The following is a 57,671-nucleotide window of genomic DNA, read 5'->3' as shown; positions in this document are numbered from 1 at the left end:
TACTTGATCGTAATGTTCGGGAATTTCGCTTTGATTTTGTTGCCGTACAGCTGCATGAACGACTCTTCCGAAAAATTACCCGTCAGCTGTGCAAATACCATCTCGACAGGCTCATCCGCAGCTTTCGGCGCTGCGCCGCCCGAACTGCTCTTCACTTCCGACGTGCCCGCTCCTGAACACGCCGTCAACGACAAGGCGGCTGCAGACAGCAGAATGGATGCATTTCTCCAATGACTTCTTTTCATATAACGCGATCCTCTCCATTTCATATTCGTTATGTAAACTAAGAACATCATGAAAGCATCTGTTGGAGTATGTCGTGGTACGCGGATCATCACTGCGGATAACCGGATCGGGCTTGAGATCGACAGTTATGCAGCGGTGAAAAGGCACTCGTTAAGCGGGACATGCATAAGGCGGACAGTTCTGAGCTGAATGTGGGACTTGTTGTTGCGGATAGTGAAGGGGCGTAGAAATCTTTTATCGATACATGTATGTAAGTTGTATTATTATTGCTGCTCTCATAGTATCGTATTTTCATAGATTTGTAAATGTCATTCCTGCGTTCATTGTTGTTCCTGCATTCATTTGAGCGATGTGATTTTACTTGGTGCTTCCCTGTACTTCTCTGGGACCGGTCCGGTCTTCTTATTCGCCGCCCCCTTGTATTCCTCAGGGTACATTTCTGCTCCGCACATATGCTGTAACATCAAAAAAACAGTCGGCAATCCACGATTCCTCCCGGAATCCGGTTGCCGACTGTCTTATATGATCAGGAATGCTGTTTGATGGTTCCACTCGCGTAAGGGTCAAGCCGGATCGGGGCGGCCCCCGCTCTGCCCCTGTTGCGCGGAGCCGTCTTGGCCCGGAAGCGGGGCGGCTGAAGCGAAAGTAAATATTGGCCCGCGTCATGCGCCAAGCGGAGCGCGTCCTGCTTCAGCGGCGCTGGCAACCGATCGGTCGCACCGTACGCTTCGAGCGTCAAATCGCCTTCGTAGCGGATATCCCCCAGCGCCCTCATGACATCCTCCCACGGAACGGTTCCCATGAACGGAAGCAGATGCGAATCCGCCTCTCCGAAGTTGTCGCTGACGTGCGTCGCTTTGAGCAGCTTGCCGATCTGCCCGAGCGCTTCGGCCGGGTCGTATTTCATCCGGTGCGCATGTCCGAAATCCCAGCAGATGCCTACGGCTTCGTCGTGAAATGATTGCACCAGGTCGATCAGCTCCTCGTAGGAAGCGGTATACCGGCGCTGAGGCGCAGGGCCAACGATATCGCACATATTCTCAAAGGCGATGCCGACGCCAAGCCGCTTAGCCAGCTCCAGATGCGGACTGTAATAAGCGATCGTCTCCTGCTTGGAGGCTTTGGACGACCGGGCGGCGCCATTGCCGTCGTAGGCTGTAAATCCGTGAACGACAGCCCATTGAACGCCCAAGGCGCTGCTGGCGTAATAGGCGCGTTCACACATCGTTTCAAACCAGGCGCGAAGCTGCGGATCGGTATAATACGGGTCCGCCGGATGAATCGGTTCGTAGAACGGCATATGAGACTGCGAGAATTCGATCCCGAGCTTGTTCGCTTCGTTGCCGATCGCTTCGAATTGCCACTCCCAATCATCCCGGGTCAAAAAAAACGCTGGATGGCGCACGAAGCGAAAGTCGATATCCATTACGCGGAAGCCGGCTTCGGCGCAGCGCCGAATGCACTCCAGCGTATCCGTCAGCGGTCCGCCATTGCGATTCACCGTGAATATGTTCGTCGATGTAGAAAGGCGCACGGGTATCCCTCCGAGTTGGTATCTATTTCATCATACCGGGACGCACCGATCTTGAACATACAGTATTGATGCACAGCGGTATATATTTTATTTCGCAACGGCTGGCTTCTTGGCGGCGCGTAAAGGCTGCATTCCCGCCGCCGATTCTTTCGCCTTTGCTCGCTTCTTCCGATTTTACGGCCTCCGTTCGCACCATCGCCGCTAGATTCAGCTCCGCGCAAAGATCGGATGCTCAAGGATCGGGCCTCTGTTTTTTGGCAAAAGTGCTGCAACGACGCCCGAAATATGAGAGAATAAAGACAATCGCGGCCGAGCGCCCGATCATTCGCCGCACTCCCCGAGGAGCGCGCGGCAGCGCGACGGCAATGCGATGATTCACGCAGAATGGACATGATTTCTACTTGCATCCGAGGTGAATGATGGACGAGCAGCCATTATGGAATCAGACCTTGCAGCTTGTTTCCCATACGTACTGGGAACGAAAAGAAAGGTTTAAAATGAATACGGATACGTATCCGACATGGGTGGCATTTGCCGTCGAGTCCGGCGAGTTCGAATACCGGATCGGCGAGAAGAGCGGAATGGTCGGCCCCGGAGAGCTTATCTTTTGTCCGCCGGGCCATGGGTTCGAGCGTGAGGCGCTGTCCCCGATGGCGCTTCATTTCGTCGCCTTTGAATTTGGCGACCCGCTGCCACCGAGTGTCGACATTCCGATGCCGTCGCTCAAATCGCAGCCGACGGACGGCAAGCGCTTCGCGTCGAATTTGGCATACTTGCGCAAGCTTCATCTGGCCATCGACTCGCGCAGCTTGCAGCGGAAGCAGTCGATGCTCAACGATATGTGGCAGCTCGCCTGCGACGAATGGTATACGGAATCGAAGCAGGACGGTCTCGACGGCTTGACCGATTCCGAAGACGAGCTGATGAACCGGGCGGCCAAATGGCTGTACGACCGGGCGTACACGCCGTTCGGCATGACGGAGCTGTCGGGTTGGCTCGGCCTTAGCCCCGTCCAGTTCACCCGCCGCTTCCAGAAGGCGTTCCACATGACGCCGTCGGAGCTTGTCCGCACGCTGCGCATACGGAAAGCGGCCGGTCTGCTGCTGGACACGGATCTGACGCTGGAGCAGATCGCCGAGCGCTGCGGCTACGAGAACGGCTTCTACTTAAGCCGCGTATTCAGCCGCTGCATGAACATGAGCCCGTCGAAGTACCGCGAGCAGAATCGGGTATGACCGGCGGCATAACGTTCAAAGACTCCGGGACCATCCCGGAGTCTTTGACATGCGACGCGAATATGCGATGTCGACACGCGATGCGTGCCGCCCCGGTCGCGCCGGCACGCATCACCGATTGACCGTCATCATGCCCGATGCTCCGGCACGATAACCCGGTTATGCGTTAACGGATGGGACGGCAGAACGGACGCGCTGAATTTTGACGGCCATCAAGGAAGCGAACAAGCATACGAATCCAGCCAGCATGAAAGGCACCGTGTAGCTGCCGAGCAGATCCCGCATGGCGCCCGCTCCGTAAGCTGCAACCGAGGCGCCAATCTGGTGAGCGACGACGACCCAGCCGAAGATCATGCCCGCCCGTTCTTTCCCGAACGTATCCGAAGCGATTCGGACAGTCGGCGGCACCGTCGCGATCCAATCCAGCCCGTAAAATACGGCGAATATAAGCATTTGCGTATAGCCGAGCCCCAGTGCGGTCGGCAAAAATATCAGCGACAGTCCGCGGAGGCCGTAATACCAGAACAGCAGCCACCGGCTGTCGAAGCGGTCGGACAGCCAGCCGGACAGCGTCGTGCCGACCAGATCGAACACGCCCATCAGCGCCAGCAGCGAAGCCGCTGCCACGATCGGGATGCTGTAATCGCCGCAGGCGGGAATGAGATGCGTACCGATCAGCCCGTTGGTCGAGAAGCCGCAGAAGAAGAAGGTGCCGGCCAGCAGCCAGAAGGTGACGCTCTTCGAGGCGGAAGCCAGGGCACGCAGCGGTTCGAGGAACAAATGGCCGCGGAACGCTGCGGGCTTGACGACTTCCTCCGTTCCGAGCGCAGCGGCTCCGACGTCATACGGGTGATTCCGCATCCAGACGGCCACGAGCGGAATCAAGACGATAATGACCGCGATCGTCGCGTATACGGCAGGCCGCCAGCCCCATTCTACCGTAATGCGGGCGAGCAGCGGCAGGAACAGCAGCTGGCCGGTCGCCGCACTCGCCGTAAGCATCCCGACAACAAGCCCCCGGTGCTTGACGAACCAGCGATTGGCAACCGTCACGCCGAGCACGTTAGCCAGCATCCCGGTGCCGAGGCCGACGGCGATGCCCCACAGCACATCGAACTGCCATACCGCCGTCATGAACGGCGTCAGCGATAAGCTTGCAGCCAGCAGCAGCAGCGAAGCCACGACCATCTTCCGTATGCCGTACCGCGCCATTAATGAGGCGGAGAACGGCCCCATCAGGCCGTATAGGAAGATTTTGATCGAGGCGGCGCCCGATACGGCAGCACGATCCCAGCCGAACTCCTGCTCGAACGACAGCATCAACACGCTCGGGATCGAATTGATTCCAGCGGACACCAGCAAAATCAGAAAAGTAATCCCGACGACGTACCAGCCGTAATATAGTTTGGAACGCTTCGATTCCGTCTCCATGTTGAACCACTCCTATTTATAATCTGTATCAAAAAACATTACAGTAATATCAAAAAAAATATTATGCTCTGGACTGCCGCTCGACGCGCGCAAGAATGTCCGCAATCGTATAGTTTCTCAAATAATGGCCGACCTGGTCCTCCAGATCGAGAAAAATGCCGTCCATCGCCTTCTCGATATTCGATCCGATTAAGCACTGCGGGTTCGGATTCGGGAATTTCGGCTTGATCGAGCCTTCCGACGTCAGCACATACAATTCGTCCAGCGTCACTTGATCCGGCGCGCAGTTTAGCTCGAACCCCCCTTTGGCTCCTTCCCTCGATTTGATATAGCCTTTTTTGCGGAGCAGGCTTAGCACTTTGCGCACTCTTACCGGATGAACGGATACGCTTCTGGCGATGCGGTCGCTCGGCGCGACGCGTTCCGGCAAATGCGCCAAATAGGAAAGACTATGTACCGCAATCGTAAAATCACTGTTCATGACTGAAAGCCCCTTTCGCTGTAACTATAATAATATTTATTACAGTTACAACTGTCAAGATGGTCCATCCTCTTTTTTTATCGCTCATTGAAAAAACAGCCTTTCTGCTATCGGCGCAGAAAGGCTGTTTTCGAATTGCGTCGCGTTATTACGCGACGATAAATTTTCAAATAGCGGTCGGTCATTTTCGCTGTCGTAAACCGGGACAGAACGTACCGGCGAAGCGCCCGGGGCGCGGGGAAGCGGCCCGACTGCACTTTCCTGATCATTTCCTTGACGCTCTTGCACACAAGTCCGGGGAACCCGGCCATAACCTCAGGAACGGCTCCGTTATTCAAAGCGACAACCGGCGTTCCGCATATCATCGCCTCGATCATCACAAGGCCGAACGGCTCCTCCCACAACGTCGGAAACAATAAGCATTTGGCATGCTTCAGCAGCTTCTGCTTCCGTTTGCCGCCGACAGCTCCGACATATTTAATATTCGGATTATTCCTTATTCTCGGCACGATCTTTTTCGTATACAGCGCAAAATCTTTGATCGGTCCGGCAATCAACAGCTTCTTATTCGTTCTCTCAGCGATATGAATCGCCTGTAAAATGCCTTTCTCCTCCAGCACCCTCCCCATAAATAGCAGGTAGTCGCCTTTGCGCTCGCTAAACTCATATTCTTTCGGGTTAATTCCGTTATAGACGTAATATCCCCGGTTTCCTCCCATTACCTTTCTTGCCCTTTTGCTTACGTAAACCGGATTGGATACCCGGTGCTTCATAGGCAGATGATACGTGCAAACGACCGGGATCGGGAGCTTCGCACGCCCCAATGTAGAGGGGAACGTATGGTCATGAATAATATCCACCTTGCGGGGCATCTTCCGCAATACAAAGCCCAGGATACGGTCTCCCGTCACCTGTTTCGGAAACGGAATATCGCGCGCCCTCGTTCGGGTTCCGCGTGCCGCAAACAAACTGACGCGGTGACCGCGCCGAACCAATTCTTGCGTAAGCTCATAGACGACCTTCTCCGTTCCTCCCTGATTGGTCGGCGGCAGCGGATTGGCGTCGGGAGCATTGGATATGACTTGGACGATGTTCAACTTTTTTGCCTTTTTCACATACCCCATCCTTCCTTCATGTCCATCCCGCTTTTTATATATGCGGTGCGAGTGTACGACGTTCACATATACGTACTCTATTCACGCCGGAACGCCTCCTTCGCGGTGAATGCCTACGGTCGCCGAATAATCATTATGTTTTTTATGATAACAGGAGAAATTTGACTAGAATCTTACATTTTCCTTCTATTAAATTCCATATATACATTACCGTTCCATGGTCGCGTTTCTGTATCGACGATCCTGACTTAGAAGTCTTGGTTCACAATATCGCAGTTCGCTTTAAAGCGTTAGCGGACTTAAACATTCTGGCGTACATAAAGAAGCAGGCCTCGCATGAAGGCCCGCTTCTTTATTGACTGCATTGCTCCGATCGTTCCGCCGACCGGCAGCTCCGCGCCGCTTATTTGGACAAGATCCGATCCGCTTCCTTCTTGAACGTATCGAGCGTCGATTGAATGTTTTTGCTGTCGTACAGGATCGCTTCCATCGCCTTGAAAAATTCGTTCATGACTTCCGGCCACGCGACGTGCTTATTCGTATCGACTGCGTATTGGAGCTGGTCGTAGGCGACTTTGCGGTTCGGTTCCTTCGCCCACAGATCCTTGATTTCTTTCGATTCCACCATCGCCTTCGTGTAAGGCAAATATCCCGAATCAAGCACGAACTGCAGCCCGCCCTTCGGATCGGTAGACATCCAGCGCAGAAACTCCCATGCCGCGTCTTTGTTTTTGGACGAGGACAGCATCGCTACGTTCGCTCCGCCTGTCGGGTTCGCGTACACTTTGTCTTTCGGCAGGAACGCCGTGACGTAGTTGAACTGCACGGTACTGGCCAAGCTGCCGATGCTTCCCGTCGACCCGTACAAAATGCCGACCTTCCCGCTCACGAACATCTGGTTCGTAATGTTGCCGGAATCTTTGGCCGGAGGGTAGTAGAAGCCGCCGCTGTTCTGCAGATCCTTCAGGAAGCTGAATACTTTGACACCCACCCCGTTGTCGTAAAAGCCGATCGACTTGCTGTTGTCGCTGAAAAATTTGCCTCCCGCCTCCGTAATCATCGCAATCGGATACCATGTGTCATACGGCATCGTCATCCCGTAGCGCTTCGTTTCCCCATTTTCTTTAATGACCAGCGCATTGGCGACTTTCTTCAATTCGTCCCATGTCGTCGGAACGGCGAGCCCTTTCTCGTCGAGCATCGATTTGTTGATATGCAGGATCGGCGTAGAGCGGTTGAACGGCAGCGCGACCAGCTTCTTATTGAACGTGGAGTGACCCATCAAGCCCGGCGTGAACAAGTCCGCGCTCAGGTTCGATTTTTTCAGATGCGGCGTCAAGTCTTCCAGCACGTCGGCATCCGAGAACAGCTCAACGTAGGCGCGCTCGAGCATCGTCACGTCCGGGGCGGTCTTCGCCGCCACCGCCTGCTGCAGCTTCGTCACCGTTTCATCGTAGCTGCCCTGGAACGACCCGACCACCTCAATGTTCGGATGGGCATCGTTGAAGCGTTTGATCATGGCGTCGATGTATTCGCCGTTCTTCCCGCCGAGCGAATGCCAGAACTGGACGGTCGATTTGCCGCCTTTGGCCGGATCTCCGGCCGGGGCTTTCTCTGCGCCCGTGTCGGTGGCAGGCTGCGAGCAGCCCGCGAGCAGACTCAAGATCAAGGTCGAGCTCAATACGGCTTGCTTTTTGTTCATTGCAGTTGACCTCCTATAGTATCTTTATTTGATTCCCGAATACACGAACGCCTTCACGATTTGCTTCGAGCAGAATACGTACACGATCAGGATCGGCACGACCAGGACGACGTTGCCCGCCATAATCGTATGCCAGTTGCTGATCCCTTCCGTCTCCCGCAGCTTGGCAATGCCCATCGTCAGCGGCCGGACCGCAGCCGAATCGGTCATCACAAGCGGCCAGAAGTAATCGTTCCAATGGCTGACGAAGCTGAACAGCGCGATCGTCGCCAGCGCCGCCCGGGACATCGGGATCATGAGCTTCATCATAATTTTGAATTCGCTGGCGTTATCCAGACGCGCCGCCTCAATCAGCTCCTGCGGAATTTGCATGAAATATTGCCGCAGCAGGAAGATGCCGAAGGCGCTGGACATGAACGGAATGATTTGCGGCAGCAGCGTCTTGATGATCCCCCAGTCCGCGAGCATCAAATAGACCGGGATAAAGGTCACTTGCCCCGGAATCATGAAGGCCAGCAAAATCAAGCTGAACAGCATGTTTTTTCCGGCGAAATTGTATTTCGCAAACGCATAGGCCGCCGGAATCATCACCACCAGCTGGATCGCGATGATTGAACCGGTGATCATGATCGAGTTTTTGGCATACGTCAAAAACGGACCGGCGTTCATGGCGTCGGCAAAGTTAATCCACTGCGGCGATGCCGGAATCCACGTGGGCGGAAAAGACAGCGTCTCCTCGAATGTTTGCAGCGAGGTGGATATCATCCACAAGAACGGGAACACAAACACGAGCAATATCGCTGCCTTCAACACAAATTCGAGCGTCGACCGGAGCCAGTTCAAATCGTATATTTTCAAGACGGGAACCCCCTTTCGTTGTCCGGCATCGTATTATTGGTAATGGACCCTTTTGGCCAGCAGCCGGAAATACACGAACGTCAGCAATCCGATCACGGCCATCAGCACGACGCCGGTCGCCGCCGAATACCCGATGTTCGTCGTCCGAAAGCCGTAAATATAGTAGACGATCGTCTTGGTCGCATCGTTCGGGCCGCCGCCCGTCATCACCTGAACGGTATCGAACACCTTGAAGGAGCCGATCGTCATGATGACCAGAATGAAAAACAGCTGCGGCGAAATGAGCGGAATCGTAATTTTCCAGAACACCTTGGACCGGCTCGCATTGTCGAGCGCAGCCGCCTCGTAAATACTCGGCGGAATGCTTTGCAGCGCCGCCACGATAATGAGCGTGAAGTAGCCGATATTTTGCCAGACGGCGACGATAATGACCGACATCATCGCCGTTTTGGAGCTTTGCAGCCACTGCGACGTCGGCAAGCCGAACGTCTTCAGCAAATAGTTGAGCAAGCCATGACTCGGCTCCATCAGCCACAGCCACACCAGCGAGATCGACACGATGGAAACGATATGCGGCGTGAAGATACCCGCCTGCACGAACGCATTCATTCGGGTCTTCTTGTTCAGCCACACGGCTATGACAAGCGACAGCAGGATCGTCAGGACAACGACGCTGACCGTATAGACGACCGTATTTCCAAGCGCCTTGTAAAAGTCATCCCGCGACAGCACCTCGGCAAAATTATCGAAACCGACGAATTTGCTTTTGTCTTTGTTGAGCAGGTTGTATTTGTAAAAGCTCAAATAAATCAAATACAGCACCGGATAAATGACGAAGAGCACGATGCCGGTCATCGCCGGAAAAATCATGACGTACGGACGAAGCGTCTCCCACAGCTTTCGTTTATCCATGCGCCGCCACCCCGGACAGGAGCGCATTCAGATACCCGCCGAACCGGGCGTCGCTCGGATCGATGCGCTTCTCGTCTGCCGCAAAAAAGTACAGCTTCGAGGCGTCCACGCCAAGATATACGTGCTGGTCGACCGAGAACAAATCCTGCGTGCTTTTCACCATGAACGAATGCCGGCCGCTGCGGACCTGATACAGCGTTTCCGAGCCGAGCATTTCTCTGGTGACGATCGTTCCCTGTATGGCATATTCAGTCTCGCTGCGAGGCTCGCCGGACAGCTCGGCGCTTTCCGGCCGGAATCCGAACCGGACGCCGTCGATCCCGAGTTCGCCGACGTTCATTGGCGGAACGCCGATAAACTGGGCCGCAAACAAGTTGCTCGGCTGCCGGTAGATCACTTCCGGCTTCGCCTCCTGCTGGATTTGCCCTTGATTCATCAGCACGATCGTATCGGCCATCGACATCGCTTCCACCTGGTCATGGGTCACATAGACGAACGTTGTGCCCAGCTTCTTGTGCATTTCGATCAGCTCGATGCGCATTTGCGCCCGAAGCTTGGCGTCCAGGTTAGACAGCGGTTCGTCCATTAGAAACACGGACGGCTTCTTGACCATTGCCCGGGCGAGCGCAACGCGCTGGCGCTGCCCGCCGGACAGCGTGGACGGCTTGCGGTCCAAATACGGCTGTAAGCCGACCGTTGCACTGACCGTTTCTACGAGGCGGGTCCGCTCCTCTTTTTCGACCTTGTTGTTTTTCAGGCCGAATTCGATGTTTTCCCGCACCGACATCGTAGGATAAATCGCATAGTTCTGGAATACCATCGCCACGCCTCGCTGCCCCGGGGCCACGCGCGTTACGTCCTTGCCGCCGATCAGCACGGAGCCGGACGTTTGCGGATCGATGCCGGCTATCATGCGGAGCAGCGTCGTCTTGCCGCAGCCGGAAGGACCGACGAGTACGGTAAATTTCCCGTCTTCGATCTTCAAGTCCAAATCCTGGATGACTACATTTTTGTCAAACGCCTTGGTCACGCGCACAAACTCGATGGATGCCATGTTCATTCCCCCTCCTCTAATGGACCGCTGTCTTCAAACCGCGTACACCTTGATTCCCTGCTCGACAAACGGCTTGAGCTTAATGTCCTCCGTCTCCGCCCCCGTGATGAGCGTATGAATCGAACTGTTGGGGGCGACGGTATGAAGCGACAGCTTGCCGATTTTACTATCGTCGGCGACGACGACGATTTCGTCAGCGACCGCGATCATCGCCTGCTTGGCCGTGACAAGCCGCGCTTCCGGGTGCATTAAGCCATACTTCGGATGGAGCGCAGGCGTGCCGATGAACGCCTTCTCGACATGCAGCGACCGCAGTACATGCTCGGTGAACATGCCGTTGAGCATGTAACTGGAAGGATACAGCTCCCCGCCGGTCAAGATCACGTTCACCATCGGCGCGTCGCGCAGCTCCGCAGCGACATTCATGTCATTCGTAATGACGGTAATATGGGCGCGATGCACGAGATGCTTCGCGATATGCAGCGTCGTCGTCCCGGAATCGATAATGACATTCTCCCCGTCCGCTACGAGACTGGCCGCCATCTGGCCGATGCGCGCCTTCTGGTCCAATTGCTGGATCGCTCTCTCGCTGAAGCTCTGTTCATGATGCGTCCACTGCTCCAATATAACGCCGCCGTGCGTTCGTCTTAAAAAACCCTCCTGTTCCAGCTCCGTCAGATCCCGGCGGATCGTTGCCTCGTGCACGCGAAATTGTTGGGCAAGCGCGGCAATCGTGGCCATGCGTTGCTGCCTGACATACTCCACAATCCGCAGCTTTCTTTCGACCGCTAACACCTTCATCTCTCCTTTGGGTTCAATCGGATGGCAAAAGTGCGGATTTTTTCAATGTTTTGTTTATTTGTGTTCGTTTCCAAGTCATACAGCGAAAGGATCAACGGGGTATTCAGCCCACATGTCGAATAAGTAAAGCGGAAGCGAAGCATGCCGTCTGCCTATCCCCCTTTTTGCAGCAGCGGCGCAGTTATCCCAGCCCTGCTGAAACGCTTTCATATTTCAAGTTCAAGCCTCTCTTATCCATGGTGCGGCCTTGGAAGCATTCGAAGCTGCATGCCGTTCAATCCTGCTTACTTTTGTTCATTTTTAAGCTTCTTGATACCACATTATGTTCTTGCGATTGCAAGTATGAATAAAAACCTCTCATGAACACGAACCTCTTTGTTGAACGGCGCGGACATTCGGATTAATATAATAGAGAAACGAACATCGCCATAGGACGTGCGACTCGATGAAAATTCCGGTTTACCGATGGAAAGTCGATTATTTGACCCGTTATTCCGATTTCAATCCGCTGCTGCTATTCGCGCAAAAATACGAGTTTACGCCGCAGGAATATTGTCCGCTTCGCCTATGCTACGCCCATGCGGTCATCCTCATCGAAGACGGCTGCGGCACGCTGCTGCTGAACGGGAAGGAGCACAGACTTCAGCCCGGTTCGCTTGTATATATCGCCGCCGGACTCCCCCATCAGTGGGTCACTGACGAGCGGGAGCCGATGGTGCACCGCTGCGCTTACTTCGACTGGCGCTATGTCCATCGGCCGGAGTTTCATTACCAGCGCGATTATTTCAAAGGCGCGGACAGGCCTTTTATGGAGGAACGTGCCAGCTCCATGCCCGGACTTCAGCTGCATCAGGTGATGAAAGTGAATAACATCGCCTTGTGGCTGTCGTATTTCAACGCCTTCACGCAACCCCCCTCGATTCTCGGCGTCCGCAGCCCGATCGAGTCGCTGCAATATAACGCCGCGTTCCAGACCTTCCTGCACCATTACTTGACGCTGGCAGCGCGGAACGACGCTTGGTGCGACCCGAGAATTGCGCAGCTGCTCGACAAAATCGACAACGCGCCGCTGGAGCAGGCGGAGTCGGAATTGTACGTATGGGCCAAGGGACTGGGGATGGGGCGCAGCCGCTTTCATCACCTGTTCAAGCAGGAGACCGGCCTCACTCCGCATGAATACATCCAGCGCCGGAGGCTGCACCAGGCAGCGGACGATTTGACCGAAACCGACTTGACCGTGACCGAAATCGCGCACAAGCACGGCTTCTCCTCCATCCACTATTTCTCCAAGGCGTTCAGCCATGCCATGGGCATCTCACCGTCGCAATACAGGCAGCAGCGGCTTCGGTAGCCGCATATGAAATGCAAAAGGGAACCTCGCCCGTGCAGGTTCCCTCCGTGAATCGGTCTCAGCATGCTGAAACGGACTGTATATGTATGACCCCTCGTTCGACCTCGCATTCATTCGACACATTACTTCAATTTTCTACACGTTTCACTCTAATTATCTTTGCAACTGTCGACAAATACCTATATAATTTTCACATATCCATTGCTGTATCTTCACTTCAAGGATCGGAGGGAACGGTTCATTGAGTACTCATCCTTTTCAAACATTGGCCCAGACGCTCGGATTTTCTTCCCGCCCCAAGACCGAATGGCTGGACAAAGCCAAAAACGAAAGCGTGCGCATCCGCATCGAAGCCAACAGCGATACGGTGCAGCAAATGAAAATGATCAATCTGCAGGCCGAGGATCTTCATCTCCTCAAAGCGATTCAGCCTCTCATTCACGAACATATCGACGAAATCACGACCTCTTTCTATCAAACCGTGCTTGACGTAGGAACGCTCGAAGATATCATAAAAAAACATAGCTCGGTTGACCGGTTAAAAAAGACGCTGCACGATCATTTAATTGAAATGTTCAACGGAAGCATCGACGCCGAGTTCATCAACAAACGGCTGCAAATCGCCAAGGTGCATCAAAAAATCGGCCTGGAGCCGAAATGGTACATGGGCGCCTTTCAAAATTTGCAAAACACGCTGCTTGATGTCATTCACCGCAGCGTCCACAATTACGAAGAAAGTCTGCACATCAGCAAAGTGATCACGAAGCTGCTGAATTTCGAACAGCAGCTGGTGCTGGAAGCATACGAGAAGGAAAACACCCTGCAGCGCGAGCAGGCGTATATCGACGTTAAAAACGATTTAAAAGGGAAAATTACGGTTGCCAGCGAAGAGTTAGCCGCCTTGACGGAACAAACCAGCGCCTCTGTGAAAGAGCTGGTGACGAGCAGCGATCAGGTCAACCGTTCTTTCCTGCATTCGATCGAAAAAGTGAGCGAAACGCAAACTTTGGCAAGCGAAGGAAAGCATAAGCTGCTGCAGTTGTCCGAGCGCATTGTGCTGATTCGCGAAAGCGCCCTGCTTATGAGACAAACGGTGGACGGCTTCCAAGATTCCTTCAAGCAGATTCAGAACATCATTACGATGGTGCAGGAGATCGCGAATCAGACGAAGCTGCTGTCGCTCAACGCTTCGATTGAGGCGGCCAGAGCGGGAGAGCATGGCAAAGGCTTCGACGTCGTAGCCAAGGAAGTTCAGAAGCTGTCGAACGACACGACCGTCAGCGTCAGCCAAATTACCGGCCTGATCAAGCAGACGATGGACAACACAGCGGACGTCGTCGCCTCGATTCAAAAAGTAAACGCCGAGGTAGAAGCCGGCGCGCAGGAATCGAGCGATACGAGAACCGTATTCGACCATATTCTTACTTCCATGCAGAGCAATATGAACGAAATCAATCGCGTGGAAAAAGAAATCCAGTCATTGGCTTACATCATCGAAGAAATCGGCGACTCAACCCATAAAGTAGCCGCCTCGGCGGAAACGCTGGTTCATAATACAAAAAATATTTGATCGATCCTGCCCGATCCCCCTACAAACCGTGAAGCTCGCCTAGAGACACGGTATTTTATTTTTCCGATGCCTTCACGAGTTTGCCCTGACCTTACGGCATTGATATTCGTAAAGAGCCTGATAAAACAGTGCCTCGTTAAAACTGGGCCACATTTCGTCCGTAAACCAGAGCTCCGCCTGCGCCGATTGCCATAACAGAAATCCGCTCAGCCGTTTCTCCCCGCTCGTGCGAATCAACAGCTCGGGATTCGGACAGCCGGAGGTATATAGACGCGACTCGAATGCATCTATCGAAACCGAGCCGTTCTCCTCCGTCACCATCGTCTTGACGGCTCGAACGATATCGCTGCGTCCGCCGTAGTTTACCGCAAAATTGACCGTCATGCCCATATTGAAGCGGGTGACATGCACCGCCTGCTCCATGATTCGCCGGGTATCGGGATCGAATTTGGCCGTATCGCCAATAAAGCTCACTTTGATTTGGTTACGGTTCAATTCGCCAAGCGTGCGTTCCGTCATGAATTCATGCACCAGACGTATAATCGCGTCGACTTCCTCCTTCGGCCGCTTCCAATTTTCCGTCGAGAAGGCATACAACGTCAAATAGCGAAGCTGCGCCTGATGACAAAAGCGTATCGTCTCCCGCATCGCATGCATTCCCGCCACATGCCCCGCCGTCCGCGGCAGCCCTCGCCTTGTCGCCCATCGGCCATTGCCGTCCATCATGATCGCGACGTGCTGCGGCAGCGGCCCGCTCCAGTCGATTCGGCGTTTAAGCCTTTCGGCCCCATACCTGGTCTTCCACTTTGACCATAACAACATCCTTATCCGCCCCTCCGAACATTTCGTCAATCCGAATAGTCTACCAACACCTTGCATCCGAATTATAGTAAAGCTGCGCTGTTATTACCATTTGTTTCCGCTGATATTTGCCTGATGCGCGAGCCGTCGAATGCATGATGCCTGTGGGGAAACGGTGAAGGCTGAGCGCAAGAGAACAGACCATTATAACCGTTTTCAACCTGTTCAACCTGCGGCGGCAGCGATAAAATAAAGTTATATCCTAGAGCCAGGAACACTGGCCTGTCAGGAAAGGACTGCATGACCATACGAAATGAAGCAACAAGTATCATCTCCCGGCTCCGTGCCGCAGGCTGTGTTTTCGCCGAGGAGGAGGCCCGGCTGCTGGTCGAGGCCGCCAACACATCAGCCGAGCTGCACGCGATGGTGAACCGGCGTGCCGCAGGTCTGCCGCTTGAGCATGTGGTCGGCTGGGCCGAATTTTGCGGCCTTCGGGTCGCGGTGGACGCGGGCGTGTTCGTCCCGCGTCCCCGCTCCGCATTCCTCGTCGGCCAAGCCGCCGACATCGCCCGCCCAGGCGCCGTCGCAGTCGATCTATGCTGCGGCTCCGGAGCGCTGGGCACTGCGCTGGCCGCCGTCTGCGAGCGGCTCGAGCTGCACGCCGCCGACATCGATCCGGCTGCGGTGCGCTGCGCCCGCCGGAACGTCGCCCCCTTCGGCGGAAGCGTATACGAAGGCGATCTGTATGTACCGCTGCCGGCCCGGCTGCAAGGCCGCGTCGACATCCTGATCGCCAATGCCCCTTACGTGCCGACCGAAGCGATCGGGCTGCTTCCCCCGGAAGCTCGCCTGCATGAGGCGCGAATGGCGCTCGACGGGGGCGCGGATGGACTGGACATCCAGCGCCGGATTGCAGCCGAGGCGGGATGCTGGCTCGCCCCGGGCGGGCATCTGCTGGTCGAGTCGAGCGAGCGGCAAGCGCCGCTGTCCGCCGAGATCTTCGCATCGGCCGGGCTGACGCCGAAGATCATTCGATGCGATGAATGGGACGCTACCGTCGTCATTGGAACGCGAGAGACAACCTCCACATAAGCTAGCTGACCTAAAGGAGATATGGAAATGAACGAACCGACGGACCTGCTCCACTATGCGCTCGCGGCATACGATATGAACGCTGACAGCGTCGCTGTCGAGAGCGTCATGCCGAGAAATTTCCACGGCGACGCTCATTACAAAATCAGAATCGGCGAGCTCGCCTACTCCGCCCGATTCATCAGCGGCAGCCGGTATGAACACGACGTCTTTTTGCCCCTGACGGACGCGGTTTTGACCGAACAGATGCGCTTCATCTCTTTTCTGAACGGCCATGGCATCCCGTTTATGCGCCCGGTTCCAACAGTATCCGGCGAGGATTACCATAAGCTGGTTTGGAACGGCGCCGAGTACCGGTTCTTCTTGTTCGAATGGATCGAAGGGCGGCATATCACCCGATGCACGGACAGCGTCGCTTACAAGATCGGAGCCTTGGTACGCCGCCTGCACGCATTGGCAGCGAATTACGAATGTGCACTCCCCAAAATATCGCATCGCGAAGGAAGCCTCACCTTTCTCAGCATGCTGGAAGAAGCAGCCTCCGCCGCTCCGGCCGAATGCCGCAAGCTGCTCCATCCGTACATCGCCGACGCCCAGAGGCATATCGGGCAAGCTCACCGATCGACGCGCGAATACAGGATGCAGTCGGATCTCAATCCGTTGAATATATTGTGGGACGACAAGGAACAATGCATCGGCATCGTCGATTTTGAGCACATCGGCTACACGGAACGGATCGAAGGACTAGCCTGGCTCATCAAATGGTACTCCCGTACCGCAGGCTTGTTCTCGCATCACGTATCCCCTGCCCTCGCTCAAAGCTTGCTCGACGGCTATAGGGCTTCCGATGACTTGAAGCCGGCAGATTGGGAACGTCTTCCCTCTCTCATCTGGTTGACCGGCTGCTTGAATTGGGGGTTCGTGGATAAAACAAGGCGAATCGTGAAGCAATCCATCTCCGCGAGTCAAATGAAAACGGAGCTCGACGCACACCTCACGAAGTATACGGAACGGGGAGCGAAGCTTGGCGCGCTCCTGACTCTATAAAGCGGCGGGCACGGTCTTTCATTCCTCTCTGTCCTACCCAGAAAATAAAACGATCCGGCTGACGGCGGCATGATCCGGCAGATCGTCGCGCAGCCAAACATGGCCAAACGGTACATCCGTGAGAATAGCTGCAGCCGGACTGAACATAGCCGAACGACTCGGCGTAACAACCTACGCGAATAAAAAATAAAAGCCCCCGTCATTCGCGACGGAGACTTTACAAACATCTATTTTTATCGGGGGCTTTAAATGCAATGGCTGTCGGTTTGCATCAATGCGCCGGATCGGAGAGCAGGCACTCCCCTACCCCGCGCAAATCCTCACATTCGTATGTCGGCGCGACGGTTCCTGTAAACGCACCCTTCTTGCGATTGATCCAAATATTGCGTATACCGGCTTGAGCGGAGCCTTCGATATCGTCGACCGGCGAATCTCCGACATAAACGACCTCGTGCGGCGCGAGCTTCAATTCACTCAACAATCGTTCGAAAAAGATGGCATTCGGCTTATACGCCTGCAACGACTCCGACGAGTGCACGTTGGCGATGTGGATTTGATTTCTGCTGATATCGCGCATGAGCGGCTCATGGTCGCTATTCGATCCGATGACCAGTTCGAAGGAATCCGCGAGTCTAGCTAGCGTCTCCAGTACTTCCGGGTAAACGAACCGATTGCCCAAAGTGTCTAACATGATGGTTACGTCCTCTTGGGCCCTGCCGTCAATCGAATATATTTCATACAACCGTTCCAAGCTAAGCAGGAACGCATCCGCTTCGGTCTTGAAAGGACTCGAGCAGCAGATTTCATGATGCAGCTGCTTCCACTTCTTATAAAACTGCTCGACATTTACTGTGCTGTTACGTGCTGCCAGTATGGTTTCCGCCGCTTTGACGGAACCGTTGCCCGTATCGACCAGCGTACCGTAACAGTCAAATACAACCGCTTTAATCAAAGCCTCTGCCCCCCTTACAACATTCCGCAAACTTACGACGAATTCGAACGAAGCCGTTCCCGGATCAACTCAAGCAAGCTGTTCTTTTCTGCCGGAGGTATCCATTCGACCAGACGCGCGGCGGCAACCGGCAGCATCCAGCTATCAATCTTCGAATACGGCCGCCCGGAAAGCTTCAAATAATGTTTCGTGTACACTTTCCTTAGTTTGTTTCTCATGAACTGTACGATCGCTTTTACGATGCGAGGCGTTCCATCCGGCATCGTGCCATAGCTCATGAGAAGAATTGTTCGGGCCGCATCGCCGTCCGGATTGCCGGACATGCCGGTCATCCAGTCGATAACCCGGTTCCCGTTCCCGACCAGCACGTTGTCCGGGTGAAAGTCGCCATGACATAGCTTGTCGTCATCAGGCAGCGCCTTCAAATAACGGAGGATGCTGTTCTTCTCCTCGTCGGTCAGCAGCGGAGCGGTCTGGATCTGCTCGCTTAATACGGCCTTTTGTTTCCGGATACGTCCGGAAGCGCTGCGCGTGTGCAGATCGTAATGCAGGGCTGCTAACGTTCGGGAATGCTTGCCCAGCAGCCACATTTGCTTGGACATTACGCTTAACAGGGACACGCCCGAAGCGCGCTCGAAAACGATGCCCAGCCTGCCGTCCTGGCTCACCAGCTCATAGGCTTGCGGCGACGGAATGCCTACAGAGCACACGAACTGGCTGGCTTCAAACTCCCGTTGAATGAAATCCTCAGGGAAGCCTTCCTTATAGAGCTTTAAAATTTGATGATCACCGTACTCAAATATGTCCGCGGTCCGGCCACGGCCAATCTGCTTCATCTTACTCCCTCCGAATGTCGCGCCTTAGTTCTGAGTCGTTCACAAAGAACGACAACACACACTTCTATTATTTTCGGCAAATCTCGACATTTTCCTTTTCGTGTCGCCGATTTTTTTGAAAAAAAATCCAGTTTGAACGGCGGTAGTTGAAGGCGAAAACGCCCTATGAAGTCGATGTCGCGCATTGTGACGGGCATCAATTAATCTGCCGCTTCAGGTTCTGTACGCGGGGGCGCTGTGAGCAACGACAGTGCTGCGTCGATGCAATGATCGAACCATTCCCGATTCGGATTCGATTTCTTCAATACGGTTAATCCGATGAAAGCTACCACTAGCGACTGAGCGATTGCCCGGCAGTTGACTGATCCATCGATCTCTCCGGAGGTTACACCCCGTTCAAGCGTCTCTTCAAATATTGCCGCCAAATATTGTTGATGCTCGCGCGTCAAAATTTCAAACTTTGCGTCGTGCGGAGCAAGCTCCACCATTGTATTAATACAGAAGCAGCCATTCCGCTCATGCGTTCCGTCAGGGAATGCCCCATCCAGGAACAGGAGCCTGAAAGCCGTCTTGACACTCGTCGTTTTGTTTAGCTTCAAGCGAACAGACTTTGCATGCAGTTGGTTGTAATTTCGAAGAGCCGCTTCAAACAAAGACAATTTGTCGCCGTATGCCGCATATAAACTAGGCTTCTGAATCCCCATGCGAGCTGTTAAGTCACTTAGCGAAGCCGCCTCGTACCCTTTTTCCCAAAAAACATGCATTGCCTCTGTTAAAGCCTTTTGTTCATCGAATTCGCGAATTCTAGCCATAGCGCCTCCAAATAAAATACCTTTTAGTACATAAATATGATATCCCAACATTTCATATAGGTCAAACATCATGTTGACACTAATGAATTTTTATGAGTTAATTGGATTCAAGATAATGTACTGTTCGGTACAAAATTTGGAGGTTTTTCAATGTCCTGTTCCCCAGAACTCCGTCCGAATAACATGGAGTCACAAGCTCAACTTTCGAGTGCAGCGCTTTTACTGTATGCGGTCATCTGCGGTTCGGCAGTGGCCACGGTTTATTTTTCTCAACCTTTGCTTGATGCGATCGCCATCGAATTTGACATCAATCGCTCGATCATCGGCACGGTAGTTACAGCGACGCAGCTATGTTATGCGTTGGGATTATTTTTTCTGGTCCCGCTAGGGGATTTACTCGATCCGCGTCGGCTGGTAACCGGGATGATGGTATGTATCGCAATCGCATTAAGTATCGTGGCGTTAGCTTCGAATCCTTTGTTTCTGTTCCTCGGCATGGGGATGATCGGTTTCCAGGCTGTAGCTGCACAAGTCCTTGTTGCACTTGCCGCTGACCGAGCGTCGCAGCACCATCGTGGCCGGACCATTGGAGCCGTTACGAGCGGTATCGTCATAGGGATTCTACTGGCCCGCACCTTCTCAGGCACCTTGGCGGATATGGCTGGATGGCGATCCGTTTATATCGTCACGGCCGTAATCATGATCGGCCTGGCTTATGTATTCGTAACCGTTACACCTGCTGCACGGCGTCCGCGCAGTCAAGACACGTATCGGGGGATGCTCCGCTCCATGAAGGATTTATTCGTTCAAATTCCGCTATTGAGAATTCGCGGACTGCTTGCCTTCTTCATTTTTTCGGACTTTAGTATTTTATGGTCCTCCATGGTACTGCCGATGAGCTCCCCTCCGCTTTCGTTCAGCCACAGCGTTATAGGATTGTTTGGACTTGCGGGTGCAGCGGGGGCGCTGGCCGCCAGCAGTGCGGGACGACGGGCAGACCGTGGATTAGGACAACGGACGACAGGCATCGCTTTGTTACTGTTATTGTGTTCCTGGCTGCCCATAGGGTTACTACAGCATTCCATGTGGCTGTTTATTATAGGGGTCGTTATGCTGGATTTCGCGGTGCAGGCGGTTCACGTTACGAATCAAAGTATGATCTTAAGTGTTCGTCCAGAAGCGAGGAGCAGGATAACCGCGGGGTACATGATCTTTTATTCCATTGGAAGCGCAGCAGGTGCAGCAGCGTCGACCTGGATTTATTCGTGGGCAGGGTGGTTCGGCGTGTGCATACTCGGGACCTTGGTAAGTATGATCGCACTGTTTTTTTGGGCATATACTTTAAAACGGTAAAGCCATCCTTTACCGTCAGCCCTTAATGGAATCAAGAATAAACATAGTCGCATCATGCCCCATGAATATTTTATTTCCTGTATAAAACGTATTGAACTGAATATCCCTATACCCTATTTTCGTCATCACGTCGGCTAGCTCTCCTGGGTTAAATCCGTTATGAACCATCTCTGAAACTATTTTTTCATTTTTAATAAAATCTACGATCAGCAGACGGCCTCCTTCATGAAGAACATCAAACAACCTGGATAAAATGAGTTCAACATCATCAATATGGAGTAGAACTTGAGCCATAAAAATATAGTCGGCATGGAGATCGGTTAGACTTTCCTTTTCAAAATCAAAGCATAAGGTATCTGTATTCTGTATGTTTAAATCTGTTATTTTTTGCTTTATTTGATGGATCATGTTGGGTGACGTATCCAGGAAAAGCATAGAACGAAACTCGTCCAACAAGTTCATGCCGACAAGGCCCGTTCCGCATCCAAAATCTATGGCGTGCTTACTTTTAGCATCAACCAAATAATTGCGGATGGCATCGGATGATACCTTCGCGATTTGGATTCGTTCCGGCGTGTCATATATATTGGCTATCATTTCAAACTTATCCGTATTTCCCATGATCATCGCTCCCGTCAACTGTAATGAACAAATCCGAGCATTAGAAAAACTTGTGCTTATTCTAGGATACGATGCTGCACCTCACATTTCAACTTGTCTGCCCGGTATCCATGAACATCAAAGAGGAGCTGTCCTTGCCTCTTTCCTCGACCGCTCGAAAATAGTGCCCGTCCGGATCATAAAAGGGTGACTGGAAATCGCAAGCAGCAGTAACCGATCACACCCGCACCATTCGTTTTTTTGTTCGACATAGTCTACCTTCTCCTTTTTTTGCGTTTTGGTGCATTCCATCACGCATTCGTGTCGTTCTCAGGTAAGCTTGCTGCATACCCTCTCGTTACTTCAACGGGAACAGGAAGCAGCCCGCTGCAGCAGTCTACTCCTTGATAAAATTCCCCTTATTTCCAAAAAGGTGTGCCAGTAAATAAAAAGCTTTCCCCACTTGCATATTTGCCAAATTCACGAGATGCACACTTTTGCACATGCGCCGGCAGCCAGTTGTTCGATTCAGGCACACCGAGAGCGTTCCGCATCCCGATTAGCTGTAGAGCAATAAATAATGCTTCGATTTGCGCCACATAATCATTCGGTAGCGGAAAGCACTTTCCATACCAGTCAATATATTGCTGTCTGGCATGGGGAGATATGAAACAAAATGTGATAGCCAAGTCAGTGAGAAAAGGACCGAATCCGCACGCCCCAAAGTCAATGGGATGAGCAACCCCATCCACAAACACGATATTGGGAGGAACGATATCACCGTGCAATACGCCCCAAGTCATCTTATTTTTAGGGAGCGTGTCGAGCAGGGCCATCGCTCTTTCCCCAGCGGCTTCAAGGATCTGAATATCGTGTGCATCGAATAAGCCTTCCTGCACCTGCCGCTTGATTAAGTCCAGTGCATTCTGTACGCGTTCACGATTAACCGTTGGCCGGACAAAAGATGAAGGGGGCTGCCACTTACTGGCATGATAGTGCAATGCTGCCGTCATTTCAGCGGTGGATTTCAATTCTTGCTCGCTGGTAAAGCGTTGTTTTTGCTCGCCATCCACCCAGCGGAGCATCGTGCAATTGATATCGTCCACTTGTGTAACATATATCCCTTGCTGATTGCGTTTGGGCACAGGTACAGTGAGACTCGTATCACGATTCAGCGCATCCAGCCATACCAACTCAGAATCCAGCGCATCTCGGCGCGTCCATATCTTTTCGAGTGTACTGATTTTAGATTTGTGAACACGCAGGCTGTATACCAATCCACAATCATCTTCAATTTTAAAAACTGCGGCGCCGCTTTGAGCTACTGGCGATACGGATACAACGTTGATATCGTATTGTGCAAGCGCATGCTGTGCAATGATTGCATTATCCACTCTTGTCACGTTTTCTATAAAAAATCGCCCCTAACACTAAACTAATGATATGGTACTACGTTTACGACTCACTTTTTTTAACGACAGGGATCCAAACTTCCATTTCGTACTTGCCATTGCCTCGATCATAGGCCATTTCAAACTCGGGGCCATTTGCGAAATGATAATCACAAGTCGGAAACCATTCTCCCCAAATGCGCCTCCACAAACCATGAATATCGTTTTGTCCGCCAGGGTTTTGACCCGTTGAAAAAATAGCATACGTTTGTGGAGGGATTTGAAGTTTTTCAAATCCTTGCGGCAAGCCGAACGGAGGCAGGAAATAACCGATCATATAGGAGAATCTTCCGCCCAGGTTGTTGTATAAAACCGAATGGATCTGACCATGCTCACCCAAACCTGCTGCGGCACGAATTCGTTTTACGATTCCGTCAGACTTGCACTTCTCCCAAAACTTTGGTATTTCAATAAACGGACTCTCGCCATCGGCATGGATCAGAGTTGAAACGCCGAACATTTCAAAATCTTGTTTTTCCTCGATTCTATAATTAATTTCCGCGTCTCCTTGAATCGAAATATGAAAGGATAACCGAGGGTAGGCTTTGAGTGAAACGCCTTTGTCGCGCGCTGACGTTGGCATTACACCGTGCATTTTTTTGAACGCCCTGGAAAACGCCTCAGGCGATTCGTAGCCATATTTCAATGCAATATCAATGACCTTTACACCACTATTTTGCAGTTCAAATGCGGCAAGGGTGAGCCGCCTGCGCCGAATATACTCCGACAGCGGCACATTGGTGATGAACGAAAACATTCTCTGAAAATGGTAAGTCGAGCAACAGGCGATTCTAGCCACGTGGTCGAAGTCGATCGCTTCAGACAAGTGCGTTTCTATGTATTCCATTGCGTTGTTCATGCGTTTCAGCCAATCCATCCAGGTATCCTTTCAAACTTAATTATATGGAATGCTGAGAATCAAGCCTTGCAATCCATGCACATAAATATCATGTTGGCCCACATTGAAGAGATGCTCGCCGTGCAGCAAGTCCCCCGCTATCGTTCCCGTTATCAGAAGGCCGGTCATTCTCGCGGCAACCTTTTGTTGTAGTGCCCGTTAGCTATCCATGCATTTCTTGTTTAGCACCGAGCATGAAAGCTGATTCGTTCTTTTATGATAGTTTAATCACGAGTAACAATTTCCTGGTTAAATTAAACTTAATAGATCATCGCGAAGTTCGAAATAAGAATCATTCCAGCCCATCATTGCATAAAAGCGTAACCCTATTAATCCATTATAGTATTTAGCTCCAATTAATCTTTCCGTAAAATGTGGTATGGCAATATCCAATTGTTGCTGATAATCTTGGTATCTTTGGACCACATCTAGGTTCAAGCGTGTCTTCAAGTGCCTGTCTAAACTTGCGAGATCGACGAGAAAATCTCCATATTTACCATTACTATCAATGACTCCAGTTATTTGTTGTCCATTAGATAAAATGTTCGACTGGTGGAAATCACCATGGATAAAATAACGATGTGGTTCATTGTAGATAGAATAAGCTAACAATCGGTTATAACATTCATCAAACACATCTTTCTCTAGACAGGATGTTTTGAATAATCTGTGCCAACCTTCCCAGAAGCTACCCGCTTGTTCCTCAGCATAGGAAGCAATAATATATTCCTTCCAAGAGGTATAAGTACCATTACCACTCGAATTTATCTTGCCATAACCTTTTGTTGTTCCTAACTTTACATGGTTCATTCGCGTTAGAATCTGAATGACATCCGGAATCATTCTGCGTTGTTGCTCGTAAGAACAGTCCTTCAGACTGTGTCCAATTATTTTTTCTGAAATCAAATAGTTCAATGATTTGAAACTACCTAACCCAACACAAAGAGGAAACGGAATCCCCTGGGATGATAAGAGGGTTGAGATAAACTTTTCAGTTTTAAATCCCCCTGCTAAATCGCTAAATTTAATTACGTATTCCTTATCAAGAAGCATGAAGGAGAACACAGTGCTTAAATTCCCCCCTGTTAATGACGTGATCCTTGTCAGCTGAGAACCAAAATGCTTACGTAGTACAACTTCTACTTCATGAATTTCCACTGTTGGTTTTGTATAGGCAGTCATTTCTTCCCATCCTTCGTTCGTCTCTTTTCTTAGGTTCAACATTGTAGGAATATCATATCACTCTATTACCATATAAAGGGATGTAAAGAATAATTATATTAAACTGCTGCCCGTTCGTACAACGACGTTACACAACCAGCCCGAAGGCAGTCGAAGCGATTACGCGGGTCACCGAACTCGTTCGCAAGCACAGGGTCGCCTGGGCGATGCATGACTATTTCGAAACAGTGGTTTACTTGAAAATAGCACTGGTATGATCCTCGATTACTTCATCATGTTGCACGAGATTGAACCTAAGCTGAAGGAAAACCTTGGGATGGTAGGTTTACCGTATTTTCGGGGAGGTGAAAGAGTTAATGAGCCTTGGATTTGCGGATTCGGCATTGCTTCCCGAACCGAACATCCGAAGCTTGCTTGGCAGCTGCTTCGGGAACTCACCTGCACGAATAATGAGCTCACCCGACTCGTTCCACAGGGATTATCGCACCACATGCTCCTTCTTAAGTTCTCGAGTAAAATCCACTGCTCAACATTGTCGAAAAGGGCACATCTATGTGGTTCAAACATGGATGGCCCTTCTTTTTTGGATCAAGCTTGACTTACTTCAAAAGATCTTTGTAATTAGGTGGGAAATCGTCTTTATTCGGTCCTTTTAGATGTTCAAAATGTATAAGCCTAACTCCAGCAGCCGAGATCTGATATGTAAAAACATCTTCACCGACAGGGATATGAGGGCCAACTGTTGGAAACGCGAAAAGTGTAATTAAGAAATCAAAACCACGGAATCCATTAACCCTTTCAATGTGCTTCACATCAACAAAATAAGGATATATATCTGGTCCTCCTGGTGCTGACAATACATCTGAGTATACAACTGCAAGCTTCTCTCGCATGTGGGGGAGCAAAAACATTACAAGCATATCTTGAAGTTGCAGTTCCCTCGAGTCCTCCAGCGGCTTCTGTACAACCGCGTTACAGAATGAAGATTGTATTCCAACCATTGAAATTAGCATGGCTATGCATATTAAGACCCTCAAGAGAGCTGCCCCTTCCCAGGAAAACTACTTAATCCTACCAATATCACTAAGTTAATTTTCCCTGGAAAGGTAAGTGTATTCATTAACGTGAGCTGCTCAACGCGGCTGTTACATCAACTTTCTCCTTCATCACCAAGAGCACCTATCCCACTTTGAAAATAAGATCGATACTTATGCTAAATTTAACAGTTTAGAGATTACTCATTAGAAGTTAAGATTAGCTGGTTTTAGGTCAACGCGATCCGAAGTAAAAAAACTTATAGCGCTCTAGCACTCCTTAAGCGGAATGGAAAATTCAACATAAAACGGATGAAGCTCGTCATTCAAACAAAGCTCGATTCTTTGCTTAAAATTCCCCCAATTTACCATCTCTAGTGCTGTTTCGATTGGAAAAAATCCTACATCTAAAGACTCGGGAGTCGTTGTTAATTCGCCCCCGATGGGTCTGCCTAAAAACAAAGTGTTACAAATACAAGCACTGACATTTTGAAAAACACCACAAAACTTGGTCACTTCTATATCGATACCACTCTCTTCCTTTGTTTCCCGTATCGCTGCATCTTTCAATGATTCACCTTCTTCAACCTGCCCTCCGGGCATTTCCCATCCTCGCTTAGGTCCTTTTATCAATAATATTTCGTTACCCTCATTCACTACAATGGTTGCCGCAGAAATGATATGTTTCGGAGCCACCTCATCGTCATCTCCTTTTAAATGTATAAAACCATATTACCACTAATTTCCTAATGTGGGATACTTCTAGTGCGGGAAGAGATTATCGATCTGCCGCATATTCAGCCACATAATCTTGGTTATCCTCTTTTTAGAGAATCAGACTTGATTAATGTAAACCAAGTATCTCATCTATCCCTTTCTCAATAAGCAATATATTCAGTAATATATTCAGTAATATATTATTGTCACTATGAAAAATATCGTGTAATATAGAGGTAAATATTAATGTTTACTTTTATGCATTGTGCATATACTAAAAAAGAGTCGTGCTCCAACACGACTCCTTACACAATAGCCGCATTTAAGGGCGGTTGGCTTCAAAGGGTTATTGCCAAAGAAATAGACCGTTAACCTTTGTGAGAGGACGGTCTATTTCTTTTTGTTAAGGTACGTAAGCAAAGCTAGAATAAACATTCCGAACAGGAACATCAATTGCAGCGCTTGAAATACCTCCACAGGCATCACCTCCCTTCCGAGAGGTTAGCCGACCGACCATAAGGCCATTCTATTGTGATTGGATTATTATACCATATGACTATGGCGGGCGCGATTCCTAAATGATTATATTCGCAAAATAACGTTTCCAATGGAAGAATTCTGTGATGTCCGCTTTGCATTTTGAGTTATGCCAAAAAGAATGGATCCACGCAAACAAGCAAGCTTCTATTGCGAAGCTTGCTTGTCATCTTGCAATGGCACCGGTACCGCATTCATGCCGGCCCGTTAATACCGCGTCGCGGCTTGGCGTTTGTAGTGGTCTTCGATAACAAGGCAAGCCATCGCTTCGACCACGGGAACGATTCTAGGGCAGATGCACGGATCATGTCGGCCTATCGTCACGATCGTATGGTCTTCCCCATCCCGATTGACGGTTTGCTGCGGAAGGGAGATAGACGAAGTCGGCTTGACCGCCACCCGAAAGACGATTTCTTCTCCCGTGCTGATGCCGCCGAGCATCCCTCCGGCATGATTCGTTATAAATTCCCCGCCTTTCATCTGATCGTTATGCTGACTGCCAAGCATTCTCGCCGCGGCGAAGCCGGCGCCGAATTCGATTCCTTTGACGGCTCCGATCGACAGCATCGCTTTAGCCAGATCGGCGTCAAGCTTGTCGAATACCGGCTCGCCGAGGCCGGGTTGAACGCCGCGAATCCGGCATTCCACAATGCCGCCGCAGCTGTCGCCGATCGCGGCAAGCGACTCGATCTTCTCCACCATCTGCACTGCAGCTTGCGGATCGCAGGCTCTTACCGGGTTCGACTCGATTGCCTCTTCGACGTAATCGCGGCATGCGATACCGCCGATTTCCTGGGTATACGCAATGACCGACACGCCTCTGCGTTCCAGCATTTTTCGTGCCACCGCGCCGGCCGCCACTCTTCCCGCCGTCTCCCTGCCGGAAGCCCGGCCGCTTCCCCGGTGATCACGAATGCCGTACTTCTCCAAATACGTGAAGTCGGCATGTCCGGGGCGAAAGCTGTGCTTGATGTCATCATACGCTTCAGGTCGCATATCTTTGTTGTACAAAATAATGAACAGTGGCGTTCCCGTCGTCTTGCCTTCATATGTTCCCGATAAAATATGGACGATATCATATTCTTTGCGCGGAGAAGTCACGGTCGATTGACCGGGCTTTCTGCGATCCATTTGAACCTGAATAAAGGCTTCGTCGATGTCCACGCCTGGTGTTACACCGTCAATGATCACGCCGACCGCAGCCCCGTGGGACTCGCCGAACGTCGTAATTTTGAACGACTCTCCGAAACTGTTACCTGCCATCTTCTGCTCACTCCCTCTGTCTTGTCCGCCAGCGCTGCCGTACGTTTGCTTTCATTATAGAACGCCATGAACCATTTATGAAATTGTTTGTTTCGATTGACTCCATAGACTCCATCTATACCTAGGGCAATGGAAAATCGTCCATTCGTTCAGAAAACGGCGGATCGTCTGAAACTTATGCATTATCCGTTACGTCCATGTAGTATCCGGCGTATAAGCGCTTCATCCCGTGCCTCGAGCGCAATGAAATGCACGGCATGCAAGCAGACATGTCAGCGGCCGCATATTGAAATGAAGGAGTGGAGAGCCCGTGAGAAACATTGTTGTCCTATGTATCGTCATTACCAGCTTACTGCTGACCGCAGCTTGCTCGAAACAAGTGGAGCATATCGGCATCGTAACCGATATTCACGAAAAACGAATTTTGGTATCCGGGATCGAAAACAAAAACAATTCGATCTGGTTCACATCCAAGAAAATGCTGCCGCCAGAGGTTCGCGTCGGCTCCAAAGTGAAAATTATTTTCGACGGCGTTGTCGCCACGTCTTACCCCGGCCAAGCGTTTGCGCAAAAAATTATAGTCATGAACGAGGAATAGCAGCATCTTCGCAGCAACGCGTGGAGACATCGAACGAAACGTTTCCGGTGCTTTTACGGCGGAGATACTCCTGACTCTGACCGAACGGGGGCATGCATCCACACCAGTCTTCACCACTTATGGCCATGCGGAAAAAAAGAAAAACCGCCGGTGGCGGTTTATTCGGACATGACGAGCGGGAACGGATTAGAGCCGGCTGTAATGACCGGCCATAAACTCGTCCACGATGCGTCTATGGCTCTTGACGATCCGCTCCGGCAGTTGATCCGGCTTGAAGTATTCGAAGTTGAGCGCTTCCGACTCGTCCACGATCAGCTCGCCGGTAATTTCCGTAGTATAGAACGCGGTCGTGACGGCATAAAATTCATCACCGTTCGCCGCACGAATGAATTGACCCGGTCCGGAATACACGTTGATAAGCTTCAGTGCGCCGGCCTCCAGATTCGTTTCTTCCCGCAGCTCTCTGCGAGCGGTGTCTTCAACCGATTCACCCAACTCCATAAGCCCCCCGGGGATTCCCCAGACGCCATACGGATGCTTCCGCTGCTGAAGCAGCAGCCGGCCCTCGGCATCGACGACGATGACGACCGCTCCGACCAAGATCAGCGGCCGGTGGCCGACAAGCGCCCGTATTTCCTCAATATAACCCATATGTGGATCACCCCGCCGTTGTGAAGTCGCTGTATGCCTGCGCCGGATATTCGTTCGAACCGGACGCGGTCCCGCTTACCCGCACGGTACGCCGCCTATATAGTAGCCGTCTTCCTTATACACCTTGAACGCAATTTCCAGCTCAGACACGCCTGCCGTGCGAACATGTCTTGTGATCGCTTCCGCCACGCGGTCCCTTATCTCACGGCCCCGTTCGAACCAGGCCACTTCGATGAACGGATTCGTGTTGCACGCTTGTCCGTCAAATACGGAAACGACATTCAAGCAATCGACCGTAAAATGATCCGTACCGCATTGGCAAATCGCCGCCAGCTCTTCAACGAGCGGCCGGCTGATCGAGACCATAACGTCAACGCCGATTCCTCTTACTGTTAATTGAGGCATGCTGTTCCTCCTTCAAATGTAATGGATCATATCGGCTATTGCTTCTATGTAGCCCTCCGGAACAACACCTCTTCGCTCCAGCTCGGACCGATTCGCCTGATACGCGATGAAACGTACGCCGGCGTCCATGGCCGCTTTCCCGTCGATCCAAGCATCGCCAACCGACAGCCAGTCTTCCCTGGACAAGTGCGGATAGGAGCGAACGATCCACTGCACTCCCGCCGGAGACGGCTTGAGACCTGCCTGCTCTCTTCCGATGATATGATCGAAATAAGGCTCGATGCCGGTCGTACGCAGCGCCTGCAGCGCAGCTTCCTTCGCATTATTCGTCAGGATCGTCAAATGGCAGGTGGGGCGCAGCTGCTCCAGTACGCGCTCCACGCCGGGCTCTAGTCCCGCATCGTCCATCCCTTCCCGCTCCAGCTCCGTGACGATCGCCCATACGTCTTGTTCCGCCTGTACGGTAAAACGCGGCGAAGTACAGGCAAGCTCGATTAAAGTAGATGAAGTGAATGCGTCCAGATCGATCCGCTCGCTGACGATGCGATGACCGGCCAAATACGAGAATACTTCATGCTTCATTCGTTTGAAATCGATATGCGAACGCAGTATCGTGTTATCCATATCGAAGATGATGCCTTTTGCTTTGGCCCCTGCCATTCCGGTCCGCTCCCTTCAAACCAAGCCTTCGGTCGACGATCCATTCTCAGCCTTCAACCCTCAACCGGTCAAAAATATTTTGCCCACGCCCTTCTGCCCCGATTGTGCGGCGTGAACCGCTTCCTTCACATCGGATAAGTCGAAGCGGACGCTCGGCGGACAAAGACGCAGCTGTCCGCCGCCGATAAACGAGATTAACTGCCGGAACGTCCGCTGCCATGCAGCGGCGGTCGTCTGCTTGTTCCAATGACGCAGATGGAACATCTGGAGCTGCGCCCCGGTCGATCGCGAGATTTGCGACGCATTCAGCGGCATTCCCGACAAGAGCCCGATGCTGAGCAGCTTGCCCCCGGGCCGAACACATTCGGCCAGCGCCATGCCTGAAGCGCCTCCGACGGAATCGATCGCGGCGCAGGCTCCCGCTCCGTCCGTCCATTCCATGACGGTACGATGAAGCGCCGCAGGCGACCGGCCATCCGTCTCAACGACGGCAGCCGCGCCAAGCGCGAGCAGCTCCGCCGTATGGGAGCGGCTTCGCGTCACCGCGATGAGCCGAAAGCCGAGCATGCGGGACAGCTGCGCATAGATGCGTCCGATAGATGATCCGCAAGCGTTCACGACGACGACATCGCCCGATCCCAGCCGCAGCACGTCCTTGCAGGTGACCCATGCCGTGATCGGATTGATGTACAGTTGCGCCGCCGTGTCGTCGTCCAGCGCATCGGGCAGCCGAACTGTCAGCTCGGCGGGAGCATGAACCCACTGCTGCCATGTGCCTGTGCCCCGCAGCGGAAGTACCCGCTTGCCGATCCAATCCGGGCATACATCCGGCCCGGCCGCTTCGACGATCCCGACGCCTTCGTAGCCGGGAATAGCCGGCAGGCGGATGCGATGCGCGTAAGCGCCGGTCACCGGGATCAGATCCGACGGATTGACGGGCCGGGACAGCATCCGGACCAGCAGCTCGCCCAGCCCCGGCGGGCGGACCGGCGTCCGCCCGATCCGCAATACTTGCTCCGGTTTCCCGAAGGCATTATAGGTCACACATGTTCCTTCCAACGCCCCGATATCTCCTTCAATGTCGTAAATGTTCTTCATGTCATCTTACCATGCCGAACGTCCCTGTGGAACCGGCAGCTTGCGTACCGCTCAGCTTGTAAGCTGCGGATCGCTCCCGTTCTTAGCCGCCGCCGCTTCCGCAGGGGCCGGAATCCCAATCGCCTTAATGAGCAGAGAGGCATACAATCTGGCCCCTTCTTCCTTCAGATGAACGCCATCCGCGGCAAAATATTCGTTCTTGCCCTCGCTCGCCGAATGCCAATCGACCAGCGTGACGTTTGTGGCCGTTTCCGCCGCCTCTTTCAAATTCTCGTTGACGTTTCCTTCCCACGGGCGCGGCACACGCGTATTCACGAGCACGACCTTCCGTTCGCTTCCAATCGTCTCCAGCAGCGTCTTCAACTGCTCTTTGGAAAACGTTCCGTTCGTCCCTAGTTCGACGACGACGACCGTACCCAGCTTTTTCATTTCTTTCAGCTGATTCGTCAGCTCTTTCGCTTCGGAAAATTGCCGGCCGACCTTTCCGTCAATGACGATACCCGGCACCTGCTCCGACAGAAACCGGGCCGCATCCAGAATAACGGAATCGCCGATGGCCGTGACGCTAATCTCCGCATCCGGAGGCCGAACGGCGGGAACAACCGGCTCTCCAGGGACGGCAGCAACGCTGCTGCCTCCGTCCCCCGGAGCCGGAACAGCTTCGTCGCTCCCGCCGCTGTTCTCTGGAGCGGGAACGGCATCGCCTTCTGGATCTTCCGTCTGCGGACGGGCTTGAACCGGAATCGCCGCCTCGCCGCCAGCTTGCAATGTACCGGGCGGCGGCGAGGTCGCAGGAGCGATCTCCGGCTGCGTAAGGGGATCGCCGCTCGCCGTCTGCGGCGCAGAGCTGACGATCCTATTTTCCCAGGCGGGTTCAAGCTTACTGACGATGGCGATGACGAGAACGAGCGACAAGTACACTAGCGAATAAGACATTAGGCCGTTCTTCCGGCTCCGCGCCCTTCGGTGCGACGGCTTTCGGATCCAAGCCCTTCGGCGTACCGGCTCTTCCACGAATCGCCACGATAAGGCGGCAAGCCCGACAGCCGCCGCAACCTGCCCTGCCGCTAGCGCCAATCCCTCGGTCGTGAATTCGGCGGGAGCCGCATTGCTGCTCAGCACGATGACCGGATAATGCCATATGTAGATGCCGTAGGAGCGGACGCCAAGCCAGCGCATCGGCTTGCAGCCAAACGCGGCGCCCAGCCGGCTCGCCGGATGCACGAGCGCAGCAATCGCGGCTGCGGCCGCTGCGGCGAGCACAACCATCCCCCCTCGGTACAAAAAGTCGTCATACTGGCTCGTTGCCCAGATCATGAAGACGATAACGATCAAGCCCAATCCGCCAACCGCGTCGACCGTATTGCGCATTCGCGCCGATGCGGCAGCCGGCAGCTTCCAGCTCGGCCACAGCACCGCGAGCGCAGCGCCGATCAGCAGGGCGAACGCTCTCGTATCCGTTCCGTAGTACACCCGGCTCGGGTCTGCTCCCGGCTCATACATGAGCGCCATCGCCAATGCCGAGACGGCTGCCCCGGCCGTAATCACGGCTGCAAGCACGCCCCGTCGCGGAGCGAAGCGAAGGCCCAGCCATAACAGGAAAGGCCATACGATGTAAAACTGCTCCTCAACCGCAAGCGACCAAAGATGGCCGAACGGCGATACGGGACCGAAGCTCTCGAAATACGAAACCTGGTGAAAAATAAGCCACCAGTTGTTAATGTACAGCAGCGATGTAATGATATCCCCCTGTAAGCGGGCCAATCTCGACGGCTCGGCATACATAAGCCATCCGCCTACAGCCACCAGCATGACCAGGAAGAGCGGCAGCAGTCTCCGCATGCGGCGAAGCCAAAAATCCTTCAGATCGATAGTCCCGGTCTTCTTCCACTGCGCGATCAAAATATCCGTGATAAGATACCCCGACAGCACAAAAAACACGGCGACGCCAAGCAGCCCTCCCGGCGCCCATGCCGGGTTCAGGTGATATACAATGACGGCGAACACCGCGAGCGCGCGAAGGCCGTCAAGTCCCGGCATGTACCGCCTCCCCCCGGCTTCGGGCAACGACGGGGATTCGGCGTTTCGCCCCCGCCCGCTTGAACGCCTTGGCGTTACGGGCAGTTCGGAACGTTCGGACTCCGTTGTAATTCGATTCATGCGTACTCTGTCCTTTCGATGTCAAAGTTGTGGCCTGCGGATGACAGGACCGGGAGCGCAATTCGGCAAAAAGCAAGCTCCGCAAGTTCGGCGAATGTACGCGAATCGCCGGCAGGTTCGCATAATAAAAAGACCGCTAAAGCATATGCGGCCTCCATCCATTTCAAGCGTTGTCCTCTTATCGACAGCATAATTTATTTATATTAACGTCTTCGTTTCTTTTTATTGTACGATATGATTTTGCGGTACATCGACTTGTCTTTCAGTTTCAGGAACAAGGATGTGGCCGGATCGAAATTCGCCTCGATAATCCATATGTTCCCCTTCCGGTCCAAACCCATGTCGACGCCGGTGGTATGAATCCATTTGTAATATTTGTGCAGATGCTTCGCCGTCCGCAGCGCCACTTTATCGATTTTGGACATCAAAGCCTTGCTGTATTTGCTCCTGATCTTCGATTGAGAGATCGCCGTTTTGACAGAAACGACGTTTCCGTGACTGCGGCGTATGTTCGTAACGATATACCCTTTTCCTGCAATTTTAGCAAGTTTTCCGGTTACCGTCCAATCTCTTTTTTTGCGTCGCTGCACCATCACCCGCAGATCGAACGGACGGCCGTTCGCCTTGGCCAGCGAAACGTATCGCTGGACGATATATCCGTGCAGACGCTTCCGTTTCAAGTAAGCCTTCAGCCCTTTGGCGCTGCCGAAATGCTTTATTTTTTTGCCGGAATGAAGTGCATATCGTCCTTTTCGTTCGGACGTTACCCGCATCACCCCTTTGCCTCCGAAGCTGCTGGAAGGCTTGATGATCACATTATCGTATGTGCCAAGCATCTGCATTAATCCGCTTTTCTTCATCCTACGCGTCTCCGGCAAATACTTGACGAGCTTGCGGTTTCGTTTGAGCAACTTATATTTGGTCATTTTCGACCAGCTTAGCTTTGACATGACTCTGCTCCTTTGTTATCCGTTATTGAACTCCCATGAGGTCCGCCAATATAACGTATGTCGGGTGCGGCTTGCAGAGCTAGGCAGCCGCCCGGACTTCGCAAAAAAGAGCTATTACCCGAGGAAGCGCTTAAACGGTGCTTGTCGCAACGCCGTGCCGGTTCCTCCCGTTCGTGCGGGACGGGACATGCCTTGAGCGCCGAACATGCATATTTTTCCTGTGTCCGGCTAAAACTAATGCGGCCGCAATCAGATTAAGGAGGTTTCGCAGATGACAGAGCAGCAGTATGAACAAGATCCGCAGCAAGACAAGGAAATCAGCACGGACGCACCGCAGCAGGTCGAATACCCGGACTATCACCCGGGCATCGAGCCGGGCGTCGATTTTATTTACGGAAGCGATCAGGATGAATACCGGGAGAACACGGAACAAGCGTAAATGCCACATAGGTCAAAAAAAGACAGCGACGCCTCGCTGTCTTTTCGTTTATTCGGTTACAGTTTGCTTAGGATAACAGGCCAAAAAAGACGTGCCCGGCGGAAACTCCGCAGCACGTCATGATGGTTTTCGATACCTATTTTTTAGCAGCGTCGCTTCACTTGATGATCACAGCTTCGCAAGCGCCCGGTCTGCGGCACGAAGCATTTCTTCCGCTACATTCTCGCCTTGCGCCGTATGAACATACCGCAGCTGGTTCGGGCCCCATTTTCCAGCTTACCACTGCTCCAATAACGCGACGCCGCTTGGCAGCAGGCTCTCGATCTGCTCGCGAAGCTGCGACTGCTTGTGAAGCTCCTCGCTCAAGATCGCCGCCGTTCCCCAGTCGCTGCGGGAACGGATCAACCGGCCGAGCCCCTGCCGCAGCCGCAGCAGCATATAAGGAAGATCCACGTCTTCATAAGGCGAAGCCGCCGCTTGGCGCTTCACCATAAAGACAGGATCCTGCCGGGGCGGAAACGGCAGCGACCAGATGATGACATTCGACAAAGACGGGCCTGGAACATCCAGCCCTTCCCACAGCGTGACCGCACATAGAATGCTCGGTTCATCGCTTTGGAACGTAGCGATCAAATGGCTGATTTCCTGATCTCCCTCGAACAGAAAACGCATGCCCGCACATTCGGAGTAATGGACGATCTCCCGCTTGAAGCCGAGCAGCTCTTCCTTGCTCGGAAACAGGATCAGCGCTCTCCCTTCCGAACGCTGCAGCAGTTCTGCCGACGTCTTCATCTTCTCCGAGAAGGTCGCGCGGTAAGTCCATGCCGGCGCGATCACCTTCATCTGCCGCTCGTATTCGTACGGGGAATCGACGCTGAACGATAAGTAATCGTCGATGCCGAGACCCTCGGCCACGTAATCGAACGAACCGTTCACCGACAGCGTCGCCGACGAGAAGATGACCGGCATCGCCGTGGAAAACACCCGCTCCCGCATCACTTCCTGCACCGTTCGCGGCATCATGACGAGCGACAAGCCGTTGACGCTGTCCGTCGCCCAGCAGATCAGCTTCTCCGGCCGATCGAACAGGTTCAGCGCCTTCTGCATCATCTCCAGATGCTCCTCAACGATGCGCAGCTGGTACTCATTGATCATGAACAGCTCGCTTTCATAAACAAGCTCGTCTTCGATCACCGTGAGCACGTCCCGGAATTTGCGGACTTCCTCCAGCAGTTCATCCTCCAGCACGATCCGCTTCCGGTCGGAGCCGGGAATCGCCTCGCTCCGCCGTTCCAGCAGCTCGAACAGCGACTCGCTCTGCGTGATCGCGTCCTCGATCAAATAGGCGAGCGACTCGCGGATTTCCCCCTTCAGCAGCCGGGTGATCATCTCCTCGAACACGACATGCTTCAGCTTGTAGGTGAGCGCCTTCTGCGCTGCCGCTTCCAGCAAATGTCCTTCGTCGAACACGACAGCGCAATGGTCCGGCAGCATCGGCAGCTGGCCTTTCCGCTTGCGGCTCTCATACGTCCATACATGCTCCATGTAGAAGTCGTGGGAACAAATGATAAGGTCCGCCGCCTTGCGATACTCGTCGCGGGATAACGTCTGTCCGCACCGGTGCCGTTTCTCGCACGCAAAGCAATCCTGGAACACGTCCCAGCTCATCCGGTTCCACTGCGTATCGTTCAGATGCGGATACTGCTTGCGGTCGCCGTAAGCATGGAACGACTGCATCCCGTCGCGGACATGTACGAACTCCGGCAGATCCATATGCACCTCTTGGTACAGCCCGGCTTCTTCATGCCCGAGCCTCGCTTCATCCAGCTTGTTCAGGCAAACGTATTGATCCGGAGATTTGGCCAGCCTCGCGTCGATCAAGAGCCCCAAATGCCGCTGAAGCTTGGCGATGTCTCCCTCCGGCTTGACGAGCTGTTCGATCAGCGACTCATCCGCACAGGCGACAATGACCGGCTTGCGGTGATAACGGGCGTAGCACACCGCATACAACAAATAAACGAGCGTCTTGCCCGTTCCGACCCCCGCCTCGGCGAAAATCGTCCGCTTGTCCGCAAACGCCCGTTCCAGTTGAAACGCCATATAAATTTGTTCGTCGCGAACCTCGAAGCCGTGTTCGGGCAATACGTCGTATAATTGATCCGCTATCCACTCACCCGCTTGTCGTACGTAAGGCGAAGCATGATCATAGGCAAAAGGATATCGTTCCACAGGTTACACGGCCCCCAATAATGTAAAAATGCAATGATCCGAAATATGAAACAACAGCTATTATGGCATGAACGGTGCGTAAAAGCAATGAGAGTCCTGATGAAGGACTCTCATTATCTTCGCTAATGTGCCAGCAGCTGCCGCTTCCCTTTGAGCGCATTGCCCAAAAGAAGACACTCCATGTACGAAACGGTTGAAGTGCCGCATTCGCTCCATGGAGTGCCTTATTCGTCTATTCCAGTTAAGCAAGCGCGGCTTGGTCATCGCGTCCCTGCGATCCAATCATGCCGGTCGCTTTATTGGGCAGCCTGCTTGTTCAGCACGACATCGGCCATCACCGGATAATGGTCGCTCGGGTATTCACCATTCAGCTGAAACGTCACCTTCTCGCTTCGCTTGACCTTGACATCCCCTCGATACAAAATCCAGTCGATCGTCTCCGTGCCGCCGCCCTTGTAGTTGTGGAACGTGCCCGTCGCATTATTTACCCGCTCGCCCGCCTCCTGAACGGCATCCTTCATCCCGCCGTTCGCGGTGAAATATTTGTAAGGCGCGCTGCCGACTGGGGCATTGAAATCGCCGGTCAAAAATACCGGTACGTTCGGCTCGAATGCTTCGAGCTTCTTCACGATCAGCTCTGCGCTGCGCTGGCGCGCCGTCTCGAATTGGTGATCGAGGTGCGTGTTCACCACGTAAAGCTTCGCACCGCTGGTCAAATCCTCGAACTGCACCCATGTCACCATCCGCACGTAGTTGTTGCCCCAGCTTTTGGAGCCCGGCACCTCCGGCGTATCCGACAGCCAGAAATGGCTTTGCTGCAGCGGCTTCATACGCGTCTTGTTATAGAAGATCGCCATATATTCCCCTTGATTGCCCGCATCCCGCCCGACGCCGATCCATTTGTAGTCAGGCAGGCCGACCTCCAGATCGTTCAGCTGGGTGCGAATGCCTTCCTGCGTGCCGATAATGTCCGGCTTCTCCTGGTTCACCAGCGCTTTGGCGGCAGCCCACCGTTTCTCCCACGGGTGTCCGTCCTTGGCGTTAGCCGTCCGCAAATTGAAGGTCATCACCCGCACCGGGTTCACATGGGCGGAAGCGGCCTTGTCGTTCGCGCAGCCGCTGACCGCCGTTCCCGTCACGGCAGTAATGCCCAGCATAACGGTCAGCAACAATCCTCGTTTCCTCATCTGCATAACCTCCCTGTAATGAAGCTGCTGTGTTGATAACATTCCATTCCTCGCGCAGGCGACGCTGGCGCTGCCTTACTTGATCGCTTCCGAGGCGATCGCCTTATCCGCTTCTTCCTGCGCGTCGCGAAGGGCAGTGTTCACGTCTTTCTTATTCAGCGCGACGCTCGATCCCGCTTTGTTGACGATACCGGATACCGGCACATCATAATCGGATGGCGTGATGCCTGCCATTTTTGTTTTCAGCGCGCCGGTCAAATTTTTCCCTTTCATGACGGGAAGACTTTCGCCAAACTGTTTTTTCATCGCTTCGTTATTGAGTGCGGTCATCCGGGCATTCTTCGTCATATTAAGCTGAATTTCTTCCGAAGTAAGGTAACGGATGATGTCAAACACCAATTCCTTATGCTTGCTTGTCGGGGATACCATCATCAAGTGGAAATCGACCCGTCGTCCAATCCCGGGCGCATCCGTGAAGCTCGGATACGTCGTCATGTCCCAGTTCATCGGCTTTCCTTTATCGGCTAAATCCGTAAGGTTACCCAATGCGGAATCTGCCCAGTTCGTATACATCGCCGTCGTTTGATCCTGGAAAAAGGTCTTCGTGTCGGTCGGAAGCTTGTCGGCCGATTCCGTTGCCCCAGGAATCTCGTACAGCCGCTTGAGCACGTCGAGCGCTTTTTTCCACTGTTCGGTCTGCAGCGTCGCTTTCTTCGTCTTGTTATCCGCGTATGCGAGCGCCAGCTGGTCTCCGAACTGCTTGGCTACCGGCGAGACGATACCGCGGAATTGAACGCCGTTATCCATGCGGGTAAGCTGCTTCTGTAAGGCAATGATATCGTCCCACGTCGACTGGTCTTTCGGATACGGAACGCCGAACTTATCGAAAATATCCTTGTTGTAGAACAACGGCGCAAAGTTCAGGGAGAACGGTACGGCGTATGTGTTGCCGTCATCGCTGTATTTGCTTAACGCTTCAAGAATCGCCGGGTCGAAGCGCTTCATGTCGAACTTCGTTTTCTGGATCATCGGCGTCAAATTTTCCTGCATTTTCAGCTGCTTGAAGATCGGCAGCGAATAATTGCTCGTATAGATCAGATCCGGGTTCTCGCCGGAGACGAGAATGTTCTCCGCAGACAGCGGACCGGTCAGACTGCTGTATATAAACTTCAGCGTCACGTTCGGATATTTTTTCTGCAACGGCTGCACGAAATATTCGTTATACTCCTTATCGCTAAGGCCGGCGTAAAACCGGTAAAATGTGAGCGTAATCGGCTCCGTCACGACCGGCTGGTCGGAGGCGGGCTCGCTCGTTGCCGGAGCGGCAGCTCCTTCTTTCGGTTTCTCTGCGGTGCTGCCGCAGCCTGCAAGCGACGCGCCCAGCAAAAGCAGCGCGAGCGAGGCCCCTATTCTGTTGTGTATCGTTTTCATAAAATGATCCTCCCTGTTTATATATGGTTTGAATGCATGCACCTTTGCAAAGTATGCGGTTTCAAGCTTAGGTTCATTCTAATTGAATATTGCGCTAACGGTAAATAATCGATAGTATGAAAACTATCAACTATTCTGCTATAAATTTAGGGTGATGGGATGAAACAGGAAGTGCTGCTCTGCGGCTGCACCTTTCATACGAAACGATTCCACCAGTCGCATGCCGACCCGGGACTTACGAGTTACTTGATTCGGCTACAGACCGAAGGGACCTGCACCGTAATCGTAGAGGGACGAGATTATGCGCTGGTGCCCGGCGACCTGCTGCTTCTTCGCCCCGGCACGGCATATGAGCTGCGGATTGAGGAAGACGCGGTCGGCCCGGCCCCGGATGAGGCACCGCGGATCATCAGCGGGGACTACTACATGTTCGCCCAAGGCGACTGGTTAAGCAACTGGTGGGACGCCTCGGCGAAGCCTTGGCGCATCCATATCGAGCCCGGCGATACGATATTGTCGCTGTGGAAGCAAATCATACTGGAGAAGTGCCGCATCAAGGAAGACAATGTCGAGCTGATCTCGCACCTGATGCGCGCGCTGTGCCTGTATCTCGAACGCATCGTCTCCGAGACGAGTCCCGCGTACAACAAACCGTACATTTCCGCACGGATGAAGCGTTTTGTGGAAGCGCATGCGATCGAAACGTTCACGGTCGAAGAAGCGGCTAGGCATGTCGGCCTGAGCGTCTCCCGCGCCGCCCATTTATTCAAGGAAAGCTATGGAAAAACAATGATCCAGTATGCGATGGATATACGTCTCTCGGGCGCGGTCGACCGGATGAACTACACGAATATGACGCTCGGGCAAATTTCCGACAGCTGCGGCTTCCGAAGCTATACATTTTTTCATAAAGCGTTCAAGGAAAAGTTCGGCGTCTCCCCGGCGGTATTCCGCAGCAATCTGCGGGAAAAGCAGCTGTCGGCGCGCAGCAAACCATTGGAATGAAGAAGGAGGGAATGCTTGTGAAGCAAGCGACGGAACACATGCTACCGGAACGGCTGCTGCAATGGGCCGCAAGGGCCGTACATCCGGATGCGGCGGTCGTGTCCGTCCGTCAGCTGCTGGGCGGCACTTCGTCGACGATGCACTGCCTGTCGGTTCAATCCGGCGGGCAGGTCGCCGATTATGTGCTGCGCCAGCTCGATAACGAGGAATGGCTGCAGGAAGAGCCGGATGCGGCTTGGCACGAAGCGGAAAGTCTCCGCTTTGCGGTCGAGACCGGCCTGCATACGCCGCGCATCGTCGCTTATGACATCGACGGAAGCGCCTGCGGCATACCGGCTGTTCTGATGACGCGGCTGGAAGGCACGGTCGACCTCCAGCCGCAGCGGCTGGAGCCGTGGCTGAACGGCTTGGCCCAAACGCTCGCGAGTATTCATGCAGTGGACGCGGACCGCTTCGGATGGGCGTACTTCACCTACATTGACGTAGATTCGTTGGAACGGCCTGAATGGTCAAATGCGCCGGAGCGATGGAGCGCCATTTTCGATATCGTGAGGGGGCCGCGACCGCTGACAACAAGGCACTGCTTCATCCACCGCGATTATCATCCGGGCAATGTACTGTGGAGCGACGGCGCTGTGAGCGGCGTTGTCGATTGGGTGAACGCTTGCCGAGGCCCGGCGGGCATCGACGTCGGGCAGTGCCGGCTCGATCTAGCCAAGCTGCATGGCGTGGAAGCGGCCGATACATTCTTGTCCGCGTACGAGCGGTTCGCCGGGACGGCGTTCCGGTACGATCCGTATTGGGACTTGTTATCCGTCGTCGATACGCTGTTCGATCCCCCTGCCGTCGATGAAGGCTGGAAAGCATTCGGCGTCACCTCCTTGACGGATGCGCTCGTAGCGGAGCGGCTCGAGCTGTACGCAGCCAGCCTGCTCCGGCGCGCTGCGCGCGAGTAAGCCGTCCCCTCCCACGTTATACTGATTAGAGACCACGCAAACGGCAAAAAAGAAGACCGCCGGGTGAGCCCTTCACCCTTGCGGTCTTCTTTGGCTGTCGCGGACATCGCTGTCGCTTTCGCCAGCGGCCTCCGGCAATGGTTACATCATATCGGAAAAATTAGGATATACCCGCCTGCTTTAGGCTATCGCAGCAAAGACGGTACGTGCGGTCGAGAATGTCGTTTTCCTTCGTATGATCGTGGTTGCCGAGCATAATGACGGCCACTTGACCGTCAGGATACCGTCTGAATTTGCTCCAGTATCCCGGCAGCCACCCTCCGTGCCCGGCGCTGTTCTCGTAGACCGACCAGCCGTAACCGTAATGCCGGCCCGGACTGGCCGGCGCATGGGGCGAGAAGATGAGCGCCAGCGTCTCCACGCTCACGAGCCGCGTCGTGCGCAGCGCCATCTCCCAGCGCAGCAAATCCGCCGCCGTCGAATACATGTGGCCCGACGCCATGAAATTTTCGATTTCGAAATACGGCGCCTTGACGAGAAGGTCCGCTCCTTCCGGCCGGGTATAACCCGAAGCCAAGTCTTCGACGATGCTTTGCGCATCCCCGAATCCGGTATCGCTCATACCGAGCGGCTCCAGTATCCGTTTCCGCAAAAAGTCGCTGTAGGACACCCCCGAGATCCGTTCAATGACAAGCCCGAGCAGGTTGTAGCCAGTATTGCAATACTTCCATCCGGTTCCCGGTTCGAAGTCCAGCGGCTGTCCTTCGATCAGCTCCAATATGCGCGCGCCGGGATACAGCAGCTTCTGCTTCTGCGCCTGAAAATCCCAAAGCACCTCGAAATCCGGGAGCCCCGACGTATGCGTGAGCAGTTGATGGAGCGTGATGCGCTCATCCACCTGTGTCAGCTCCGGCAAGTACGCTCGGACGCTTCGGTGCAGCTCGAGGCGGCCCTCCTCGCTCAGCATCAGGACAGCCATCGCCGTCATCGGCTTGGTGATCGAGGCGATGTAAAACTTGGTGTCCAACCGCACCGGCACTTGGTGCTCGTAATTGGCCATGCCATACGCTTGCTGAAATACGATATCGCCGGCCCGGGCGACGGCAATGACGCCGCTGTACTGCTGTTCCTTCACATAGTCGGCAAAATGCGCCGATAATCGTTCCGTTAGCAAAATGGGCATGCTCCTCTCGCTTGAATCGTTACCCTTCACTTGCATCGTAACTTACTTCGGCAAGCTTTCCGCACTTAACAGCGCGTTCGCGGCGCGAACGGGCTTCCCATGCCGCACATAGAGGCGCGGCACTCTTTTGCCGAGCAAGCACGCCACCTCGTAGTGGATCGTCCGCATCGTATCGGCCACCTGACCGAGCGGCACGAACGCCGCTCCCGTCCCGCCGAATAAGGTCACTTCATCCCCGATCGCCGCGCCGGGGATGTCCGTAACATCCAGCATCGTCTGGTCCATGCAAATTCTGCCTACAATCGGCGCAGCCGCGCCGCGAATGTAGACGCAGCCTTGATTGGACAGCGCGCGCGACAGCCCGTCGGCGTAGCCGACCGGGATCGTCGCAATCCGCCGCTCCTGCTCCGGGCGGAACGTGCAGCCGTAGCTGACGGGCTGCCCCGGCGCAATCATGCGCAGCGCAGCGATGCGGCTCTTCAAATGAAGCGCCTGCTCGAGCCAGGCGGCCTCCTCTCGCGGAGCCGGTTCGTACGGCGGCAGTCCGTACAGGCCGATCCCGACGCGCACCATCTCCAGGTGCATGTCGGGATAGCAAAGCGCAGCCGCGCTGTTGCAGCAATGCCGCAGCGGCGGCACGGGAATGCCTTCGCTGCGAAGCTGCCCGATGATCCCGGTAAACCGGGCGAATTGCATGCGGGTGTAGGCGTCGGCGGCGCCGTTATCCGCATCGGCAAAATGCGTGAACAGCCCCTCGACCGTTACCTCCGGCGAGCGCAGCGCCATGTGGAGCAGCGACGCCGCTTCCTCATACGTGCCGACGCCAAGCCTGCTCATCCCGGTATCGAGCTTGATATGTATGACGGCCGGCCGCTTCCAGCGCTGCGCGGACGCGATCGCTTGCTCCAGCACGTCATGCGAGCATACGGTGATCGCGATGCCGTGCTTCACCGCCGCTTCCACGGAGCGGGGAGGCGTATAGCCGAGGACGAGAATCGGATGGCCGATCCCGGCCATCCTCAGCTGCAGCGCCTCGTCCACATACGCCACGCCCAAATAATCGGCGCCGGCCTCGATCGACGTGAACGCCGCCTCCGCCGCGCCATGCCCGTAGCCATCCGCCTTGACGACCGCCATCAGCTTGCAGGTCGGCGCAAGCTTCCGCTTGAATATGGTCACGTTGCGATACATCGCGTCGAGCGATATTTCTGCCCATGTGTCTCTATAACTGCTCTCTACCATACCGTCTCCCGCCATCGTCCTAACGTTTAACCCGCTTGCTCAACCGGAACGAAGGCGTATCCGAGATCTCGGGCTACCGTCGCATGGGTGATCGTTCCGCCCATCACGTTGACGCCTTGGCACAACGCGGCATTGCTGCGGATCGCTTCCGCCACGCCCCGTCCGGCGATTTCCAATCCGTAGGGAAGCGTCGCATTCGTCAGCGCGAGCGTCGATGTTCTCGGTACCGCCCCAGGCATGTTCGCCACGGCGTAATGAAGCACGCCGTGCTTCACGAACACGGGATCGTCATGCGTCGTGATGCGGTCCACTGTCTCGAAGATGCCTCCTTGGTCAACGGCCACGTCGACGATGACCGAGCCCGGGCTCATCGACCGAATCATGTCCTCGGTAACCAGCTTCGGCGCTTTGGCTCCCGGAATCAGCACCGCTCCGATGACCAGATCCGCCTCCGCGACGGCTTCGGCGATTTGCGACGAATGGGACATGAGCGTCTGGATCGAAGAACCGAAGATGTCGTCCAAATACCGCAGCCGCTCCGCGTTCACGTCGATGATGCTGACAGCGGCGCCAAGTCCGAGCGCGATTTTGGCCGCGTTGACGCCGACGACGCCTCCGCCGATGATCGTGATTTTGCCGCGGCTGACCCCCGGCACGCCGCCGAGCAGCAGCCCTTTGCCGCCGCGCGACTTCTCCAGGAATTGCGCGCCGATCTGCGCCGACATCCGGCCTGCAATTTCGCTCATCGGCACGAGCAGCGGCAGCGTCCGATTCAGCTCCACCGTCTCATAGGCGATCGCCGTCACTTGCTTGTCCGTCAACGCGCGGGCGAGCGCCGGCTCTGCGGCCAGATGCAGGTACGTGAACAAGATCAGCCCTTTGCGGAAATATCCATATTCAGTAGGCAGCGGCTCCTTCACCTTCATGATCATATCGGCGCTTGCCCACACGTCGGCCGCTTGCTCCGTCAGCTTCGCCCCCGCTTTCGCATATTGTTGATCCGGAAAGCCGCTTCCCAATCCGGCTCCCTGCTCTACGAATACTTCGTGGCCGTTTCGCACAAAAGCCGCAACGCCGGCCGGCGTTAATGCGACGCGATGCTCGTTGTTCTTGATTTCCTTCGGCAATCCGATTCTCATGGAAGAGTCCCCCTCGTTTAACTTTACTTCAAAAGTATAGAACGCGGGGGAATAGAGCGCTTCGTGTAAAACTGACAAAAGTTGCCGACTCGTTTGTGGAATTTAACGAAATGTTATCCGTCCGATTGCTTTTGCATTTTCAAGGCGAGATACAACGATACTTTATGATCCGTATTTTTCAAATCGATGCCGCCGATTTCCGCTAAGCGCTTCAGCCGGTAGTTCAGCGTATTGATATGAATATGCAGCGCGTCGGCCGTATCTTTAATGTTGCTGTCGTGGTTCAAAAATACGTCCAGCGTTTCCACCAAACAGTTGTTGTGCTCCCGGTCATACGTGCCCAGCTTATGCAGGCACCGCTGCTCGAACGTATCGTCGTGCGTCACCTCGGCCATGACCGGCAAATAACGGTAAAAGCCCAGCTCCTCGTACAGATGCGTATGCCGGAGCTGCGGGAAGCGCTGCTTGAGCTTCAGCACCGAGAGCGCCTCGCGGTAGCTGCTCTCGACCAATGTATAATCGTGTTGCCGGCCGCCGCAAGCGCCCCGGACCGGGTATACGCTGAACCGCTCCTCCATCTGCGTGATGAATGTCTCGATGAACGCGTTGAAGCGGTCAGACGACTGCTGCGCCCCTTGCGTCGAAGCAAGCAGTACCAGATGACGGCCGTTCAGCGCGTGGAGCACGATTTTTACGCTTTGCGTCACAGAGATCATATACTGGATCTCGCGGTACGCGGTGCCGGTCACGTCAGATTCGAATTGAAACACGGCGACGCGATAATGCGTCGGCAGCACCACGTGAAGCTGCTCCGCTTTTTGCCGGATCAGCCATCCCGACGCGAGACTGCTCGTAAGCAGCTGCCAAAAAAACGACTGCTGGCTCTCCTCTTCCTTGCGCTTTTGAATTTGCAGCTGCAGCAGCAGCGTTCGGGATGCTTCGGCCGCTCCCTTCAGCAGCGGGAACAGCCGCGGGTTGCGCGCGCCCTGCTCTTCCAGCGCCCATATATAGCCGAGCACCTCGTTGTGGTCCCGGATCGCAATGGCTACCCGGTCGCCAAGGCCGACTTCGGATACGGCATCGATGCGGACCGGCTCGTCGCTTTCCGCCAGCCGCTTGATCACGCCGCTCTCCCATAGCGTGCCGATCACCTGCTCCGGAACGCGGCGGCCAACAATCGTAGCAATCCGCGCCGCGTCCGTCTGCGGGCTGTGCGAACTGTAAGCGATCAGTTGATGCGCGGCGTTCTCGATCGTGACGGGACAGCCGAGCACTTCGTACAGCATGTCGGCCAATTCGGTGAAGCTGTCAAAATTCCGGTCAAACGGATCTTTCTCGGTCATAAATTCGCCGGCTCCCTGCGTGGTAAAATACGATTTCGCACCAAAATTTCGTATAAAAATATACCGCATCTTGGGGCGCTGTACAAGACCCGATCCCGCAAATAAGCTGAACGGTGCAGACGGCGGCGCGGCAAACGGCAAAAAAGCTTGATCGCTCAAGCTTCATGCCGTAGCTTTATGCAGTTGCCCGGCTGGCATGCAGGGATGCGGCGCACGCGCCCAGCCTCAAGCGGCAGCGCCGCTGCCGCCCCGGTTCCGGCCCCGGCTATGGCGCGTAGGACACGCTTGCTCTTGTGGCCCCCAGTTCCGCCCCTGGCTATGACGCACGGGACGCTCTTGCTCCTGCGGCCCGGTTCCGGCCTTGGCCCACGCGCGGAACGCTCCTGCTCTTGGAGCCCCGGTTCCGACTCTACCCACGCGTGGGACACGCTTGCTCTTGTGGCCCGCTTCGGCAGTTTATCCGCCTATAAAGCCGCCTGCAGGCATGCCCCTCCGTCCAGCCGGTCGCCCCTTACAGCCGCGGAATAGCGACGACCTGCCCCGACGCCATCGCCTCATCCGCGGCGAAACCGATCAAGTGGCCGTATATCGATTGTTCCAGCGCCGTGGACGAAATCGACGGCTGCTCGCCGCGCAGCACGCGAACGAAATCGGCGACGAGCCGCAAATCGCCGCCGCCGTGCATGTCTTTGCTCACGTTCAGCTCCACGCGTTCTTCCGCGTATTCATGGCCGCGGCGCGGGTCGGGACGGCGGACGATGAAATACCCGTCCTCCATGAAGCCTTCAATCTCGCCTTCCGTGCCGATGATGTGCATGCGCCGCCCGGGCTTCGACGCGCCCCCGACCATATTATGGGTGGCCGTCGCACCGCCGGCGAACTGTACGACGACAGATTGGTGATCGACGACGTCGTTATCGCATTTCCACACGCAGCGGCCGTACGGGTTGTCCGTGCGCAGCGATTCGACGAGCTGATCCTCCGTCCACCGGACGCCGAGATGATAGTGAGGCGAGACGTACGATTTCCACAGCCCCTGTTCGACATAATGCTTTCGGGCCGAGTACGTACAGGAAGCCTCGATCGGACAGTCGAGCAAGCAGCGGGTGCCTGCCCCCTCCGGCGCGCGCTCCGGCCGAAAATACGTCAAGCCGCCCATACTGCCGACCGTCTCCGGCGCAGCGCCGCGCATCATCCAGGTGAGCAGATCGAGATCGTGACAGCATTTGGCCAGCAGCATCGAAGACTTGCACTGCTGTTTGCTGCTCCACTTGCCGCGGACGAACCCCATCGCCATATGATGGTAGCTGACAAGCTCGGTCGTCTGCATGTTCTGAATCTCGCCGATCGCCCCGGCCGCCAGCCGTTTGTAGATCTCGACATAGAACGGCGCATAACGCAGCACATGGCAAATCATCACTCTGCGCCCACAGGCGCGGGCGCAGTCCAGCAGCTCCCTAATTTCTTCGGCGGACGTGCCGATCGGCTTTTCGAGCAAAATATCGTATCCGGCGCGGAGCAGCGGAAGCGACGTTTCCACATGCTGCGCGTCCATCGTGCCGTTGATGACGGCATCGGCGATTTTCCCGCGGCTCGTCAACTGCTCAATGCCCTCGAAGACCGCGTCAGCGTGCAGGCCGAACTTGTCCGCGCACTGATGGCGCCGGACGGGGTCCGGGTCGACGACGCCGACGATTTGCAGCTCGTCCGGATGCGCGCGCGCATAGGATGCGTACAGCACCGCACGGTGACCGGCGCCGACGATAATCGCGGTAATCGGATTGTTGCTGGAACGGTTCGTTTCCATCTGAGACCTCCATAGGACTTCGTATTCGAATTTGTCGGGGAAGCTGTCTCCCAACCTGTATTCATCCTGTACTTCATTATAAGGAATCGCACGGCTGCGGACATGTCTTTAATTTGTCGTTAAATGATATGAAATTCGAACGCTATTCCCAACCCTTCATGCCATAGCGCTCGTAGGACATGAAAAAACCCGGCATTTCTGCCGGGATCGTATAAGTACGGGATGCGTTTTTACAAAACGCGACGAGCGGATATGTATTTGTCTTTCCAATAGCCTGAAGTTAGCGATGAGATCGTCACTCCGTCGGTGGATGGGGCATTGTGAATGAATTGGCCGTTGCCCATGTAGATGCCTACATGATTGATGTCGTTCTTACTGCTTGTCCCGAAAAAGACGAGGTCGCCTTTTTGCAAATTCGATTTCGATACGGCTTTCCCGGCGTCCTGCTGATACCTTGTACCCCATCTAAGCTCGACGCCTTCTTTACCGAACACATATTTCGTAAACGCGGAGCAGTCCATGACGTTCGGGGCTTTGTTCACGCCGAATTCGTAACGCGTAACGCCTTGCAGCTTTTTCGCCTGCTGAATGATTCGATCCGCCGTGCTCGCATCCGGCTTCGACGTCGAAGGATTGGACGGCGCCGGCGTGCCCGAGGTCGTGACGTAATCCGTCGATACATAGCCGACCTTGCCGTCAGCCTTGATCTTCAGCCAGTAGCTGTTCACTTTCTCCAGCAGCTGGAACTTCGTTCCGGCGCTCAGCAGTCCGTATACTTTGCCGTCCGTTGACGGCTCCGAACGGAAATTGACCGATCGGGTGACCGTGCCCGTCGCACCGGAACTGGACGACGCTTTCTCGCTTATGTAGTCGGTCGATACATAGCCGACCTTACCGTTTACATTCGCTTTAACCCAATATTGGTTCACTTTATCCAAAATTTCAAAGGTGGTTCCCGCCTTCAGCAAGCTATAGACGCTGCTGTCGGTGGAAGGAGCCGAACGGAAGTTTACAGATCGTTCAACGGTGCCTTGCGCTGCGAACGCGGATGTCGATAAGGTCAATGCGAGTGCCGTCATGGATACTAAACTAATAAACTTTTTCATGTAATCCCCTCCTGATGAAATTGTAACCTGCGCAGGAAATCAATTCATCACGCAATTTATGGAAATATCCATGACGACGAACAGCCGGCTTCGCATAGGCGAAACCGGCTGTCATGACAGGCTTTTATCAGATTTGGGACGTTCTGGAATCCGTCAATCGGATCCATCTGCAAAGCTTTTGCAGGAACATCCGTTCTACTCCGTGAGGATGACCGGACCGTTGCTTGTGATGGCTATCGTGTGCTCGTACTGCGCAGACAATCCGCCGTCGAACGTTCTGGCTGTCCATCCGTCGCCGTCCAGCTTCGTGCGGAACGTTCCCGTATTGAGCATCGGCTCGATCGTTATAACCATGCCTTCCTTGAGCCGCGGCCCTTTCCCGGCCGGCCCGTAGTGCGGCACCTGCGGCTCCTCGTGCATCTTCTGCCCGATGCCGTGGCCCACGAAATCGCGGACGACGGACAAGCCTTCGCTTTCGGCATACGCCTGTATGGCATGGGAGATATCGCCGATCCGGTTGCCGTCGAGCGCCTGCTCGATGCCGAGCAGCAGCGATTGCTTCGTGACGCGCAGCAGGTGGCTTGCCTGCTCGGAGATATTCCCGACAGCGTATGACCAGGCGGAATCCGCCAGCCAGCCGTTCAAATTGACGACCATATCGATCGTCACGATATCCCCGTCCTTGAGCGGCGTATGATTCGGAAAGCCGTGGCAGATGACGTCATTCACCGAAGCGCAGGTGGCGAACGGGTATCCATTGTAGCCTTTTTGCTCCGGCGTTGCGCCATGCTTGGCCAAATACGCTTCCACGAACTTGTCGAGTTCCATCGGCGTAACGCCCGGCTGGATCATCCGTTCCAGTTCTCTGTGGCAGGAGGATAAAATTATGCCGGCCTCCCGCATATATTCGATTTCTTGCGGTGTCTTGATCGTGATCATACGTTTGTATAAGCTCCTTCCCGGCCCTCTCCTATCCGAAATCGGGATAGGAAAAATCCCCTCCGTGCAGAGAAATCCAACATCCTCCGCCCCGAAGGGGACTCGCCGTTTATATTAATGCACCAATGAGAACAGCCCGTTAATGTGCGTAAGATAACGCACGTTGCTCGCTTCTTTCATAAGCGAAGCCGGCGTCCCTTTCAGCTTCAGCTGGCTGCCGCCGATCGTGCCGATTGCGTCTTTGCGGCCCAAGCTGGCCAGCGTGCCGGAGAATACCGGCTTGAACGACTTCATCGGAAGCCCTTTGGACGAAGCGTACAGGTTAAAGCCGATCGACTCGCCCATTTGCCATGCGATTTGCGCGCTTGGCGGGTAAGGACGGCCTTCCGGACTCATCACGACTGCGCTGTCGCCGGCCAGGAATACGTCAGGATGCGAAGTGGATTGCAGGAATTCGTTGACCGTTGCCCGTCCGCGAACCGCTTCGAGGCCCGAGTTCGCTACGACCGTGTTGCCCGTAACGCCGCCGGTCCATACGAGCGTGTTCGTTTCGACCGTCGTTCCGTCCTTGAGGATAACGTTCTTGCCTTGCACTTCCGTTACGGCGACGCCGGTCAAGATCTTAACGCCGCGGTTTTCCAGACTTGCTTTGGCGCGCTCCACGAGATCCGCGGAGAAACCGGCCAAAATCGAAGGGGCCGCTTCCACACAGTAGAGGGAAACGTCCTGGAAGTCGACGCCTTTTTCAAGACACAGCGCCGGCAGCGTATCCACCAGCTCGCCGATCAGCTCGATGCCGGAAAGGCCGCCGCCGCCGATAACGAACGTTGCGTCCGCCTTGTCCTTGGACTTGCCGTAAGCTTCGATGCGCGCTTCCACGTGGGCGCGGATTTTGTTCGCGTCTTCAACCGATTTCAGCGTGAAGCTGTGCTCTTCAAGGCCTGGAATGCCGAAGAATGCCGTTTCGCTGCCGAGGGCGACGACCAGCGTGTCGTAGCTGAGCAATGCGCCGCCTTCGAGCTCCACGCTCTTCTTGGCCAGATCGATGGAATGAACCGCGCCGATTCTCAGATCAACCGATTTGCCGCGCAGCAGCTTGTCCAGAGGAAGCGCCACGTTGCCCTCGTTCAATCCGCCGACGGAAAGACGGTGCAGTTCCGTTACGATCTGGTGATACGGCGTACGGTTGACCACCGTGATGCTGGCTTCATCCGCCGATATATGCTTGCGTGTCGTCAAAGCGGTCAACAACCCGCCATAGCCGCCGCCTAAGATTAAAATTTGCTTAGCCATACTTATCCTCCATTCTAATTCTGCTTACGGATTAGCGCTGATTTTGACGCTCCGCCATAACGGCCAAAAAAGCTTGCGCAAAGCGCAACGTGCTTTGGACTTGAGGATCTTTGAGCATTTTGAGAATGCCGAACAACCCGACGGTTGTGGATTCGCTGTGTGCACGGTCGCTTGCTTCCACCGCTGCCGCCGCGATGCCTTTGGCCTTCTCTCCGATCGGCTTCACGAATTCTTCGAGTCCGCCTTTCAGATCGTCGATGAGCACGCGGTCGTTCGCAACCGTTTGCGCCAAATCGTACGCTTTCGTCATCAGGGTCACCATTTCGGCAAGCTTCGGCAGATTCTCCACCAGCTCGGTAAGAGATTTCTGAACCTCGGGCTTGAGCAGCTGATCGAGCACGTCCAATTCGCCGCGTACGTTTTTGGCCGCGACTTCTACGCTTGCCGGTTGTTGCGTTGATGTTTCGGACATGAAAAAAGCCTCCTTCGCATGTAGCAATGTTAGTACCTACAACTTAATACTATACTCCTCTTCGTCGTTGTGATTATATTCACATTAAAGACAAGAATAATATTTGTAGATAGGCGTTCTATTCTGACTCATTTATTCTAAACCTTTCCAATAAAAAGTCAAAGCAAATTTTTTACATGGTATCGCTTTCATTTATAAAAAGTTATTTAATGGACAGTATAAAAAATTTCCCCAGCCGTAGCGGTTCAAGAGACCGTCATCATGGCAGCAGCTTCGGTATTACGGACGACCCGAAATACCGCACTGTCCGCCTGTGCTTAGCCGATTGTGACCTTCCAGCTCCCACTGCTTACATATAAGGTTTCCACCGAGGCAGACGCTTCTCTGCGCTTGGAACCGCGCCGCCTCGCCGGATGCTCCTTCGTAGTTTTTACCACCCTTGCAAATTTATTCATCTTCTCCGCCCGGCAATCGACGAATCTCCCGCCGGCGGTTTATCCCATGGATGCCGATGCAGTTGCCGGTTCGCCGGTTGGGCTGTATCTCATCAACCGACCCGCTTGAACTGGCTTGTATACAAGTCGTGGTAGAAGCCGCGCTGCTCGAGCAGCTCCAGATGCGTCCCCCGCTCGATGATTTCTCCTCCGTTGATGACTAATATCATATCGGCTTCCCGGATCGTGCTCAGCCGGTGGGCAATGACGAAGCTGGTGCGCCCCTTCATCAGCGTATTCATCGCTTCCTGGATATGCATTTCAGTCCGCGTATCGATGCTGCTCGTCGCTTCGTCCAAAATCAGAATGGCCGGATCGGCCAATATGGCTCTGGCGATCGTGAGCAGCTGCCGCTGTCCATGGCTCAAGTTGCCGCCTTCGGCCGTCAGCACCATATCGTAGCCGTGGGACAGCTTCCGGATGAACCCGTCGGCGTTGGCCAGCTTCGCCGCCGCCTCCACTTCCTGATCGGTAGCGTCCAGCCGGCCGTACCGAATATTTTCGCGGATCGTATCGGAGAAGACATACGCGTCCTGCAGCACGATGCCGAGCTTCGTCCGCAAGCTGTCTTTGTCCAGCGTCCGGATGTTCTCGCCGTCAATCGTAATCGTGCCTCCGTCAATATCGTAGAAGCGAGTTAACAGGTTGACGATCGTCGTCTTCCCTGCGCCCGTGGGACCGACCAGCGCGATCGTATCCCCCGGCTTGGCCGTAAAGGACAAGTCTTTAATGACCGGAACCCCTTCCTTGTAGCCGAAGGTAACATGGTCGAACCGGACTTCGCCCTTCATCTCCGTTACGTTCCGGGAGCCCGTCTCGTCCTCGTATTCCGACGCGGTATCCATCACCTCGAACACACGCTCCGCGCCGGCAATCGCCGTCTGGATCATGTTGAACTGATTGGCCAGCTCGTTGATCGGGCGGCCGAACTGCTTGGAATAGTTCAGGAAGCTGACGACGACACCGACCGACGTCATCCCCATCAAGGCCATCCATCCGCCGCCGCAGGCGATGACCGCGAAGCCGAAGTTGTTGATGACGTTCATGACCGGGCCCATCAGACCGGTATAGATTTGCGCTTTCGTTCCGTAGCTTCTTAGCCTTTCGTTGATCTCGCCGAATTCGGCGACCGCCTTCTCCTCGCGGCAAAACGTCGTCAGCACCTTTTGCCCCGATACTGTTTCTTCAATATAACCGTTCAGCTCGCCGAGCTGCTTCTGCTGGCCGGAGACGAAATTGCGCGTATTCGCGGCGATTTTACGCGTCACGATCATGACGATCGGTATCGTAATGAGGCTGAGCAGCGTAAGCCAGAGGTTCAGGCTCAGCATGATGATAAGCGAGCCGACGACGGTGAGCACGCTGGAGAACAGCTGCGTGACGCTCTGGTTGAGCGAGCTGGCCACGTTCTCGATGTCGTTCGTCGTCCGGCTCATCAGCTCGCCATGCGTTCGCGTGTCGAAGAACCGAAGCGGTAACCTCTGCAGCTTCGCGAACATGTCGTTGCGCATGACCCAGACAGTGCGCTGCGATACTTTGGCCATCACGTACGCCTGAACCCACGAAGTAAGCGAGCTGAACGCATAAACCGCGAACAAGGCGAAGCAAAGCCACATCAGGCCGTAATAATCTTGCGGAATGATGTACCGGTCGACAGCCGTGCCGATCAAATAGGGCCCTACGAGGCTCAGCCCGGAGTTCAGCGCCGTTACGAGAAAGACGAGCACCAGGCCTTTCCGCTGACGGCTTAAGTACGACCACAGCCGCTTCAGCGTTTCTTTCGTATTTTTGGGGCGCACCTTCGGCATCATCCCCCGACCGGGTCCGCCGCCCATTCCGGGTCCGAACATCGGAGGCTGAACTTGCGGCCGATCCTGACCGCCATGACCGGCGTTTCTGGCATCAGACATTGAGGACATCCTCCTTTCCGAGCTGCGATCTGTAAATTTCCTGATAGACGCCGCAGCTCTGCATCAGCTCGCGATGCGTTCCTTCGGCGACGATCGAGCCTTCGTCGAGCACGATGATTTTATCCGCCTCGATGACGGAGGAGATGCGCTGTGCGATGATGAGGCTCGTGCTTCGGCGGATTTGCTCCTTGAGCGCTTTTTGAATCCGCGATTCCGTGCCCATGTCGACCGCGCTTGTGCTGTCGTCCAGAATGAGGATGACCGGGTCGATGAGCAGCGCTCTGGCGATCGATATGCGCTGTTTCTGACCGCCGGATAAATTGATGCCCCGCTGGCCGATCACCGTGTCGTAGCCTTCCGGCATGTTCATAATAAATTCATGAGCCTGGGCCGCCTTCGCCGCCGCTTCCACTTCTTCCTGCGACGCATCCGGCTTGCCGAAAGCGATATTGTCGCGGATCGTGCCGCTGAACAAAATCGCTTGCTGAAGCACCGTGCCGATCTGGCTCCGCAAGCTGCGCAGGTTCATGTCCTTCACGTCGATTCCGTCGATCAGCACCCGGCCCCCGTCCGCCTCATACAGGCGTGGAATCAGTCCGATCAACGACGATTTCCCCGAGCCGGTCGCTCCAAGAATCGCCACCGTCTGGCCCGGTTCCGCCTGAAAGCTGATACGCCGCAGCACCTCGTCTTCTTCGTAGGCGAACGACACGTCGTCGAAGACGATGCGTCCATACTGGATCGCGTCCTCCTTGGCGTGCGCCTTGTTCTTGATTTCCGATTCCGCCTCGAGCACTTCCTGAATTCGGTCGGAGGACGCCTTCGCCCTTGAAATGTTCATCATCATCATGCCGACCATCAGCATCGAGAACAACACTTGCGTCACATAATTGATGAATGCGACCAGGTCGCCGACCGGTATGGAACGATCCCAGACGCGCTGACCGCCGAACCAGAGCACCGCGACGACGCTCGTGTTCAGCAAAAAAAGCATGATCGGCATCATCGAAGCCATAACGATGTTCGCCTTCACGGCAATCGCCATATAATCGTCATTGGCGGCGCCGAACCGGCCGCGCTCGTAATCAGAGCGGACGAACGCCTTAACGACGCGAATACCCGACAAATTTTCCTGAAGCACGTTGTTCACGCCGTCCAGCTTGCTTTGAACTTTGGAAAATAGCGGAAAACCTTTGCGAATAATAAAGAACAGCACCGCGAACAAAATCGGAATGACTATAATAAGAATGACAGCGAGCTTCACGCTGATCGTAAACGCCATAACCAGACTGCCGACCGACAGCAGCGGCGCTCGTACCATAACGCGCAGCAGCATTTGCACGAACATCTGCGCCTGCGATACGTCGTTCGTCAGCCGCGTAATGAGCGATCCGGTCTTGAACTGCTCCAGCTTGCGAAAGGAGAACGTCTGCACTTTCTGAAATAAATCACTGCGCACGTCCGCTCCGAAATGCTGCGAGGCTATGCTGGAAAATACGGTACAGCCTACGCCTCCGACGAGACCGATTAATGCGACGCCGAGCATCTGCACACCCGTCGATTGAATATGCGCCAGATCGCCGGCAAGCACGCCCTGGTCAACGATGCTCGCCATCAGCTTCGGCTGGAGCAAATCCATGTACACCTCGATCATCATCAGGAGCGGCGCCAATAAGGTCGCCTTCCAATAAGGCTTCAAATACTTGGTAAGTAGTCTCCACATCTACGCTTTCTTCACCTCTTTTAGTTAGTCAGCTAATCATATGCGCGGCCGATGCCGTTTCGGATGGTCTCCATGCTTCCCGTGCTTCCGCCCATGCCCTCTCGGTTCATCGCGAGCCACTTCGCGTTCCTCCTGCCTGAAATCGGCCTGCTTGAGATTCTCGTGCATTTGCAGCAGCAAACGCCGGAAGATGATCTGCTCCTCGGGCGTAAACTGGGCAAAGCAGGCGGCCTCCATCAGCTTCTGCGTTTCCTCCAGGCTGCCGAACGCCAGCCGGCCTTTCTCCGTGATGAACACCCGGGACACCCGCTGGTCCGCTTCATCCGGTCTGCGCACAACCATGCCCGTCTTCTCCATACGACCAAGCATAACCGTCAGCGTCGCCG

53 protein-coding genes (2 of these 53 cut by a window edge) are annotated in these 57,671 nt (G+C 54.3%); 10 read left to right on the top strand and 43 right to left on the bottom strand.

The window, feature by feature from the left end:
- Nucleotides 1-245 carry the beginning of an ABC transporter substrate-binding protein gene (locus tag KXG62_RS00680; RefSeq protein ID WP_218089973.1) on the bottom strand. Its footprint begins 1,072 nt before the window's first position, so only the first 245 of its 1,317 coding nucleotides appear in the window; its start codon is at nucleotides 243-245; its stop codon lies off the left edge, out of view.
- Between the two features lie 527 nt (nucleotides 246-772).
- Complete coding sequence (locus KXG62_RS00675; protein WP_218089972.1) at nucleotides 773-1,780, bottom strand: sugar phosphate isomerase/epimerase family protein; 1,008 nt, start codon at nucleotides 1,778-1,780, stop codon at nucleotides 773-775.
- A 497-nt stretch (nucleotides 1,781-2,277) separates the two neighbouring features.
- On the opposite strand from KXG62_RS00675, the gene KXG62_RS00670 reads away from it, so the two are divergent.
- Nucleotides 2,278-3,015 (top strand): helix-turn-helix domain-containing protein, encoded by a 738-nt coding sequence (locus KXG62_RS00670; RefSeq protein ID WP_218089971.1) that lies wholly within the window; start codon nucleotides 2,278-2,280, stop codon nucleotides 3,013-3,015.
- Nucleotides 3,016-3,174: 159 nt separating this feature from the next.
- On the opposite strand, the gene KXG62_RS00665 is transcribed toward KXG62_RS00670, so the two are convergent.
- The 8 genes from KXG62_RS00665 to KXG62_RS00630 form a co-directional block, all read right to left on the bottom strand.
- On the bottom strand, nucleotides 3,175-4,446 hold the full coding sequence (locus KXG62_RS00665) for an MFS transporter (RefSeq protein WP_218089970.1): 1,272 nt from the start codon (nucleotides 4,444-4,446) through the stop codon (nucleotides 3,175-3,177).
- A 61-nt stretch (nucleotides 4,447-4,507) separates the two neighbouring features.
- Nucleotides 4,508-4,927: an Rrf2 family transcriptional regulator gene (locus KXG62_RS00660; protein WP_218089969.1), complete on the bottom strand. Its 420-nt coding sequence runs from the start codon at nucleotides 4,925-4,927 to the stop codon at nucleotides 4,508-4,510.
- Between the two features lie 107 nt (nucleotides 4,928-5,034).
- Nucleotides 5,035-6,051: a glycosyltransferase family 4 protein gene (locus KXG62_RS00655; RefSeq protein ID WP_218089968.1), complete on the bottom strand. Its 1,017-nt coding sequence runs from the start codon at nucleotides 6,049-6,051 to the stop codon at nucleotides 5,035-5,037.
- A 394-nt stretch (nucleotides 6,052-6,445) separates the two neighbouring features.
- Nucleotides 6,446-7,744 carry an ABC transporter substrate-binding protein gene (locus tag KXG62_RS00650; RefSeq protein ID WP_218089967.1) on the bottom strand — a complete coding sequence of 433 codons (1,299 nt, stop codon included), beginning with the start codon at nucleotides 7,742-7,744 and terminating at the stop codon, nucleotides 6,446-6,448.
- Nucleotides 7,745-7,768: 24 nt separating this feature from the next.
- On the bottom strand, nucleotides 7,769-8,509 hold the full coding sequence (locus KXG62_RS00645; protein ID WP_218090288.1) for a carbohydrate ABC transporter permease: 741 nt from the start codon (nucleotides 8,507-8,509) through the stop codon (nucleotides 7,769-7,771).
- A gap of 126 nt (nucleotides 8,510-8,635) precedes the next feature.
- Nucleotides 8,636-9,514 carry a carbohydrate ABC transporter permease gene (locus KXG62_RS00640; protein ID WP_218089966.1) on the bottom strand — a complete coding sequence of 293 codons (879 nt, stop codon included), beginning with the start codon at nucleotides 9,512-9,514 and terminating at the stop codon, nucleotides 8,636-8,638.
- A complete protein-coding gene (locus KXG62_RS00635) occupies nucleotides 9,507-10,568 on the bottom strand; it encodes an ABC transporter ATP-binding protein (protein WP_218089965.1) in 1,062 nt (353 codons plus the stop codon). Before KXG62_RS00635 ends, KXG62_RS00640 begins: the two co-directional genes overlap by 8 nt.
- 33 nt (nucleotides 10,569-10,601) lie before the next feature.
- On the bottom strand, nucleotides 10,602-11,363 hold the full coding sequence (locus KXG62_RS00630; protein WP_218089964.1) for a DeoR/GlpR family DNA-binding transcription regulator: 762 nt from the start codon (nucleotides 11,361-11,363) through the stop codon (nucleotides 10,602-10,604).
- 451 nt (nucleotides 11,364-11,814) lie between these two features.
- Here KXG62_RS00630 and KXG62_RS00625 point away from each other — a divergent pair, with 451 nt between their 5' ends.
- A complete protein-coding gene (locus tag KXG62_RS00625) occupies nucleotides 11,815-12,720 on the top strand; it encodes a helix-turn-helix transcriptional regulator (RefSeq protein WP_218089963.1) in 906 nt (301 codons plus the stop codon).
- Between the two features lie 241 nt (nucleotides 12,721-12,961).
- The gene (locus tag KXG62_RS00620) at nucleotides 12,962-14,290 is read left to right on the top strand and encodes a globin-coupled sensor protein (protein ID WP_218089962.1); all 1,329 of its coding nucleotides are present in this window, start codon (nucleotides 12,962-12,964) and stop codon (nucleotides 14,288-14,290) included.
- Between the two features lie 72 nt (nucleotides 14,291-14,362).
- Here KXG62_RS00620 and uppS read toward each other — a convergent pair whose 3' ends face one another.
- Nucleotides 14,363-15,112: a polyprenyl diphosphate synthase gene (gene uppS, locus KXG62_RS00615; protein WP_218089961.1), complete on the bottom strand. Its 750-nt coding sequence runs from the start codon at nucleotides 15,110-15,112 to the stop codon at nucleotides 14,363-14,365.
- A gap of 279 nt (nucleotides 15,113-15,391) precedes the next feature.
- On the opposite strand from uppS, the gene KXG62_RS00610 reads away from it, so the two are divergent.
- Nucleotides 15,392-16,183 (top strand): putative protein N(5)-glutamine methyltransferase, encoded by a 792-nt coding sequence (locus KXG62_RS00610; protein ID WP_218089960.1) that lies wholly within the window; start codon nucleotides 15,392-15,394, stop codon nucleotides 16,181-16,183.
- Nucleotides 16,184-16,210: 27 nt separating this feature from the next.
- Nucleotides 16,211-17,230, top strand: a complete 1,020-nt coding sequence (locus KXG62_RS00605) for a phosphotransferase enzyme family protein (RefSeq protein ID WP_218089959.1) — start codon at nucleotides 16,211-16,213, stop codon at nucleotides 17,228-17,230.
- A 271-nt stretch (nucleotides 17,231-17,501) separates the two neighbouring features.
- Here KXG62_RS00605 and KXG62_RS00600 read toward each other — a convergent pair whose 3' ends face one another.
- The 3 genes from KXG62_RS00600 to KXG62_RS00590 form a co-directional block, all read right to left on the bottom strand.
- The gene (locus KXG62_RS00600; protein WP_218089958.1) at nucleotides 17,502-18,182 is read right to left on the bottom strand and encodes an HAD family hydrolase; all 681 of its coding nucleotides are present in this window, start codon (nucleotides 18,180-18,182) and stop codon (nucleotides 17,502-17,504) included.
- Between the two features lie 32 nt (nucleotides 18,183-18,214).
- A complete protein-coding gene (locus KXG62_RS00595) occupies nucleotides 18,215-19,018 on the bottom strand; it encodes a phosphotransferase (RefSeq protein ID WP_218089957.1) in 804 nt (267 codons plus the stop codon).
- A 200-nt stretch (nucleotides 19,019-19,218) separates the two neighbouring features.
- On the bottom strand, nucleotides 19,219-19,830 hold the full coding sequence (locus KXG62_RS00590; protein ID WP_218089956.1) for a TetR/AcrR family transcriptional regulator: 612 nt from the start codon (nucleotides 19,828-19,830) through the stop codon (nucleotides 19,219-19,221).
- Nucleotides 19,831-19,980: 150 nt separating this feature from the next.
- Between KXG62_RS00590 and KXG62_RS00585 the strand changes: the two genes are divergently transcribed.
- Nucleotides 19,981-21,183 (top strand): MFS transporter, encoded by a 1,203-nt coding sequence (locus KXG62_RS00585; protein ID WP_218089955.1) that lies wholly within the window; start codon nucleotides 19,981-19,983, stop codon nucleotides 21,181-21,183.
- Between the two features lie 15 nt (nucleotides 21,184-21,198).
- On the opposite strand, the gene KXG62_RS00580 is transcribed toward KXG62_RS00585, so the two are convergent.
- The 8 genes from KXG62_RS00580 to aroC all read right to left on the bottom strand — a co-directional run bounded on the left by KXG62_RS00580 (nucleotide 21,199) and on the right by aroC (nucleotide 28,865).
- Entirely contained in the window at nucleotides 21,199-21,804 is a 606-nt protein-coding gene (locus tag KXG62_RS00580) for a class I SAM-dependent methyltransferase (protein WP_218089954.1), read from the bottom strand.
- Nucleotides 21,805-22,202: 398 nt separating this feature from the next.
- Complete coding sequence (locus KXG62_RS00575) at nucleotides 22,203-23,177, bottom strand: phosphotransferase enzyme family protein (protein ID WP_218089953.1); 975 nt, start codon at nucleotides 23,175-23,177, stop codon at nucleotides 22,203-22,205.
- 61 nt (nucleotides 23,178-23,238) lie between these two features.
- Nucleotides 23,239-24,111: an AraC family transcriptional regulator gene (locus KXG62_RS00570; protein ID WP_218089952.1), complete on the bottom strand. Its 873-nt coding sequence runs from the start codon at nucleotides 24,109-24,111 to the stop codon at nucleotides 23,239-23,241.
- 270 nt (nucleotides 24,112-24,381) lie between these two features.
- Nucleotides 24,382-25,314 carry a phosphotransferase family protein gene (locus tag KXG62_RS00565; protein WP_218089951.1) on the bottom strand — a complete coding sequence of 311 codons (933 nt, stop codon included), beginning with the start codon at nucleotides 25,312-25,314 and terminating at the stop codon, nucleotides 24,382-24,384.
- 599 nt (nucleotides 25,315-25,913) lie between these two features.
- Nucleotides 25,914-26,351, bottom strand: coding sequence for a DUF3888 domain-containing protein (locus tag KXG62_RS00560; protein ID WP_246627235.1), 438 nt, complete (start codon nucleotides 26,349-26,351; stop codon nucleotides 25,914-25,916).
- A gap of 267 nt (nucleotides 26,352-26,618) precedes the next feature.
- Nucleotides 26,619-27,044, bottom strand: coding sequence for an NUDIX hydrolase (locus tag KXG62_RS00555; RefSeq protein ID WP_218089950.1), 426 nt, complete (start codon nucleotides 27,042-27,044; stop codon nucleotides 26,619-26,621).
- A 411-nt stretch (nucleotides 27,045-27,455) separates the two neighbouring features.
- Nucleotides 27,456-27,515 carry a putative holin-like toxin gene (locus KXG62_RS34580; protein ID WP_237762811.1) on the bottom strand — a complete coding sequence of 20 codons (60 nt, stop codon included), beginning with the start codon at nucleotides 27,513-27,515 and terminating at the stop codon, nucleotides 27,456-27,458.
- Nucleotides 27,516-27,809: 294 nt separating this feature from the next.
- A complete protein-coding gene (gene aroC, locus KXG62_RS00550) occupies nucleotides 27,810-28,865 on the bottom strand; it encodes a chorismate synthase (RefSeq protein WP_218089949.1) in 1,056 nt (351 codons plus the stop codon).
- Nucleotides 28,866-29,175: 310 nt separating this feature from the next.
- Between aroC and KXG62_RS00545 the strand changes: the two genes are divergently transcribed.
- Nucleotides 29,176-29,463: a DUF3221 domain-containing protein gene (locus KXG62_RS00545; protein WP_218089948.1), complete on the top strand. Its 288-nt coding sequence runs from the start codon at nucleotides 29,176-29,178 to the stop codon at nucleotides 29,461-29,463.
- Nucleotides 29,464-29,649: 186 nt separating this feature from the next.
- Here the strand turns inward: KXG62_RS00545 and KXG62_RS00540 are convergent, their stop codons facing one another.
- From KXG62_RS00540 to KXG62_RS00515, 6 genes are all read right to left on the bottom strand, one after another.
- Nucleotides 29,650-30,114, bottom strand: coding sequence for an NUDIX hydrolase (locus KXG62_RS00540; RefSeq protein ID WP_218089947.1), 465 nt, complete (start codon nucleotides 30,112-30,114; stop codon nucleotides 29,650-29,652).
- A gap of 75 nt (nucleotides 30,115-30,189) precedes the next feature.
- Complete coding sequence (locus KXG62_RS00535; RefSeq protein ID WP_218089946.1) at nucleotides 30,190-30,519, bottom strand: DUF1904 family protein; 330 nt, start codon at nucleotides 30,517-30,519, stop codon at nucleotides 30,190-30,192.
- 12 nt (nucleotides 30,520-30,531) lie between these two features.
- Nucleotides 30,532-31,179 carry an HAD family hydrolase gene (locus KXG62_RS00530; protein WP_218089945.1) on the bottom strand — a complete coding sequence of 216 codons (648 nt, stop codon included), beginning with the start codon at nucleotides 31,177-31,179 and terminating at the stop codon, nucleotides 30,532-30,534.
- 60 nt (nucleotides 31,180-31,239) lie between these two features.
- Nucleotides 31,240-32,238, bottom strand: coding sequence for a zinc-dependent alcohol dehydrogenase family protein (locus KXG62_RS00525; RefSeq protein WP_246627234.1), 999 nt, complete (start codon nucleotides 32,236-32,238; stop codon nucleotides 31,240-31,242).
- 90 nt (nucleotides 32,239-32,328) lie between these two features.
- Entirely contained in the window at nucleotides 32,329-34,317 is a 1,989-nt protein-coding gene (locus KXG62_RS00520; RefSeq protein WP_246627233.1) for an acyltransferase family protein, read from the bottom strand.
- A 323-nt stretch (nucleotides 34,318-34,640) separates the two neighbouring features.
- Complete coding sequence (locus KXG62_RS00515; protein ID WP_218089942.1) at nucleotides 34,641-35,387, bottom strand: YheC/YheD family protein; 747 nt, start codon at nucleotides 35,385-35,387, stop codon at nucleotides 34,641-34,643.
- A gap of 271 nt (nucleotides 35,388-35,658) precedes the next feature.
- On the opposite strand from KXG62_RS00515, the gene KXG62_RS00510 reads away from it, so the two are divergent.
- Nucleotides 35,659-35,826: a hypothetical protein gene (locus tag KXG62_RS00510; RefSeq protein ID WP_218089941.1), complete on the top strand. Its 168-nt coding sequence runs from the start codon at nucleotides 35,659-35,661 to the stop codon at nucleotides 35,824-35,826.
- Nucleotides 35,827-36,102: 276 nt separating this feature from the next.
- On the opposite strand, the gene KXG62_RS00505 is transcribed toward KXG62_RS00510, so the two are convergent.
- From KXG62_RS00505 to KXG62_RS00495, 3 genes are all read right to left on the bottom strand, one after another.
- A complete protein-coding gene (locus KXG62_RS00505; RefSeq protein ID WP_218089940.1) occupies nucleotides 36,103-38,055 on the bottom strand; it encodes an ATP-dependent DNA helicase in 1,953 nt (650 codons plus the stop codon).
- A gap of 296 nt (nucleotides 38,056-38,351) precedes the next feature.
- Nucleotides 38,352-39,242 carry an endonuclease/exonuclease/phosphatase family protein gene (locus tag KXG62_RS00500; RefSeq protein WP_218089939.1) on the bottom strand — a complete coding sequence of 297 codons (891 nt, stop codon included), beginning with the start codon at nucleotides 39,240-39,242 and terminating at the stop codon, nucleotides 38,352-38,354.
- Between the two features lie 75 nt (nucleotides 39,243-39,317).
- Complete coding sequence (locus tag KXG62_RS00495) at nucleotides 39,318-40,673, bottom strand: ABC transporter substrate-binding protein (protein WP_218089938.1); 1,356 nt, start codon at nucleotides 40,671-40,673, stop codon at nucleotides 39,318-39,320.
- Between the two features lie 159 nt (nucleotides 40,674-40,832).
- On the opposite strand from KXG62_RS00495, the gene KXG62_RS00490 reads away from it, so the two are divergent.
- The gene (locus tag KXG62_RS00490) at nucleotides 40,833-41,678 is read left to right on the top strand and encodes an AraC family transcriptional regulator (RefSeq protein WP_218089937.1); all 846 of its coding nucleotides are present in this window, start codon (nucleotides 40,833-40,835) and stop codon (nucleotides 41,676-41,678) included.
- Between the two features lie 17 nt (nucleotides 41,679-41,695).
- Complete coding sequence (locus KXG62_RS00485; protein ID WP_246627232.1) at nucleotides 41,696-42,634, top strand: phosphotransferase family protein; 939 nt, start codon at nucleotides 41,696-41,698, stop codon at nucleotides 42,632-42,634.
- Nucleotides 42,635-42,794: 160 nt separating this feature from the next.
- Here KXG62_RS00485 and KXG62_RS00480 read toward each other — a convergent pair whose 3' ends face one another.
- The 12 genes from KXG62_RS00480 to KXG62_RS00425 form a co-directional block, all read right to left on the bottom strand.
- The gene (locus tag KXG62_RS00480) at nucleotides 42,795-43,808 is read right to left on the bottom strand and encodes a serine hydrolase domain-containing protein (RefSeq protein WP_218089936.1); all 1,014 of its coding nucleotides are present in this window, start codon (nucleotides 43,806-43,808) and stop codon (nucleotides 42,795-42,797) included.
- A 51-nt stretch (nucleotides 43,809-43,859) separates the two neighbouring features.
- Nucleotides 43,860-45,059, bottom strand: coding sequence for an alanine racemase (alr, locus tag KXG62_RS00475; RefSeq protein WP_218089935.1), 1,200 nt, complete (start codon nucleotides 45,057-45,059; stop codon nucleotides 43,860-43,862).
- Between the two features lie 26 nt (nucleotides 45,060-45,085).
- Nucleotides 45,086-46,198, bottom strand: a complete 1,113-nt coding sequence (gene ald / locus KXG62_RS00470) for an alanine dehydrogenase (protein WP_218089934.1) — start codon at nucleotides 46,196-46,198, stop codon at nucleotides 45,086-45,088.
- A 113-nt stretch (nucleotides 46,199-46,311) separates the two neighbouring features.
- Nucleotides 46,312-47,541: a PucR family transcriptional regulator gene (locus KXG62_RS00465; protein WP_218089933.1), complete on the bottom strand. Its 1,230-nt coding sequence runs from the start codon at nucleotides 47,539-47,541 to the stop codon at nucleotides 46,312-46,314.
- A 511-nt stretch (nucleotides 47,542-48,052) separates the two neighbouring features.
- A complete protein-coding gene (locus KXG62_RS00460) occupies nucleotides 48,053-49,348 on the bottom strand; it encodes a Gfo/Idh/MocA family protein (protein ID WP_218089932.1) in 1,296 nt (431 codons plus the stop codon).
- Between the two features lie 230 nt (nucleotides 49,349-49,578).
- Nucleotides 49,579-50,454: a C40 family peptidase gene (locus KXG62_RS00455; RefSeq protein ID WP_218089931.1), complete on the bottom strand. Its 876-nt coding sequence runs from the start codon at nucleotides 50,452-50,454 to the stop codon at nucleotides 49,579-49,581.
- 195 nt (nucleotides 50,455-50,649) lie between these two features.
- On the bottom strand, nucleotides 50,650-51,393 hold the full coding sequence (gene map, locus KXG62_RS00450; RefSeq protein WP_218089930.1) for a type I methionyl aminopeptidase: 744 nt from the start codon (nucleotides 51,391-51,393) through the stop codon (nucleotides 50,650-50,652).
- A 114-nt stretch (nucleotides 51,394-51,507) separates the two neighbouring features.
- The gene (locus KXG62_RS00445; protein ID WP_218089929.1) at nucleotides 51,508-52,686 is read right to left on the bottom strand and encodes an NAD(P)/FAD-dependent oxidoreductase; all 1,179 of its coding nucleotides are present in this window, start codon (nucleotides 52,684-52,686) and stop codon (nucleotides 51,508-51,510) included.
- A 31-nt stretch (nucleotides 52,687-52,717) separates the two neighbouring features.
- Entirely contained in the window at nucleotides 52,718-53,158 is a 441-nt protein-coding gene (locus tag KXG62_RS00440; protein ID WP_218089928.1) for a DUF1641 domain-containing protein, read from the bottom strand.
- Between the two features lie 547 nt (nucleotides 53,159-53,705).
- Entirely contained in the window at nucleotides 53,706-55,562 is a 1,857-nt protein-coding gene (locus tag KXG62_RS00435) for an ABC transporter ATP-binding protein (protein ID WP_425517315.1), read from the bottom strand.
- Nucleotides 55,555-57,285, bottom strand: a complete 1,731-nt coding sequence (locus tag KXG62_RS00430) for an ABC transporter ATP-binding protein (protein ID WP_218089927.1) — start codon at nucleotides 57,283-57,285, stop codon at nucleotides 55,555-55,557. The genes KXG62_RS00435 and KXG62_RS00430 overlap by 8 nt, the downstream gene beginning before the upstream one ends.
- Nucleotides 57,286-57,321: 36 nt before the next feature.
- Nucleotides 57,322-57,671, bottom strand: the 3' portion of a protein-coding gene (locus KXG62_RS00425) for a MarR family winged helix-turn-helix transcriptional regulator (protein WP_218089926.1). 187 nt of this gene lie beyond the right edge of the window; 350 of the gene's 537 nt are visible here — the last part of the coding sequence; its start codon lies off the right edge, out of view — the gene reads right to left on this strand; the stop codon is at nucleotides 57,322-57,324.

It is taken from the genome of Paenibacillus solanacearum, assembly GCF_910593845.1.
Classification (GTDB): domain Bacteria; phylum Bacillota; class Bacilli; order Paenibacillales; family NBRC-103111; genus Paenibacillus_G; species Paenibacillus_G solanacearum.
The sequence above is the reverse complement of the archived record's forward strand: the minus strand, read 5'-3'. Positions and strand labels throughout refer to the sequence as shown.

Bases quoted from the DNA above. Each gene is read 5' to 3' on its own strand.
- KXG62_RS00670 (WP_218089971.1), top strand. From the start codon at position 2,278: ATGAATACGGATACGTATCCGACATGGGTGGCATTTGCCGTCGAGTCC.
- KXG62_RS00665 (WP_218089970.1), bottom strand. From the start codon at position 4,446: ATGGAGACGGAATCGAAGCGTTCCAAACTATATTACGGCTGGTACGTC.
- KXG62_RS00660 (WP_218089969.1), bottom strand. From the start codon at position 4,927: ATGAACAGTGATTTTACGATTGCGGTACATAGTCTTTCCTATTTGGCG.
- KXG62_RS00655 (WP_218089968.1), bottom strand. From the start codon at position 6,051: ATGGGGTATGTGAAAAAGGCAAAAAAGTTGAACATCGTCCAAGTCATA.
- KXG62_RS00650 (WP_218089967.1), bottom strand. From the start codon at position 7,744: ATGAACAAAAAGCAAGCCGTATTGAGCTCGACCTTGATCTTGAGTCTG.
- KXG62_RS00645 (WP_218090288.1), bottom strand. From the start codon at position 8,509: ATGATATCCACCTCGCTGCAAACATTCGAGGAGACGCTGTCTTTTCCG.
- KXG62_RS00640 (WP_218089966.1), bottom strand. From the start codon at position 9,514: ATGGATAAACGAAAGCTGTGGGAGACGCTTCGTCCGTACGTCATGATT.
- KXG62_RS00635 (WP_218089965.1), bottom strand. From the start codon at position 10,568: ATGGCATCCATCGAGTTTGTGCGCGTGACCAAGGCGTTTGACAAAAAT.
- KXG62_RS00625 (WP_218089963.1), top strand. From the start codon at position 11,815: ATGAAAATTCCGGTTTACCGATGGAAAGTCGATTATTTGACCCGTTAT.
- uppS (WP_218089961.1), bottom strand. From the start codon at position 15,112: ATGTTGTTATGGTCAAAGTGGAAGACCAGGTATGGGGCCGAAAGGCTT.
- KXG62_RS00610 (WP_218089960.1), top strand. From the start codon at position 15,392: ATGACCATACGAAATGAAGCAACAAGTATCATCTCCCGGCTCCGTGCC.
- KXG62_RS00605 (WP_218089959.1), top strand. From the start codon at position 16,211: ATGAACGAACCGACGGACCTGCTCCACTATGCGCTCGCGGCATACGAT.
- KXG62_RS00595 (WP_218089957.1), bottom strand. From the start codon at position 19,018: ATGAAGCAGATTGGCCGTGGCCGGACCGCGGACATATTTGAGTACGGT.
- KXG62_RS00590 (WP_218089956.1), bottom strand. From the start codon at position 19,830: ATGGCTAGAATTCGCGAATTCGATGAACAAAAGGCTTTAACAGAGGCA.
- KXG62_RS00585 (WP_218089955.1), top strand. From the start codon at position 19,981: ATGTCCTGTTCCCCAGAACTCCGTCCGAATAACATGGAGTCACAAGCT.
- KXG62_RS00580 (WP_218089954.1), bottom strand. From the start codon at position 21,804: ATGGGAAATACGGATAAGTTTGAAATGATAGCCAATATATATGACACG.
- KXG62_RS00570 (WP_218089952.1), bottom strand. From the start codon at position 24,111: ATGGATTGGCTGAAACGCATGAACAACGCAATGGAATACATAGAAACG.
- KXG62_RS00565 (WP_218089951.1), bottom strand. From the start codon at position 25,314: ATGACTGCCTATACAAAACCAACAGTGGAAATTCATGAAGTAGAAGTT.
- aroC (WP_218089949.1), bottom strand. From the start codon at position 28,865: ATGGCAGGTAACAGTTTCGGAGAGTCGTTCAAAATTACGACGTTCGGC.
- KXG62_RS00540 (WP_218089947.1), bottom strand. From the start codon at position 30,114: ATGGGTTATATTGAGGAAATACGGGCGCTTGTCGGCCACCGGCCGCTG.
- KXG62_RS00535 (WP_218089946.1), bottom strand. From the start codon at position 30,519: ATGCCTCAATTAACAGTAAGAGGAATCGGCGTTGACGTTATGGTCTCG.
- KXG62_RS00530 (WP_218089945.1), bottom strand. From the start codon at position 31,179: ATGGCAGGGGCCAAAGCAAAAGGCATCATCTTCGATATGGATAACACG.
- KXG62_RS00520 (WP_246627233.1), bottom strand. From the start codon at position 34,317: ATGCCGGGACTTGACGGCCTTCGCGCGCTCGCGGTGTTCGCCGTCATT.
- KXG62_RS00515 (WP_218089942.1), bottom strand. From the start codon at position 35,387: ATGTCAAAGCTAAGCTGGTCGAAAATGACCAAATATAAGTTGCTCAAA.
- KXG62_RS00510 (WP_218089941.1), top strand. From the start codon at position 35,659: ATGACAGAGCAGCAGTATGAACAAGATCCGCAGCAAGACAAGGAAATC.
- KXG62_RS00500 (WP_218089939.1), bottom strand. From the start codon at position 39,242: ATGAGGAAACGAGGATTGTTGCTGACCGTTATGCTGGGCATTACTGCC.
- KXG62_RS00495 (WP_218089938.1), bottom strand. From the start codon at position 40,673: ATGAAAACGATACACAACAGAATAGGGGCCTCGCTCGCGCTGCTTTTG.
- KXG62_RS00490 (WP_218089937.1), top strand. From the start codon at position 40,833: ATGAAACAGGAAGTGCTGCTCTGCGGCTGCACCTTTCATACGAAACGA.
- alr (WP_218089935.1), bottom strand. From the start codon at position 45,059: ATGGTAGAGAGCAGTTATAGAGACACATGGGCAGAAATATCGCTCGAC.
- ald (WP_218089934.1), bottom strand. From the start codon at position 46,198: ATGAGAATCGGATTGCCGAAGGAAATCAAGAACAACGAGCATCGCGTC.
- KXG62_RS00465 (WP_218089933.1), bottom strand. From the start codon at position 47,541: ATGACCGAGAAAGATCCGTTTGACCGGAATTTTGACAGCTTCACCGAA.
- KXG62_RS00460 (WP_218089932.1), bottom strand. From the start codon at position 49,348: ATGGAAACGAACCGTTCCAGCAACAATCCGATTACCGCGATTATCGTC.
- KXG62_RS00455 (WP_218089931.1), bottom strand. From the start codon at position 50,454: ATGAAAAAGTTTATTAGTTTAGTATCCATGACGGCACTCGCATTGACC.
- map (WP_218089930.1), bottom strand. From the start codon at position 51,393: ATGATCACGATCAAGACACCGCAAGAAATCGAATATATGCGGGAGGCC.
- KXG62_RS00445 (WP_218089929.1), bottom strand. From the start codon at position 52,686: ATGGCTAAGCAAATTTTAATCTTAGGCGGCGGCTATGGCGGGTTGTTG.
- KXG62_RS00440 (WP_218089928.1), bottom strand. From the start codon at position 53,158: ATGTCCGAAACATCAACGCAACAACCGGCAAGCGTAGAAGTCGCGGCC.
- KXG62_RS00435 (WP_425517315.1), bottom strand. From the start codon at position 55,562: ATGTCTGATGCCAGAAACGCCGGTCATGGCGGTCAGGATCGGCCGCAA.
- KXG62_RS00430 (WP_218089927.1), bottom strand. From the start codon at position 57,285: ATGTGGAGACTACTTACCAAGTATTTGAAGCCTTATTGGAAGGCGACC.